We start from the raw sequence: 43,608 nt of genomic DNA on the forward strand, positions 1-43,608 counted from the left end.
AGCCAGGGCAGGCTCGGAAGCTTTGGGACGATGCCGGTCACGACTGGCACAGGCAAGGGCGCCAAGACCTATGAGGCGCCTAAGGTCGACATGTCGGATGCCGGTACGACGGCGGGTGCCAGCTACGTCAACTCGCTGAATTCCGAGCTTGATCGCGGCATTGTTGAGGCGAAAGCCAAGATCGAGCAGCTCAAGACCATGCTGAAATTCTCGACATCGGCTACGATCAACATCGAAGTGCGGAAGTATGGCGCTGGCGTCGGCGGGTTCGACACGGGCAAGCAGGGGCCGAACTGATGATCGCCAACTGCACTGTCCCGAAACTCTTCAGATCGCAGCCTCACAATGTGAGATGCAATCGTGAGTTCACGCATCGCCCTCCTAAAAGAGTAGGAGAGAAAAACCGCATTAGCTCTCGGCCGCGCCGTCCGCAGGGCCAAAATTTTTCTCTTCTTCCTTGCATGATTGTTCCCACAATGGGGCAGCACGGGACCAAGGAGGCCCGTGCCATGACGTTCCATGACCCCAGGGACGCGCAGAGATATCGTGCGAGGCTGAAAAAGCAGCGCGAATATCAGCGCAAATATCGCGAACGGCTTGTGAAGGAGCGTGCTCCCGAGAGCGCGGACATCGCCTCAGCGTGCATGAACGCGTTTCTCGCCGTGCTCATCAAAGATCCGAAGCTGATGGGCCCGCTGCCTCGCATCATGGTCAATTCGCTGGTCGAGCGCGGTTTTGATCGGGAGCTGACTGTCGGGTGCATCCGCCGGATGGCCGACAGGAAATTTCGGCAGATTCAGCGCATGAGGGGGGAGTGACATGTCGCATACCGTCATGCCGGTCATCAGCCCCGAGGCCTATTTGTCCGAGGCCGCCGTGGAAGATCGCTGGCGCTTCCTGAAGGCCGGCGAGCTGCGCCGCGCGCGGAAGAGCGGCCGGATCGCATTTTACGCCTTCCCCACCGGGCCGCACTACACGGCCGAGGCCGTGCAGGAATATCTGGATCGCAGCTACCATCGGAGCGCAGCGTGGCCGAACGTAAGCACAGGGCAGCCGAGCAATCAGGCGGCGCCGTCGGATGGGAATTCGGCGGTTACTACCTCGATGTTCCTCACCCCGATCGCGGAGGTGTCTACTACGCCTGTCGCTATGACGCCGGAGCTCGCACTGTCCGCCGCCGAAGCCTGCGTACAGCGGATGGCGAGGAAGCGAAGCAAGCCCTCGTCGCCCTCATCGCAGCCGCGCCCGCTCGCTCCGCGAGCGAGTGCCCAGGCCCTGCGCAAGTCCTGACTGTGCATGTGATGGAGGCGTATCTGAACGGGCATGCGACGACGATCCGCAGCGAGGGGCAGGCCCTTCGCGCCAACACCCTTTTGGTCGACTATCTCCAGGGTTTGAAGCAGATCGCTGCGCCACTCTCGTTTTGGACGCCCTCGCGTCAACTTGATTTCGCGGGCTGGCTGAACCGAACGCATAGCCATGGCGCGGCCACGATCGAGCGCGTCCTCAACGTTCTCGGCGCCGCAATGAATGATGCCGCCGCCGTCAAGATGCGGCTCGACGCAATCGGTCAGCCGGTCGAAGGGGCCATCGTCTCGCACGTGCCCAAGATCGTCTTCCAAGGCGAGCGGATTGCCAAGGAGCTGAAGCTTGCCCCGCCGAAGAAGGGCGGTTTCGTGCCGACGATGGTCGAGATGGCCACCTTCATCGACGCGCTGGAAACACCTCACCTGCAGCGCTGGCTAATCCTTGCGCTCAACACCTGGGCACGGCCCGAAGCAGTCACGGATTTCACGCCGGCGGCGCAGTACGATCGGCGACTGGGAGCCATCGATCTGAACCCGCCAGGCCGCGCTCAGAACGACAAGCGCCGTCCGGTGCTACCAGTGACCCGCGGGCTCGCCGATTGGATCGATCACTGGCAGGCGGCGGACCTCGATCGCTATCAGGAACGGTATGGCCGCAGGCCGAACGAGGAAATCCCGCTGCTCGTCTACAAATTGAAGCGCGTCGGCACCGTGCAGAAGGCCGTCAAGCGAATCGCTGACGAGGCCGGAGTTCCTGATCTGACGCAATATTCAACGCGCCGGTTCATGGCGACGATGGTCCGCAAACTCTGCCCGCTGGTGACCCGCGAGCGCCGATCCATGTGGCTCGGTCACGTCGTCGAAGAGGGCTCCGCAACGACCGATCACTACGAAGGATTTTCTGTGGAAGCGCTCGAAGACGTCGCCATTGCGACAGATTTCGTCATCAGCGAACTCCAGAAGCTGACGAAAACAAAGCTGTTTGCGATTGAAGTTCGATTGAAACCCGCCGAACTGCGTCGGATTGGCGCCACTCCGCAGAGCAAAAAAGCCTTGCAAGACAGTGGGTTGGGTGGTGGGCGACACAGGGATCGAACCTGTGACCACTCCCGTGTGAAGGGAGTGCTCTACCGCTGAGCTAGTCGCCCGCACCGGCGCTTCTCCTAGTCGCAGCCGGCTGTGGCGTCAAGAATGTGCGGGGACCTTCCCGTCGCTTGTGTTGCCGGCCTCTTGACCGCCCCCGCCGCCGAGGATCTGCCGCACCGCCTCGGGCAGGGCGTCGAAATGCTGGATGATCAGGTCGGGCTCCAGCGTTTCGATGGGCACATCGGTATAGCCGAAGGGCACGCAGATCGTGGGGATGCCGGCGGCGCGGGCGGTTGTGATGTCGGTGCGCGAATCGCCGATCATCACGGCACGTGCCGGATCGGCACCGGCAGCCTCGATCGTCAGGGTCAGGTGCCGTGGATCGGGCTTGTGGAACGGGAAGCTGTCGCGCCCCGCCACCGCCGCGAAGCGCTGCGCGATCTTGAAATGATCGAGAATCAGCCGCGTGTGCAGGATCGGCTTGTTGGTGCAAACGGCCAGCGCATAGCCCTCGGCCGCCAGCGTATCCAGCGCGTCGAGCACGCCATCGAAGAGGAAGCTGTTCGAGGCGACGTCCTCGGCATAGATCAGCAGGAATTCCTCGAAGAGCCGCTCCAGCGTCTCGTCGTCGAGCGGCCGGCCCGAAACCTTGAAGCCGCGCGAGATCAGCGCCCGCGCCCCCGCGCCGACCAGTTCGCGCGCGCGCTCCAGCGGCAGCGCCGGCAGGCCCTCGCGCTCCAGGATGACGTTGAGCGTGCGCATGATGTCGGGCGCCGTCTCGGCGAGCGTGCCGTCAAGATCGAAGACGACGATGGGGGGCAGGCTCATCTGCGGCTCTTTCGTGGTGCGGTGGCTGCCGTGCTTAAAGGCGCGGGCGCCCCGCTTGGCAAGACCGGCGAAGCCGCCATCGCAAGACCGGCGAAGCCGCCATCCCGTGCCCCGGCAATGATGCTATCGTGCCGCCGATTCGCGAAAGGGACCATAGCGGTGTCGACATCTCCTGGACGATTGCTGGGCCTGGCTGCCGGCGGATGGCTGGCCCTGGTGGGGGCTGCTCAGGCTGCGCCCTTCGAATTCGCGCCCGCGCCGCAGACCGACCTGAACCGGGTCTATCGCATCGACAAGGCGACCGGCGAGGTTGCGGCCTGCCAGTTCCAGCTGAAGGAGGGCGGCGTCGGCGTTACCGTCTGCTTCCCGCCGGGTGAGGGGGCAGGGCCGCAGGCGCCGAGCGACTATTCGCTGATGCCGTCGCGCCATGAGCGCGAGGGCGGCATTTTCCGGGTCAATATCCGTACCGGCGAGATGAGCATCTGCTACGTCTTCGACGACAAGACCGTGTGCACCGCGCAGGCGAAGTAACCCGCTGGAATAATCCGCCGCCGGGACGGGGCAAAAGCGCAGGACCTATTGCTGTTATGCGCCGCCGGCTGGTCGTCAGCAGCGACGCCGGCATGCTAGATCAAGCGCAAATTCTCATTCGCGTCATCGAGGCCCGTCATGCTGAAGTTGAACGATCCGTCCCTCCTCAAGTCGCAGTGCCATGTCGATGGCGCATGGATCGGCGAGGGCGTCGATGTGGTCGACAACCCCGCCACCGGCGAGGTGCTGGCCAAGGTGCCGCGCTTCGGCGCCGACGAAACGACGGCGGCTGTCGAGGCCGCCTCGCGCGCCTTCAAGCCCTGGGCGAAGAAGAGCGCCAAGGAGCGCTCGCAGATCCTGCGCAAGTGGTTCGACCTGATCATGGCCAACCAGGAGGACCTGGCGCAGATCATGACCGCCGAGCAGGGCAAGCCGATCACCGAGGCGCGCGGCGAGGTCGCCTATGCCGCCTCCTTCGTCGAGTTCTATGCCGAGGAAGCCAAGCGCATCTATGGCGAGACGATTCCCTCGCCCTTCCCGAATTCGCGCATCATCGTCGCCAAGCAGCCCGTCGGCGTCTGCGCCGCGATCACGCCCTGGAACTTCCCGGCCGCGATGATCACCCGCAAGTGCTCGCCCGGCCTCGCCGCCGGCTGCACCTTCGTGGTCAAGCCCGCGCCCGACACCCCGCTGACGGCGCTCGCCCTGATCGAGCTCGCCATCCGCGCCGGCTTCCCCAAGGGCGTGCTGAACATCGTCACGGGTGACGCAGTCGCGATCGGCAAGGTCATGACGAGCCATCCCGCCGTGCGCTTCATCGGCTTTACCGGATCGACGCCCGTCGGCAAGCTCCTGATGCAGCAGGCGGCCTCGACGGTGAAGAAGGTCGGGCTGGAACTGGGCGGCAACGCGCCCTTCATCGTCTTCGACGACGCCGATGTCGATGCCGCCGTCCAGGGCGCGATCGCGGCCAAGTTCCGCAATATGGGCCAGACCTGCGTCTGCACCAACCGCCTCTTCGTGCAGGACGGCATCCATGACGAGTTCGTCGCCAAATTCGCTGGCGAGGTCGCCAAGATGAAGGTCGGCAACGGCACCGAAATCGGCGTCGTCCAGGGCCCGCTGATCAATGAGCGCGCGGTCGAGAAGGTCGAGCGTCATGTCGCTGATGCCGTCGCCAACGGCGCCAAGGTCATGGTCGGCGGCAAGCGCCATGCGCTCGGCCGCACCTTCTACGAGCCGACCGTGATCTCCGGCGTCACCACGAAGATGCTGGTGACCAACGAGGAGACCTTCGGTCCCGTCGCGCCGGTCTATCGCTTCAAGACGGAGGAGGAGGTCGTCGCCATGGCCAACGACACGCCCTTCGGTCTGGCGGCGTATTTCTACTCAAAGGATCTTGGCCGCGCCTTCCGCGTCGCGGAGGAGCTCGAATACGGCATGGTCGGCATCAACTCCGCGATGCTGGGCACCGAGGTCGCGCCCTTCGGAGGCGTCAAGGAATCGGGCCTCGGCCGTGAGGGCTCGCTTCACGGCATGGATGAGTTCGTCGAGATCAAATACATGCTCATGGGCGGGCTCGGCGCGTGACACCAGACGATCTGAAGAAGCTCGCCGCGGCGCGCGCGCTCGAACTGGTGCGCCCTGGCATGAGGCTTGGCCTCGGAACCGGCTCAACGGCGAAGCATTTCGTCGATATGCTCGGCGCGCGCGTCGCGGACGGGCTAGACGTCGTCTGCGTTTCGACATCTGAAGTCACGGAGGCACAGGCTCGCGCGCTTGGTATCCCGATGTCGACGCTGGAAGAGACGCCTGAGCTCGATCTCACCATCGACGGGGCCGACGAGGTCGATGGCGAGCTTCGCCTGATCAAGGGCGGCGGCGCGGCCCTGCTGCGCGAGAAGATCGTCGCGTCGGCCTCCGCGCGCATGGTCGTGATCGCCGACGACAGCAAGCTCGTGACGCAACTCGGGCGCTTTCCGTTGCCGATCGAGATCGTTCCTTTCGGGCTGGAGGTGACCCGGCGTGCCGTCATGGCCGCGATCGCGTCTGTCGGCTCTGCCGGCGAACTCGTCTTGCGCCGTAAGGCCGATGGCACCGTGCTTGTAACGGATGGGGGGCACTACATCCTCGACGCGCATCTTGGCGCCATCGCGCAGCCGGAGGCTTTGGCGGCGGCCCTCGCGCGGATTCCCGGTGTTGTCGAGCACGGGCTGTTCCTGGGCCTCGCGACGGCGGCGATCCTCGCAAGCGCAACCGGCCTGACCATCGTCGGAACGCTCGACTAGGCAGGTCTGGGTAGGATTTTGGGGCCGGTTGCCGATGTGGCCTCACCAGCTGCGACATCGCTCCGCCCTAAAACCTTTCCACTTTGAGGTTCGATGCTCTATGGAGACCCTTGATGCCCAATCCGGCATCGAGGCTGCCTTGAGTCGAATCCGGCCGGGCGCCACCGAGACGATCACGCGATCGGCCTGCCAGGAATGGCGCGGGCCGGGATACAGCTATGATTGCGCGAATGGCGCATGATGAAGGGGCCTACGCCATGATCCGTTACCATCTCGCCGGCGCAGCCGTCAGCCTGGCGCTCGTAGTCGGGATGCCCGTGCAGGCTCAGGTGCCGACGCCCCCCGCCACCGCGACCCCGGCCCCCCCGGCCGATATCCCGCAGAGTCATCTGCTCGCGGCGAGGGACGTTCTCGTGGTGACCGGCGTCGCCGAATCCTTCGAGTCGATCTACAATGAATTCCGCGTGCGCGTTCGCGATATGGTGGTCAGCACCCGGCCGGAGCTTCGCAAGGACACCGACGAGGTGATCGCCGCCCTGAAGTCGGAAGCAGAAAGGAAGCGCGATGAAATCATCGCTTCCTCGGCATTCCTGTTCGCAAAGCATATGAGCGAGGCGGATCTCAAGGAGGTCGCCGCCTTCTTCAAGTCGCCCGTCGGCCAGCGCTACAGCGCCGCGCGCCCCAAGGCGCTCGACGAGATTTTCGGCCTGCTGCAGGCATGGAGCGTCAACACCAGCAATTTCCTGTTCGACCGCTTCAGCGAGGAAATGCGCAAGCGCGGCCACCAGATCTGAGTCGCCAGCCCGGCCAGTTATGAATGCGAACTAGCCGCCGGCCTCGTGCCGGCGGCTTTTTGCGTTGCAGAAGCGGCGGCCGTCAGTTCTTCGGCCCCTTTCGGACGACGTCCTCCTCGAGCGGCCCGGTCGGCCGCATGCCTGCGGTGCGGTTGACCATCACGGTCACCACCCAGAGCAGCATGCCAATGCCGATCAGCACGCCGGCGATCTCGTACTGGACGACGTCCCGCCCGGTCCAGGGGCCGGCGAAGAAGGCGCAGGCCAGCGCGCCGAGCACGGGCAGCACGGTCGGGGTGCGGAAATGGTCGTGTTCGACTGTGTCCTTGCGCAGCACCAACACGGCGATGTTCACCACCGTGAAGACGCAGAGCAACAGCAGCGCCGTCGTCCCACCCAACGCCGGAACTTCCCCGACGAAGGTGATCAGGCCGAAGGCGAGCAGGGTGGTGAAGCCGATCGCGATATAGGGCGTGCGGCGCGTCGCATGGACCTTGCCCAGCACGGGCGGCAGCACATGCTCGCGGCTCATGCCATAGACCAGCCGGCTCGCCATCAGCATGTTGATCAGCGCGCTGTTGGCGACCGCAAACATGGTGATGAAGCCGAAGATCCAGAGCGGGAAGTTCGGAGCGCCGGCCTGCACCACCTTCAGCAGCGGCGTCTCGCCCTCACCGAGTTGCTCCGGCGGCACCAGCGTGATCGCCGAGATCGAAACCAGCACATAAATCACGCCGGTGATGACGAGGCCGGCCAGGAGCACCTTGGGAAAGATGCGGCTTGGATTCTTGCACTCCTCGGCCATGTTGACCGAATCCTCGAAGCCGACCATCGCGAAGAAGGCCAGCGTGGTCGCCGCGATCACCGGCCAGAAGGCGCCGCCATCGCCCGTGGTCTTGAATTCGAGCACGCGCGAGACATCGCCCTGGCCGGCCATGATCGCCATCAGGCCGATGCCGATGATGATCAGCAGGCCGGTGAGTTCGACGCAGGTCAGGACGACATTGGCCTTCACGCTCTCGCCGACGCCGCGCAGATTGACCACCGCGACCAGCGCCATGAAGCCGAGCCCGATCGCGGTGATGCCGAAGCTGCCCGACAGGCCGAGATTGAACGCGTTCGACATGTTCGCGGCGAAGGCCCGGGACGCCGTCGAGGCAGAGGTGATGCCCGAGCACATCACCGCGAAGGCGACGATGAAGGTGATGAAGTGGATGCCGAAGGCCTTGTGGGTATAGAGCGCGGCGCCTGCCGCCTTCGGGTATTTGGTGACCAGTTCGAGATAGCTGAAGGCCGTCACCATCGCCACGACGAAGGCGATGAGGAAGGGCAGCCAGACCACCCCGCCGACCTGCTTGGCGACCTGTCCGGTCAGCGCATAGATGCCGGTGCCGAGGATGTCTCCGACGATGAAGAGCAGCAGCAGCCAGGGGCCCATCACCCGGTGCAGGCTCGGCTCGGCTTTCGTCTCCGGCGCGGCGGCAGGGGGCAATGCGATATCGCTCATGACATATCCTCGCTCCGGTCGCAGGCGATGGCCGGCACGGTATGAACACATTTGCGCCGCAGTTGTTCATCGAGACGGCGCACATTCTCGACTGCCTCCGCCCTGTGTGCCGCGTGTCGGCACGTCCCGCCTTATTCCCTCGCGATCGAACGGAATCTCTGCATGAACGGCGAACCCGTCCTCGTCACCGGCGGTTCCGGCTTCCTGGCCGGGCATTGTATCCTGGCCTTGCTGGCGGCCGGCCATGAGGTTCGCACCACCTTGCGATCGCCGCATCGGGAAGCCGGTTTGCGCGGCGCGCTCGCAGCGGCGGGGGTCGACGCGGGAGAGCGGCTGAGCGTTGTCCCAGCCGATCTGACCCAAGATGCGGGCTGGACGGAAGCCGTGGCGGGCTGCCGCTATGTCCTCCACGTCGCTTCGCCATTGTCGAGCGCCGCGCCCAAACACGAAGACGAACTGATTCGTCCGGCACGCGAAGGCACGTTGCGGGTGCTGCGCGCAGCCCATGCCGCCGGCGTCGAGCGTGTCGTGCTGACCTCGTCCTTCGCCGCGATCGGCTACGGCAAGCGGCTGACGCGCCCCTATGCCGAGAGCGACTGGACGGATGCATCAGTGCCGGGTCTCGCCGCCTATCCGAAATCGAAGACGCTGGCCGAGCGGGCCGCCTGGGAGTTCATCGACGGGCAGGGCAGGGGGCTGGAACTGGCGGTCGTCAACCCTGTCGGTATCTTCGGCCCGCTGCTCGGCCCCGACCTGTCGGCCTCGATCCTGCTGATCAGGAGCATGCTCGAAGGCAAACTGCCCGCACTTCCGCGGCTGATGTTCGGCGTCGTCGATGTCCGCGACGTCGCCGATCTGCATCTGAAGGCGATGACGGATCCGGCCGCCGCCGGCGAGCGCTTCATCGCCACGGCCGGCGATTTCCTGAGCATGCAGCAGATCGCCCAGGCGTTGAAGGACCGGCTCGGCCCAGCGGCCGACAAGGTTTCGACCCGCGTGCTGCCGGACTGGCTCGTGCGCCTCGTCGCGCGCTTCAGCGCCGCAGCGCGGCAGGCCGCGACGCCGGAACTCGGCCGCACCAAGACCGCCTCCAGCGCCAAGGCGCGCGCCATGCTGGGCTGGGAACCGCGCCCCGCCGCTGAGGCGCTGGCCGCAACGGGCGAGAGCCTGGTCCGGTTGGGGTTGGTGGGTCGATAGCGCCCGCAACCGTCATTGCGAGGAGCACAGCGACGACGCAATCCAGGGGCCGCCGAGCGAGACCGTCTGGATCGCGTCGCTACGCTCGCAATGACGCCGTCAGTCTTCCGCCGCCTTGAATTTGTTCAGCCCCTTCATCGCGAAGGGAGCGACCAGCGCGATGAAGGCCAGACCCAGCAGCGTCGCCGAGATCGGGTTTTCCAGCAGGATCATCGGGTCGCCGAGGCTGATCTGGAGAGCCCGGCGCAGCTGCGCCTCGGCCATCGGCCCCAGGATCAGCCCGACCACCATCGGCGCGACCGGATAGTCGTAGCGCCGCATCAGATAGCCGAGATAGCCGAAGACGAAGAGCATGCCGAGTTCGACCGGCGAGGCGTTGACGGCGACCGTGCCCATCGTCGCGAAGACCAGGATGCCGGCATAGAGCCAGGGCTGCGGGATCGCCAGCAGCCGGACCCAGATGCCGATCAGCGGCAGGTTGATGATCACCAGCATGACGTTGGCGATGAACAGCGAGGCGATCAGGCCCCAGACCAGATCGGGCTTCTCGGCAAACAGCAGCGGCCCCGGGTTGAGCCCGTATTGCTGGAAACCGGCCAGCATGATCGCCGCCGTCGCCGAGGTCGGCAGGCCCAGCGTCAGGAGCGGCACCAGCGTGCCGGCCGCCGAGGCGTTGTTGGCAGCCTCGGGCCCCGCCACGCCCTCGATCGCGCCCTTGCCGAACTCGTCGGGATATTTGCAAAGCCGCTTTTCGGTCGAATACGACAGGAAGGTCGGCACCTCGGCGCCGCCGGCAGGCAATGCGCCGATCGGGAAGCCGAAGGCGGTGCCACGCAGCCAGGGCGCCCAGGAGCGCTTCCAGTCTTGCCTGGTCATCCAGAGCGAGCCCCTGATCGGGATGATCTCCTCGGGATCGCGGAAGCGCTTGCTGGCGACATAGAGTGCCTCGCCGACCGCAAACAGTCCGACCGCCAGCGTCGTCACCTCGACGCCGTTCAAAAGGTCGGGCACGCCGAAGGTCAGGCGCGCCTGGCCGGTGAGCTTGTCGATGCCGATCAGCCCGAGCGTGATGCCCAGGAACAGGCTGGTGAGACCGCGCAGCGGCGAATCGCCGAAGGTCGCCGAGACGGTGACGAAGGCGACGATCATCAGGGCGAAATAGTCCCACGGCCCGAACTTGACCGCGATTTCGACCAGCCAGGGCGCGAGGAACGCGAGCCCGAGCGTCGCAATCGTGCCGGCGACGAAGGAGCCGATGGCGGATGTCGCCAGGGCCGGCCCGCCGCGACCGGCCTTGGCCATCTTGGAGCCTTCGAGCGCAGTTGCCAGCGAGGCGCTTTCACCGGGCGCGTTCAGCAGGATCGCAGTCGTCGATCCGCCATACATGCCGCCGTAATAGATGCCGGCGAACATGATGATCGAGCCGGCCGGGTCGAGCTTGAAAGTGACCGGCAGCAGCAGCGCGACCGTCAGCGCCGGGCCGATGCCGGGCAGCACGCCAACGGCGGTCCCGAGAAAGACGCCGACCAGGCAGAACAGCAGTTTCGAGGGCTCAAGCGCGACGCTGAAGCCGTTGAGGAGTGCGACGGTGGTTTCCATGGGGCCGCTCCTCAGATGAACAGGCGTTCGAGCGGCCCCGCCGGGAGCAGCAGCGTCAGAAGCTTGGCGAAGACGAGGAAGATCACGAGCCCGAGCACGAAGCCGATGAGCGCGTCGACCAGCAAGGCTCGGCGGCCGAAGCCGCGTGCCGTGCAGGCAAACACGATCGTGATGGCGATGACGAAACCGCCGCCCAGCGCGATGCACGCGATCAGCGCGACAAGTCCCGCCACGATCCAGAGCAGCGCGCCGCTATCGGCGGCGTCGGGCTTCGGCAGCCCCCCGCGAAAGGCGACGAAGAAATGCGCCAGCCCGAGCGCAACCAGGCCGGTACAGACGACATAGGGCATGGCGGTCGGGCCGATGCCGTAATTCGAGACGATGGTCTGCTGCGAGGCATCGTAACCGACGAAGGCGGCCACGATCAGCAGAAGCACGCCGACGATCAGGGCTGGCCGATCGGCACCTTGTGTCAGTTTTTCATTCGTCATGGCGATTCCGGGGCGCGGCGGCGTGGTTGGCGTAGCGAAGAGAATGTCTTGAGGCGAGAAAAGGGGCCGGTCGCCCGGCCCCTTTTCCGCTTTGGCGATGATGCCTGGCTTACTTCACCAGCCCGACATCGTGCATGACCTTGCCGACACGCTCGATCTCGGCCTTCAGGAAGGCGGCGAATTCGGCGCCGCCGAGATAGGCGTCGTCCCAGCCCCGCGCTTTCAGAATGTCGGTCCATTCTTTCGTCTTGACGAGCTTCGCGACAGCCTCCTGCAGGACCTTCTCCTGATCGGCGGACAGGCCCGGAGGGGCAACGACCGAACGCCAGTTCAGGAGTTCGAGATCGATGCCCTGTTCCTTGAGCGTCGGCGCATCCGGCGCATTCGCCAGGCGCTTGGGCGAAGACACGGCCAGAACACGCAGCTTGCCGGCCTTGATCTGGCCCTCGAACTCGCCATAGCCGGAGATGCCGGCCGTGACACGCCCGCCGAGCATCGCCGCCAGGGCCTCGCCGCCGCCCGAGAAGGGGATGTAGTTGATCTTCTTGGCGTCTGCGCCGACCGCCTGCGCGAACATCGCCGCGAGGATATGGTCCGTGCCGCCGGCCGAACCGCCGGCCCAGGTCACCTTGGCGGGGTCCGCCTTGAGGCGGTCGGCCAGGTCCTTCGCAGTTTTCAGCGGCGAGTCCGTCGGCACGACGATGACCTCCGCCTCAGCCGTCAGTCGCGCGATTGGCGTCACCTGCGTCAGGTTCACCGGCGACTTGTTGAGCAGGATCGCGCCGACCATGACGAAGCCGTTGACCATCAGCTGCGAGCCGTCGCCCTTGGCGTTGATCAATTGAGACAGGCCAATCGTGCCGCCGGCGCCGGTGACATTGTTGACCTGCGCGCTCTTGGCGATGCCCGACGCCATCAGCGCCTGTTGCATCGAGCGTGCGGTGCCGTCCCAACCGCCGCCGGGCGAGGCTGGGGCCATGATCTTCAGCTCGAGCTGGGCGAAGGCGGCAGTCGAGAGGCCGACGACGGCGACCGCCGCGATGGCGCCGCGCTTCAGAAGGGATGTAAGCATATGGTTTCCTCCGGCGCGGCTTCCCCGCGCGTTCTTGTAAAGGCGTCCAGCTTGCCACTGCGGGCACAGCGCTTGGATGTCAATTGCGCCTGATTGCGCAATCATGAGTCAAGAGATTTCGCGAGACGCGACCAGCTCCGTCTGGTCGAAGCCCACTGGCAGTCCCTCCCGCCATGGCGTAATCGCTACGCCACCGGCGGGCTGCAGCGCCACGTCGGCTGCTCGAAGCTTTAGAGGATGCCATGGCTGAATTCGACGTCGATCTCTTCGTCATCGGGGCTGGCTCCGGTGGCACCCGCGCGGCGCGCATCGCGTCCGGCCACGGCGCCCGTGTCATGATCGCGGAGGAGGACCGTATCGGCGGCACCTGCGTGATCCGCGGCTGCGTGCCCAAGAAGCTTTTCGTCTATGCCAGCCGCTTCGCCGAGGACATCGAGGATGCCGCCGGTTTCGGCTGGACGGTTGCAAAGCCGAGCTTCGACTGGCCGACCCTTCGTGATGCTGTCGCCAATGAAGTGACGCGGCTGTCGGGCCTCTATCGCAAGGGGCTCGACGGGGCCGGCGTCGCGATCCGCGAGGAGCGCGCAACGGTCGTCGATGCCAATACGGTTCGCCTGTCAAAAAGCGGCGAGACGATCCGCGCGCGGCATATCCTGGTGGCGACCGGCGGCTGGCCTGCCTTCGATCCCCCGATCCCGGGCGGCGACCTCGGCATCTCCTCCAACGAGATCTTCCATCTGCCGACGCTGCCCAAGCGCATGCTCGTCGTCGGCGGCGGCTATATCGCACTGGAATTCGCCAGCCTGTTCGTGCGCCTCGGTGTCGAGGTCACGGTCCTGCATCGCGGCGACAACATCCTGCGCGGCTTCGACGAGGACATCCGCACGAGGCTGCGCGATGCGCTCGAACGTGCAGGCATCCATTTCCGCCTCGGCTGCACCGTCGAGCGTATCGAGCTTCTGGCGGATGGTTCGCGCCGGGCTCATTGCGCAAAAGGGGCGCCGATCGATGCCGACGTCGTGCTGGTCGCGACCGGCCGACGCCCCAAAACGGTGGGCCTTGGTCTCGCCGAGGCCGGCGTCGAACTGGGGCCGCTTGGTGAGGTCGTCGTCGACGCGAACTCCGCCAGCAACGTGCCCTCGATCCATGCGGTGGGCGACGTCACCAACCGCATCAGCCTGACGCCCGTGGCGATCCGGGAGGGGCATGCCTTCGCGGACACGGTTTTCGGCGGCAAGCCCTGGCAGATGAACCATGCGACCGTCGCCTCGGCTGTCTTCACCACGCCCGAGATCGGCACGGTCGGGTTGTCGGAGGTGCAGGCGGCGTCAACGGGCCACGAACTGCGCATCTTCGAATCCGCCTTCCGACCGATGAAGGCGACGATCTCGGGCCGGGCGGAGCGCATCTATATGAAGCTCGTCGTCGACGCGAAGACGGACAAGGTGCTGGGCGTCCACGTCCTTGGCCATGATGCAGGCGAGATCATCCAGGCAGTCGCGATCGCCGTGACAATGGGCGCGACCAAGGCCGATTTCGACCGCACCATCGCACTGCATCCCAGCGCTGCGGAAGAGCTGGTGACGATGCGGACGCCGCGGGCGGGGTAGGGCCGGACGATTGCGTCAAGGCCCTGTCGAGCGTATTCTAGAACCGGCAGAAGCCATTCTAGAACGAGGTGCTTTCGATGGGCATCAGCATCAAGAACGACGAGGTCGAGGCGCTGGCCCGCAAGCTCGCCAGCAAACACGGCAAGGGTTTGACGGAGATCGTCCACGAAGCGCTTCGCGAAAAGGCCGAGCGCGAGGCTGCCGAGCCGACGCTGTGGGAGAAGCTCGCGCCACTACGGGCGAGAGTCGCCGCTATGCCGAGCAGGGGGCCGGTCCCGGATCGCGCGTTCTATGACGAACTGAACGGAGAGGACGAGCGGCGGTGATCGTCGTCGACGCGTCGGCTATCGTGTCGGTGCTGGCCGAGGAACCGGACGCTGAAGCGTTGGCTTCGCGCCTGTCCTCCGATGCGGATCGTTCAATCTCGACCGTCTCGATGTGGGAGGCGGCGTGTGCAATCGCGCGCTGGAAGGACTGTTCGCGTTCTGATGGGCTGGCAATCGTCGAAGAGTTCATGGAGTCCGCCAGCATCGGGCCCGTCGCCCCCGACATCGCGATCACCGCGCTCGCGATCAACGCATCAGAGCGCTACGGCATGGGCGGCGGCAGGCCGGGCATCCTGAACCTAGGCGATTGCTTCTCCTACGCGACCGCCAGGCACCTCAGGGCAGCGTTGCTGTTCAAGGGCGACGACTTCGGTCGCACCGACATCAAAGTGGCTTGAGCGCCCGGCGACGCCCGCCGACTTTGATTGATTCAAAATCGAAACGCGTTGAATCGCCGACGCAGGTCGTTGAACCGCTGTCTCAACCACCGGAATCGATTCGTAAGCCGATGGCCGCAGACGCCTGAAACGATTCAGCTTTTGCTAACCATGACGCAGTTCGGCCCGGCGTGTGACGCCTGATCGGCACGGTGGCCTTCGCTGCGTCATGGGTGTATAGGCCCGCCTTCGCGCTTCAAAGAGGTTAACCGGCGCGGATTGATGTCAGGAGCAGGACCATGTCGGAGCGTTGGACGCCCGAGAGCTGGAGGGCAAAGCCCGTCCAGCAGATCCCGGATTATCCGGACCAGGCAGCCCTGAGGGCGGTCGAGCAGCAGCTCGCCGGCTTTCCGCCGCTCGTTTTTGCGGGTGAGGCGCGCAAGCTGAAGAAGGCGCTCGCGAAAGTCGCAAGCGGCGAGGCCTTCCTGCTCCAGGGCGGAGACTGTGCCGAGAGCTTCGGCGAGCACTCGGCCGACAACATCCGCGATTTCTTCCGGCTCTTCCTGCAGATGGCGGTGGTGCTGACTTTTGCCGGCGGTTCGCCCGTGGTGAAGGTCGGGCGCATCGCCGGCCAGTTCGCCAAGCCGCGCTCGGCTCCCACCGAGACGATCGGTGGCATCGAGCTGCCGAGCTACAAGGGCGACATCGTCAACGACAACGCCTTCACGCCCGAGGCGCGCATCCCTGATCCGCGCCGCCAGATCGAGGCCTACCGGCAGTCGGCGGCGACGCTGAACCTGATCCGCGCCTTCGCGACCGGCGGCTACGCCAATCTCGACAACGCGCATCGCTGGATGCTGGGCTTCGTCAAGGATGCGCCGGCCTCCTCGAAATACAACGAGGTCGCCGAGCGCATCACCGAGGCGCTCGACTTCATGCGCGCCATCGGCATCGATCCCGAGACGCATCCCGAGATGCGTACGACGGATTTCTACACCAGCCACGAGGCGCTGCTGCTCGGCTACGAGCAGGCGATGACGCGCACGGATTCGACCACGGGCGAGTATTACGACACCTCCGGCCACATGCTCTGGATCGGTGATCGGACGCGCCAGCTCGACCATGCTCATGTCGAGTTCTTCCGCGGCATCAGGAACCCGATCGGCCTGAAATGCGGCCCCTCGACCACGGTCGACGGCCTGCTCAAGCTGATCGAGGTGCTCGATCCGCAAAACCAGCCGGGGCGCCTGACGCTGATCGCCCGCTTCGGCGCTGAGAAGGTGTTCGACAACCTGCCGGCGCTGGTGCGCGCCACCAAGCGCGAAGGCCGGAATGTCGTCTGGTCCTGCGACCCGATGCACGGCAACACGGTCAAGGCGGCGAGCGGCTACAAGACAAGGCCGTTCGACCTGATCATGACCGAGGTGAAGAACTTCTTCGCCGTCCACCAGGCCGAAGGCACCCATGCCGGCGGCCTGCATCTGGAGATGACCGGCAAGAACGTCACCGAATGCACCGGCGGCGCGCGCGGCATGACGGATGCGGATCTGAACGACCGCTACCACACGGTCTGCGACCCGCGCCTCAACGCCGAGCAGGCGCTGGAACTCGCCTTCCTCGTCGCTGAACTGGTCAAGCGCGAGCGCTCGGGCCGGGCGCGGCCGGAGGTCGAGGCGGCGGAGTAAGCTCTGCCCCCGTGCTGCTATCAATAAGAAAGCCGGGGCGATTGCCCCGGCTTTTTCATGTCCAGACGGTAGCTGTCAGAACTTCAGACCGGCCGCGACACGCGCCGTATTGACCGTGGTCGATGTTCCCTCGACATCGGCAAAGCGGATGATCTGGTACTCCGCGCGCAGGAACAGGTTGTCCGTCAGCGCCATGTCGACGCCGAGGCCAGCCGAGAGACCGAAGCCGTAGACATTCTGCTTGGTCTCGCCGACCCGCAGCGGATAGCCTGCCGCCACGACGTTGTTCTGGATCGCGCCGGTGACAGGGTCGACGCGGGAGAAGCGCCAGGTCGCGTCGATTGTCGAGACCGTGTTGAAGCGCCCGACGGCCCCGCCGACCGTCGCGAACGGCATGATCCGGCCATAGGCCCATCCCATCCGGATGCGTGCCGTGCCGTAGTCCAATAGTTCGGCGCCTTGCCGCGTCGTCAGCGAAAAGTCATTGACCGTGCCGTCCGAGGTGGTGAAGCGCCGGCCGATAAAATCGCTGACGAGATATTCGTGATTGGCGCGGGTGTAGTCGACCTCAAGGCCGAGAATGGCGTCGCCGAACGCGAAATTATAACCTGTGAAACCAAAGAAGGTTGATCCGCTGTCGCGCTTGGAGGGCAGGTTGGCGACCAGCGACCCCATATTGACCTCGCTGCCGAGCGTCGTGTTGCGGAAGGCAAAATTCGCCAGATCTTGCAGGCCGTTGCCCGGCTTGAACGTCGTGGCCGAGACGCCAGCGCCGCCGCCGACATAGAAGCCTGACCATTTCGTATTGCTGTCGAATTCCGGCGCGGGCGGCGCTTCGTCGATCTGCGAGCCGCGCAGGACCGGGTAGTCGGCGGCATGCGAGGCCGTCGCTGCGCCCAGGATGCAGGCCATGAGCGTGCAGGCGGCGAAGGGGACTCGGCTCATCGTGGTGATCTGGCGGGTACGCATGATCGCTTCTCCGAACGGCGGCCGGCAATCGTGCAAGAGCGGCTCGTAAGCGATTCATGCGCGATTAACCCTAACGTCGGGTTAAGCGCCGGCCGTCATCTGCATGCTTGGCCGTCGTTGGCTCCGTTGCCCGGTCGGGCCGGTCGCGCTACAGCCCAACCATGACCGCGACCTCCTTCCGTCTCGCGCTTGCGCAATCCAACCCGACCGTCGGCGATGTCGCGGGCAACGCTGATCGTGTACGCGCGTTCAGGCGCAGGGCCGGGGAGGCCGGCGCCGACCTCGTCATGGTCCCCGAGCTCTTCCTCTGCGGCTACCCGCCAGAGGATCTCGTCCTGAAGCCGGCCTTCCAGGACGCCTGCCGCAAGGCCTGCGAGGCTCTGGCGCGCGAAACCGGCGATGGCGGCCCCGCCGTCCTGCTCGGCCTGCCCTGGGTCGAGGGCGGCAAGCTCTACAACGCCTGTGCGCTGCTCGATGGCGGGGTGATCCAGGCGGTACGCTTCAAGGTGGCGCTGCCCGATTACGGCGTCTTCGACGAGGCGCGCTTGTTCTCAGCCGGTCCGCTGCCCGGCCCGGTGCTGTTTCGCGACGCTGTCCGCCTCGGCTTGCCGATCTGCGAGGACATCTGGAGCGAGGAGGTCGCCGAGTGCCTGGCCGAGACCGGCGCCGAGATCCTGCTCTCGCCCAATGGCTCGCCCTTCCGGCGCGGCATCAGTGACGAGCGCATGAATGTCGCGGTGGCGCGCGTGGTCGAGACCGGCCTGCCTCTGGTCTACCTCAACCAGGTCGGCGGCCAGGATGAGCTCGTCTTCGACGGCGCCTCCTTCGTGCTCGACGCAAACCGCAACCTGACGCAGCAGCTCCCGGCCTTCCGCGAGGCGATGGTCATGACCGACTGGCTGCGCGAGGCGGGCCGCTGGCGCTGCCTGCCGGGCGAAATCGCAGCGATCGAGACCGGCGACGAGGCCGACTATGCCGCCTGCGTGCTGGGCTTGCGCGATTATGTCGACAAGATCGGCTTCCCCGGCGTCGTGCTCGGCCTGTCCGGCGGCATCGACTCCGCGCTCTGCGCCGCCATCGCCGTCGATGCGCTGGGCGCCGACCGCGTCACCTGCGTGATGATGCCCTCGCGCTTCACAGCTCCGCAGAGTCTCGCAGATGCGCAGGCCTGCGCGCAGGCGCTCGGTGTCCGCTACGAGACCATCCCGATCGCTGGCACGGTCGAGGCTTATCGATCTGCTCTGGCGGGCCTGTTCGCTGGCCGCGCCCCCGGCGTCACGCAGGAAAACCTGCAGAGCCGCACTCGCGGCACGCTGCTGATGGCGCTCTCCAACACATTCGGCTGGATGCTGGTGACGACCGGCAACAAGTCGGAGATGTCCTGTGGCTATGCCACGCTCTACGGCGACATGAATGGCGGCTTCAATCCGATCAAGGACCTCTACAAGACCGACGTCTTTCGCCTCGCCGCCCTGCGCAACCGCTGGAAGCCGGACGGCGCCCGAGGCCCGGACGGCATCGTCATCCCCGAGGCGATCCTGATCCGGCCGCCCAGCGCCGAACTGCGCGAGGACCAGACCGATCAGGACTCGTTGCCGCCCTATGAGGTGCTCGACGCCATCCTGATCGCCCTGATCGAGCGCGAAGAGCGCGTCGCCGACATCATCGCGGCAGGGCATGATCGCGATACGGTTCTGGCCGTCGAGCGCCTGCTGCACCGCGCCGAATACAAGCGCCGCCAGGCTGCGCCGGGCGTGAAGATCACCCGCCGCAACCTCGGCCGCGACCGGCGCTATCCGATCGTCAATGCCTTCTCCGATACGGGCGAGGCGGCCCATGCGCCCGATCCTGCACTGGTCAGGGGCGTCGGCCGGGCGGGCGGCGAAAGCTTCGATTTCTGACGGGGCGCCTCGTCGGGCTCCGTCGCCGCTCAATGCACGGGCGAGGCGCCCGCATGCGCCTTGTCGTGCCGCCCGAAGCGATCGACCATCGTCGCGCTGGCTTCGTTCAGCCCGAGCACGCTGACCTCCGCACCATTCTTGCGGAAGCGCAGCACCGCCTTGTCGAGCGCACCGATCGCCGAGATGTCCCAGAAATGCGCATGGGTGAGGTCGATGGTCACGGTGCTCGGCCGCTCGTCGAACGCGAAGCCCGCCAGGAAGCTTTCCGTCGAGGCGAAGAAGATCTGGCCTCGCACGACATAGTCCGTCGCCGCGCCATCGGCGCCATCGCGCTTCTCGACCGCCACCAACCGCGCGACCTTTCCGGCGAAGAACACGCCCGAGAGCAGGACGCCGACCAGCACGCCCTTGGCGAGGTCGTGCGTGGCGACGACGGTCGTCACCGTCGCCAGCATCACCACCGAGGAGGGCAGCGGGTTGCTGCGAAGGTCGAGGATCGAGCGCCAGGAGAAAGTGCCGATCGAGACCATGATCATCACGGCGACGAGCGCTGCCATCGGGATGATCCGCACGAGATCGCCGAGCGCGACGATCAGGAACAGCAGGAAGGCGCCGGCGACGAAGGTCGAGAGCCTGCCGCGCCCGCCCGAGGTCACGTTGATCACCGACTGGCCGATCATGGCGCAGCCGCCCATGCCGCCGATCAGCGCCGAGGCGATGTTGCTCGCTCCCTGACCATAGCATTCCTGGCTCTTGTTGCTGCCGGTCTCCGTCATGTCGTCGACGATCTGCGCCGTGAGCAGCGATTCCAACAGGCCGACGGCAGCGAGCGCGACGGAATAGGGGAAGATGATCTTCAGCGTCTCGAAGGTCAGCGGCACCTGCGGCAGCGCGAAGACGGGCAGGGTCGAGGGCAGCTCGCCGAGATCGCCGACGGTGCGCAGATCGAAGCCGAAGCCCCATGCGACCGCCGTCAGAACGACGATGGCGACGAGCGGCGAAGGGATGACCTTTGTCACGAGAGGCAAGAGATAGATGATCGCCAGGCCCGCCGCGATCATCGCATAGGTCAGTTTCGGCACGCCGATCAGCTCCGGCAGCTGCGCCATGAAGATCAGGATCGCGAGCGCGTTGACAAAGCCGGTGATGACCGAGCGCGACACGAAATTCATCAGCCGCCCGAGCCGCAAAGCGCCGGCACCGAGTTGGATCAGCCCCATCAGGATCGTCGCCGCGAAGAGGTATTGCAGGCCGTGCTCCTTCACCAGCGTGACCATCAGCACGGCCGTGGCGGCGGTCGCGGCCGAGATCATGCCCGGGCGCCCGCCGACGAAGGCCGACACGCAGGCGATGGCGAAGGAGGCATAGAGCCCGACCTTGGGATCGACGCCGGCGATGACCGAGAAGCCGATCGCCTCGGGGATCAGCGCGAGCGCGACGACGATGCCTGACAGGATGTCGGCCCGGATGTTGGAGAACCATTCGCGGCGATAGGATGCGATTTTTGACATTGATGAACCCGCGAGCGATCGGCACCTGCGCAGCGGGCAGGGTTCGGCCTGATCGACATTGGGGTTGTCCGGCGGATCGGCGGCCGGAAGAGCCACCCGGATTTTCACCGGGTCCGTTCGAATGATCTCTTCTAGTCGCGAAACATGTTGCGTTGCAACACCCGGTTCCGTGCTGCCCCGGGGATCGGGAGGCGATTGTCCCTTGCGGCCAAAAGCGCCATAAGCGCCGCCATGACAGCCTCACCTCTCCTGCGCTTCGCCCCGTCGCCCACGGGCTATCTGCATATCGGCAACGCCCGCTCGGCGCTGTTCAACGGGCTCTATGCGCGCCGTCATGGCGGCCGCTTCATGCTGCGCTATGACGACACCGATCTCGCGCGCTCGAAGCCGGAATTCGCTGAAGGGATCGCCGAGGATCTGGCCTGGCTCGGCATCGTGCCCGATCTGGTGATCAGCCAGTCGCAGCGCCTGCCGCTCTATGACGAGGCGGCGCAGCGTCTGCGGGCCTCGGGGCGGCTTTACCCCTGCTACGAGACCGCCGACGAGCTCGATCGTCGCCGCAAGCGCCAGCTCGCGCGCGGCCTGCCGCCGGTCTATGACCGCGCCGCGCTGAAACTCACCGACGAGGACAAGGCGAAGCTCGAGGCCGAGGGGCGCAAGCCGCATTGGCGCTTCCTGCTGGAGCCGCGCGTGGTCGCCTGGAACGACCTGATCCGTGGCGACGCCCATGTCGATTGCGCCTCGCTCTCCGACCAGGTGCTGATCCGCGAGGATGGCAGCTATCTCTACCATCTGCCCTCCGTGGTGGATGATGCGCAGACCGGCATCACCCACATCATCCGGGGCGAGGACCATGTCACCAACACGGCGGTGCATATCCAGATTTTCGAGGCGCTGGGCGCTGGCCTGCCGGCCTTCGGCCACCACAATCTGCTGACCACGGCGAGCGGTGAGGGGCTGTCGAAGCGTCTCGGCCATCTGTCGCTGCGCGGCCTGCGCGAGGCCGGCATCGAGCCGCTGGCGGTCGCTGCGCTCGCGATCCTGACAGGTTCGTCGGATGCCGTGCGCCCCGTCGCCAGCCTCGACGAACTGGCGGGGCTGGTCGATCTCGGCCATGTCTCCCGCGCCCCGGCCAAGTTCGACGAGCATGATCTGGAGACGCTCAGCGCCCGCACGCTGCACCAGCTTCCCCATGAGGAGGTGGCAGCGCGGCTGGCCGCTCTCGGCGTCGATGCCAGCGAGGCCTTCTGGCTCGCGATCCGCGGCAATCTCGCGCGCTTCGACGAGGTCCGTATTTGGGACGAGGTCGTGCGCGGCCCGCTCTCGCCGGTGATCGGCGATTCCGCCTTCGCCGCGACGGCGGCCACCGTGCTGCCGCCCGAGCCTTTCGACGCGACGACGTGGAAGGCCTGGACCGCAGCGGTGCAGGCCGCGACGGGCGCCAAGGGCAAGGCCCTGTTCATGCCTTTGCGCCAGGCTCTGACCGGGCAGGACCATGGCCCCGAACTGGCGGCCCTGCTGCCGCTGATCGGCCGGGAGAAGGCGCTGAAGCGGCTGAAGGGCGAGAACGCCTGAACGGCTGTCATTCCGGGGTGCTGCGTCATTCTCGGGCGCTGCAAGGCAGCGACCCGAGAATCTCATGACCAGAGGTCTCTGGTTTCCGAGATGGTCGGGTCAAGCCCGACCATGACGCGCGCGACCTCCCTCAATCGTGTCGATTCATCGCCGAGGCGTGCTTGGTGTCGCGCATCGTCGAATACACCAGCAGCGAGACGAAGATCACGCCGGCGAGATAGTAGAAGAACCACTGCTCGTGGCCCTGCTGCTTGAACCACAGCGCGATCGCGGGCGCCGTGCCCCCGAAGATCGAGACGGTCACTGCATAGGGCACCGCAATGCCCGTCGCGCGGATCGCGGTCGGGAACAGCTCGGCCTTCACCACCGCGTTGATCGAGGTGTAGCCGGCGACGAAAATCCAGGCGCCGGAGATCAGCAGGAAGGCCATCCAGGGCGATTTGGTGCCGGCCAGCGTCGTCAGCAGCGGCACGGTCAGGAGCGTGCCGCAGACGCCGAAGAAGATCAGCATCGGCTTGCGGCCGATCCGGTCGGAGATCGCGCCATAGATCGGCTGCAGGATCGCCGCGAAGATCAGCGATCCCGCGATGACATAGGTGGTGGTGATGTCGGAGAAGCCCGCCGTCTGGCGCACGAAGGTCTGCATATAGGTGGTGAACGTGTAGAAGGCTGCCGTGCCGCCAGCCGTCAGGCCGACGACGATGGCGATCTCGCGCGGATAGCGCATCAGCCCCCGGATCGAGCTTTCGCGCTTCACCGGGTTCTTGTTGGCTTCCGTGAAGGATTCGGTCTCGTGCATGTGGCGCCGCATGAACATGGCGGTGATCGCGAGCATGGCGCCGATGACGAAGGGAATGCGCCAGCCCCAGGCGACGAGCTGCTCATGCGTCAGGAAGACGTTCTGGAGCAGCAGCAGGACGAGGATCGCGGTGAGCTGTCCGCCGATCAGCGTGACGTATTGGAAGCTCGAATAGAAGCCGCGATGCTCGGGATCGGCGATCTCGGAGAGATAGGTCGCGCTCGCCCCGCATTCGCCGCCGAGGCTCAGGCCCTCGATGATCCGCGCCAGCGCCAGCAGAGCGGGCGCCGCGAACCCGATCGTGGCATAGGTCGGCGTCAACGCGATGATCAACGAGCCAAAGCACATCATCAGCACGGAGATGGTCAGCGAAAGCCGCCGTCCGTAGCGGTCGGCGATATGGCCAAAGAGCCAGCCGCCGAGCGGCCGCACGATGAAGCCGGCGGCAAACAGCGTCGCCGCGTTGAGCTGCTGCACCACCGGGTCGCTCGAGGGGAAGAAGGCCGGCGCGAAATACAGCGAGAAGGCGGTGTAGGCGTAGAAATCGTACCATTCGACGAGGTTGCCGACGGAGCCGACGAAGATCGCCTTGATGCGACGCTTGGCGTCGGCCATCTCGATCGGGTGCGGATGGGTTGTCGCGGTTGTCTCTGACATGGCGGCCTCTGGGCCCGGCGTCGTCAGAACCTCATCCGGCCCGCCGCTGCGGTACGAACAGGGCACGGTCCGGCGGCTTTTCCAGGCAAACGGGGTGGGCGGTTACCCCTCTATTGCGCTGCAAATGCCATGCGTCCAGCGGCGAGGTTGTCCAACCTCGCGCGGCGACCATGTCTTTCATGCATGGAACTTAAATGGAATTCTCAGGGCCTGGCCGTCGCCGGGCCGAGATTCGGCGCCAGATTCGGAGCGACGATTCGCACCGTACGGCGTTCGCCGGTGACGCTGCGCGTCTCGCGCTTCAAGCCGTCGCCCTTGTCGAGCACGCGCTCGCCGACTGAACTGGGGCCGACGCCCGCCGATTCCGTGCCGGATGTCGGCGAATTCTCCGACGGCAGCGGCTTCTCGTCGGGAATATCAGGCACCGCAGCTGGTTGCACTGTCGGTGCAGGCGCTGCGCCGCGCCGCTTCGGATCGGGCTTGACCTCTTTCGGGCGAGACAGCTCGGCAGCCCGCTGCTCGGTGACGATGATGTCGCCCTTGCGCTTGTCGAGCAGGTATTCGGCTTCCTTCAAAGCCTGCGCCCAGCTCTGGCCCTGGCCGCGGCAGGTGCAGGTGGCATCGAAGCTGCGCTGGTACTTTCCGGCATTGGGCAGTGATGAATAGGGCTGCCCGGTCGCACGCGCGACCGCATTCTGGATGTCGCCACCGTTGCTCATGCCATAGGCATGCGTTTCCACGCCGGGGCAGAGCGCCTGGCACATCTCGTCGGAGCCATCGCGGCCGCCGGGATTGTTGGCGAGCGGAAAGAAGAAGCCGTCGCAGCTGCGCACGCAGACGGTCTGCGGCCCGCCCAAGCGCGGCTTTTCCGGCTCGAGCGGCTGCTCGGGATCGAGTTCAGGCAGCGTCGAATCGATCTCGCCCCGGCGCGGCTCGAGTCCGAAGATCGTCTCAAAGAAGCCGCGCGGCTGCGCTCGGCAATTGTTGTTGATGGCAGCGGCGAGTTGGGCACGGCGCTGCTCGATGCCACCGCCCTGTGCCTGCTGCTGCAGCTGGCCATATTGCGCTTGCAGCTGGCCGATCTGGGCCCGCAAGCCGCCGCATTGCGGCGGCGGTCCATCGCCGAAAATGGAAAAGCCGCCGCGCTCGCAACCTATGCTGCGATACTGGCTCGTTGCCTGGGCGAGCTGGGCGCCGACGCGCTGTGCCATCTGCGCCGCGCGCGCATCACCGCCGCCACGCTGCCCCTGCAGGCTGGCAAGCTCCGAACGCCACGCGGCACAGGACGGCGATTGCGCAAGCGCGGCGCCGCTCATGGCAGCCAGCGCCAGCAGCGCTGCGCCGAGGCGCATCGCACGCGGCAGCCGCCCAAATCGCGGCCAGAAAGGTTTCGCTGTCATCGCCGTTCGGATCACGTCACCTGCTCGTCGGTCTCGATATCAGCCTGACGATCCTTGCCCAGGGCTGGCCCTGCGCGAGCCAAGGCCGGATCGTGTCGGGCGGCAACACACCCGCCAAACGCGACGGAACTATGGAAGGGCATCTCACAGTATCGAGACCGCGAGGGCGACGCCTAATCCGCATGCCATATGTGCCACTCCGGGGCAATCGGCGACCCCGTGCCGAGGAGCGATGCGGCCGCAGCGGTTGGCGTGCGCGCGCCGACTGTCTAGAACGCTCGAACCGCGTCCGCGCATGCCGCGTGGGCGCCGCGACCGGGCGATGCCGACATGACCCAACCTCTGGCGCTTGAAGATGCCTTCATCCCCGAGCTTCCGAGCTATTACCGCGGCAAGGTCCGCGAGAATTACGATCTGCCCGACGGCCGGCGTATTCTGATCTCGACGGACCGCCTGAGCGCCTTCGACCGGGCGATCGCCGCGATTCCCTTCAAGGGACAGGTGCTGACGCAGACGGCGCGTTACTGGTTCGAGCACACCGCCGACATCTGCCCCAATCATGTCCTCGAATATCCCGATCCCAACGTCGTCATCGGCAGGCGGCTCGACATCCTCCCGGTCGAGATCGTGGTGCGGGGCTATCTTGCCGGCACCACCGGAACCTCGATCTTGACCATGTACAAGCAGGGCCTGCGCGAGATGTACGGCGTGCGCCTGCCCGACGGCCTGCGTGACAACGAGAAACTGCCCGAGGCGATCATCACCCCGACCAGCAAGGCCTTCGATGGCGGCCATGACGAACCGCTCTCCGCCGCCCACATCGTCGCCGACGGGCTCCTGACCCGCGAGCAATGGGAGACGGTGAGCCGCTACGCGCTGGCACTGTTTGCGCGCGGACAGGCCATGGCCGCGCAGCGCGGTTTGATCCTGGCGGACACCAAATACGAGTTCGGCACCGATGCCGACGGCACGATCCTGCTCGCCGACGAAATCCACACCCCCGATTCCAGCCGCTACTGGATGGCCGGCAGCTATCCCCAGCGCTTCGAGGCCGGAGAGAAGCCTGATTCCTTCGACAAGGACTTCGTCCGCAACTGGGTCGTGGCCCGCTGCGACCCTTACAAGGAAGAGCTGCCGCCGATCCCGCCGGAGCTGATAGCCCAGACTTCGGATGTCTATGTCCGCGCCTTCGAGACCATCACCGGCCAGGATTTCGTCGCGCCCCCGGCTGGCGAGGTGCCGCTGGAGCGGATCCGCCGCAACCTCGCGCGGTTCTTCTAGTTCTAGGGCTATCTGCGACTCTCAAGCGCGAGTCATCCCGGACGCAGCGAAGCGGAGATCCGGGATCCATTCCGGAGCGCGAGCCGGTGAGGTTCAGGAATGGATCCCGGATCGGCGCGGCTTCGCCGCTTGTCCGGGATGACGGCGGGTAGTGAAGAGCCGATGGCTCCACCCCGCCCTCAGCCCTCGTCGTCGCGATAGCTGCCGGCGAGGTGGCGGCTGCGCTCGGTCAGCGTCGAGAGCACGCGCTCGAACACCTTGAGCTCCTCGGCCGCGATGCCTTCCGTCCAGCGGGCCTGGAAGGCCAGCGCCAGCGGCACGATCTGGAGATAGATTCGCTCGCCAGCGCTCGTCAGGGCGACGAAAGACTCGCGCCGGTCCTGCCGATTCTCCGAGCGTGAGACCAGCCCGCGCTTTTCCAGCTCGGAGACGGCGCGCGAGACCTTCGTCTTGTGCATCTGGGCGAGCTCGCCGATGTCGCGCGAGGTCAGCTTGCCGAACTCGCCGAGCTGCGCCACCACCCGCCATTCGGGTATGCCGATGCCGAACTGCGCATCGTAGATCCGCCCCAGCGCCCGCGCCGAATGAAAGGCGACGACGTTGAGGCGATAGGGCAGGTATTGCTCCAGCCGCAGCGGAGCCTCCGGCGTGGAGGAGGGCGGTTTCGTCGACATGGAGTGTCGCCTTCCTTCGCCGTCGATCGCTCAGCGCGCCTTCAGCCGGTTCATGAACGAGTCATAGGAAAGCTCGGCCACCTGCCACCAGAGCAGGTTCTCACCACGGAAGGCGACGAGCGAGTCGTAGCCCTTCTTGAAGTCAGGGCTCTTGGCCGAGGTCTCGGCGTAATACTCTTCGGCCGCCTTGAGCGCGGCTTCCATCACCGGCAGCGGGAAGGCCTTGAGCTGCGCGCCCTGCGCGACGAGCCGGCGCAGTCCGCCCGGATTCACGAAATCGTATTTGCCGAGCATCCAGTTGTTGGCCGCCTCGCAGGCGTTCTGGACGATCGCCTGGTAGTGCTTGGGCAGCTTGGCCCAGGCCTCCTTCCCGATGATCAGGTGCAGCATGGCGCCGCCCTCCCACCAGCCCGGATAATAGTAGTATTTCGCGACGCGGATGAAGCCGAGCTTCTCGTCGTCATAGGGGCCGACGAATTCGGCGGCATCGATCGTGCCGCGTTCCAGCGCTGGGTAGACATCGCCCGGCGCGATCTGCGTCGGCACCACGCCGAGCTTGGCCAGGACCGCCCCGCCCATGCCGCCGATACGGAACTTCAGCCCTTTGAGATCGTCGACGGACTTGAGTTCGTTGCGGAAGAAGCCGCCCATCTGGCAGCCGGAATTGCCGCAGGGGATCGAATAGGCGCCGAAGCGGTCGAGCACGCCGTTGACGATCTGCTCGCCGCCGCCGAAATACCACCAGCTATGCTGCTGGCGCGCATTCAGCCCGAAGGGGATGCCGGTGCCCAGACCCAGCGTCGGGTCCTTGCCGATGTAGAAATAGGTCGGCGAATGCGCGCATTCGACCGTGCCCGAGGAGACCGCGTCGAGCGCCTGCAGGCCCGGCACGATCTCGCCCGGCGCAAACACCTGGATCTGGAACTTGCCGTCGGTGGCGTCGCTGACCAGCTTCGAAAACTGCTGCGCGGTGCCGAAGATCGTGTCGAGCGACTTCGGGAAGCTCGAGGTCAGCCGCCACTTCACCTCGGGCTGCGACTGCGCGAGCGCCGGCATCGCGACGGGCGTTGCGGCGGCGGCGAGCGCCCCTGTTTTCAAAAACTCGCGACGTTTCATAAGGTGCTCCTCCCGGGGGCGTTGTTATGCCCTTATTGGCGTGTCGCGCGAGGAATGAAAAGATATGAAACTCGCTTCGCTCATCCATGGCCGTGATGGCCGCCTGGTCGTGGTCTCGCAGGATCTGACCCGTGCCACCGATGCCTTTCCTGTCGTTGCGACCCTCCAGGCCGCACTCGACGACTGGGATCGATATGCGCCGCGCCTGGCCGATCTGGCGCTGAGCCTGGAGCATGGCTCGGTTCCATCCTTCCGCTTCCATGAGCATGACTGCGCCGCGCCCTTGCCGCGTGCCTATCAGTGGCTCGACGCCTCGGCCTATCTCAACCACATCGAACTTGTCCGGAAGGCGGGCGGCGACATCGTGCCGCCGGCGATGATGGCTGAGCCTCTCATGTATCAGGGCGGCTCGGATACGCTGCTCGGCCCGCGCCAGCCCATTCGCACGCCCTCCGAGGAGCAGGGCATCGATTTCGAGGCCGAGGTCGCCGTCGTGACCGGCGACGTGCCGATGGGTATTTCGTCCGAAGCGGCGCTCGGGCATGTCCGCCTTGTGATTCTGGTGAATGACGTCAGCCTGCGACGCCTTGCCGGGCACGAACTGCCGAAGGGCTTCGGCTTTGTCCAGTCCAAGCCCTCCAGCGCCTTTTCGCCCGTCGCCGTCACTCCCGATGAACTCGGCGCTGCCTGGCGGAACGGCAGGTTGCATCTGCCCATGCTCACGCAGGTCAACGGCAAGCCGTTCGGGCGGCCCGATGCCGGCATCGGCATGGCGTTCGGCTTCGGCGAGATCATCGCGCATGCTGCGCGCACACGCAGTCTGGCCGCCGGAACGATCATCGGCGCCGGCACCGTCTCCAACCACGGCCCCGAAGGAGGCCCCGGCCTGCCGCTAGCCCGGGGCGGCGTGGGCTATACCTGCATCCTGGAACAGCGCACGGTCGAGAAAATCGAGTCCGGCAAGCCTCAAACGCCCTTCCTGCGATTCGGCGACACCGTCCGCATCGAAATGAAGGACGCCGCCGGCCACTCGATCTTCGGGGCGATCGAGCAGGAGATTCTGCCAGCCGGCTGATCATCCAGGCCGTCCGGAGACGCCCTCATACGGTCGGGCGAGCTTCGGGAACATTGGAAAATGCTTCAGGTTCAGCGTGGCCAGCGCCAGGCCGTGCCGCGCAGCCGTTGCCGCGATGAGGGCATCGGCGGTGTCGAGGCCATGGCTTTTGTAGAAGCGGTGCATGAAGGCGCCGGCAATGTCTGCGACCTCGCGGTCCACATCGAGCAAGGTGCTCGAGGCGAGAACGCCGTCGATGCGCGTCCGGTCGCGCTCATCGCGTTCGCCAGTCCGCAATTCGCTGATGCCGACCACGGACAGGAAGGGGCGCTCCGGCAGCGAGGTGATGAAGTCGAGCGCTGCGCCGCGAGCCCTCAGAACGTCGATGACGATGCAACTGTCGAGGAGCAGGCTCATCAGCCGCGCCACTGCTCGTCGCGTTCCGCTCCTCGTTTGCGGGCATTGGCGCGCAGCGTCTGTCCGATGTCGTCGAGGTCTGCGCGGCCGGACCATGCACCCGCCGCCTCGGACCAGGCGAGCCGCCAGTCCTGTTGCGAGGCATTTTCTGCCTCCGCGATGGCCAGATCGACGCCACGCCGGATGAGCTCGCTCTGCTTGCGGCCGGTTTTGCGGCTGAGCGTCTGGAGCGCGGCCTTCTGATCGTCCCGCAAGAGCACCTGAGCCTTGCGCATATGATCTCGCCTCATCATCTCGACATACAAAAGATATGGCGAACGCCGATATGCGTCCAGTCGGCGTTTCGAATGCGGACTCCAACGCAATGCAACGGCGGCCGGTCAGGCGCGTATCGCTTGGCGCGGATCGGCAAGGCAGGTTACTAGTTCGATCACCCTGCCCGAAGTGAGCCGCCCGCCGCGAAAGCCCGAGCACCATGATCGACACCGTCGCCTTCTACCCCACCACTGTTCCGCTCGCCTTCTTCCTCTGGGGGCCGGTGCTGGTGATGGTTCTGTTCTGGGCGGTCGGCTTCTGGTCGGGCCGGCAGGGCGTGCAGCGCATGCTGGAGAGCGACTGGGACGGCTACAATGTCGCCGATGTCGAGAAGCTGTTCGGGCTGTATGGCGAGACGCGCCGGACCCGCTATCGCAACCGCGTGCTGCCGGCCGATGTCGCCTTCGCCTTCACCTATGCGATCGTCGGCGCGATCCTGATCGCCGCCCTGACGATGCGCGGCCAGCCCTTGTGGCTTGCGGCGCTCTGCGGCGGCGGCTGGCTGCTGGGCGGTCTCTGCGACGTCGCCGAGAACCTCGCTGTGGCGCGGATGCTCGACACATATCCCAAGGTCGATGCCGGCGACGTCGCCTTCGCCAGCCGTGCCACCCAGATCAAGCTGGTGCTTTTCCTGGCCGGCACGGTGGGAGCGATCGCGGCCGCCTACCTCGCCTTCAAGCCGCTGGCGGCGTGAGCCTGCCCTGCCTCTGGCGGGGCACGCTTCGGACAACCATATCGTGCCCGTCGGCGCTCGGCCGCAGGAGAGACGTGACCATGAAAGCCATCGCTTCCGCAGCCCTTGCCGGAATGCTCGGCCTCGCGGCCTTGGCAGCGCCCGCTTCGGCGCAGGAAGACCTGATCTTCAAGAAGTCGACCGTCTGGAAGATGCTGACGCCTGACCACAAGCTCGCCGTCTACGGCGTCGATGATCCCGTGGTGGAGGGCGTCGCCTGCCATTACACCATTCCCGAGAAGGGCGGCGTCGCCGGCATGTTCGGCGTCGCGGAGGAGGTCTCCGAGATCTCGCTTGCCTGCCGCCAGATCGGCCAGATCAGGTTCAAGGAAAAATCCGAGCAGGGCGATGTCGTCTTCCGCGAGCGGCGCTCGCTGATCTGGAAGAAGATGCAGATCGTGCGCGGCTGCGACACCAAGCGCAACGTGCTGATCTATATGGTCTATTCCGACAAGCTGATCGAAGGCTCGCCGCAGAATTCGACCTCGACGGTGCCCATCATGCCCTGGGGCGGCGTCGGCGAACCGGCGAAATGCGCCGACTGGATCAAGTAAAGTCGAACCGTGGATGCGGCCTGCCACCGCTTTGTCCTGCAGGCCATCGATGCGGCGCTCGGCTGTCCGATCCTCGAAGCGCAGTTTTCGTTGGAGACGATCGAGCCGCTGGTCGCCGTATTGGGTGACGACGTCAGGGAGGTGCTTGAAGGAACGCTCCGCAAGCTCGATGCGTCTGAGCTGGAGCGACTATCGGCGCTGATTGGCTTTGTGTTTCCCTGCCAATACGGCGAAGTCCGGCTTGTGCAGTGGCATAAACTCCGCGCCGTGCCTTACCTGATCCATACTGAGTTCGAGCTGGCGCTGATGCTTGAAGGCCGCAAACCGTTTGCCGCCTTCGGCGACGCCTATCCCTGCGATTGGTTTGAGGCCTGGATGGCTCTGTTCGACCCATTCGTCAACGAGGGCCGCCTCATCCGGCGCGTCATCGACTGCCCGTTTGCATCGCCTAAATGCAAACCATCGAGTGAGATGGCCGAAGGAATGCGGCAGGTCTACATAGCGCTGCCCGGCGAAGAGTGGCGGATCGACGCCTATATCGAGATGAGGACAACGGTCGCCGTCTCGGGATGGACCGAAGCGCTGGAACGCCGCGAGGGCGAACTGCTGGGCTATACAGAATGGCAACGTGACTGGTGGGCCACGCAGCGCAGGCGCGTTTTCACCCGCCGCAGGTGATGACCAGCGGCTGCTCCGGCACGGCGGCCGGGGCCGCCTTCGCCTTGGAGAGCGAGCCAGTGAAATCCTCGCGCGAGGCCAGGCCGTAGGCGCTCGCCTTGGCGAAGCCCTGCGCCTCGCACCAAGCGTCGGCGACGATCTTGCCGCATTCCGACTTGGCTGCGAGACAGTCGGCCACGCCGTAGCCGTCGCTGGCGGGAATCAGAAAGGTGCGCTGGTCGTTGGGGGCGGCGGAGGTCTTGCTGATCGGCAAAAGCGACAGCGAAAGCCCGGCTCCGACGATCCCGAACAGGCCGATCAGGGCAACGGCGCGGCGCATGTATGGGGTGTCCTCGTGGCTGACGGGCGCTCAACCCTCGAATCGGGAGGATGGTTCCAGTCAGTTAAGATTGAATGAAGTCGCGGCCTTCTGGCGGTCCGGCGCGGCGAAAATGGGGCGCCCTCTTGACGCAAAGCCCCGGCGCAGGCAAGTCATTCTCATGACGCGAGCCCTCAACAGGATCTCCATTATTTGCCGCTAGCTTTCGCTGGCCGGCTGCTCACGTCCTCATCCTGAAACGGAAAGACGCAACAGCGCCCCGGCCAGCGGCCAGGTTCGCCGTCACGCTATTGCCCGTTTGCCAGGATACCCGTTCGATGTCGCCGACCTTGAGGCTCTACAACACGCTGACGCGAACGAAGGAGGACTTCGTCCCCGTCGATCCCAACAATATCCGCATGTATGTCTGCGGGCCGACGGTCTATGACTACGCCCATATCGGCAACGCCCGCCCGGTGATCGTCTTCGACGTGCTCTACCGGCTGCTGCGGCATCTCTATGGCGAGAGCCATGTCACCTATGCCCGCAACCTCACCGACGTCGACGACAAGATCAACGCCCGTGCCGCCCGCGATTTCCCCGGCCTGCCGCTGAACGAGGCGATCGCCAAGGTCACGCAAGGCACGACGGCGCAGTTCCACGCCGACATCGACGCGCTCGGCTGCCTGAGGCCCACGGCCGAACCGCGCGCGACCGACCATATCGCGGAGATGAAGGCGATCATCGAGCGCCTGATCGCGCGCGGCGTCGCCTATGTCGCCGAGGAGCATGTGCTGTTCCATGTGCCGGCCGTCGCGCATCTTCGCGCTGCGCCGAAATATGGCTCGCTCGCCCGCCGCCCGCTTGACGAGATGATCGCCGGCGCCCGCGTCGACGTCGCGCCCTACAAGCGCGACCCGATGGATTTCGTGCTCTGGAAGCCGAGCCGCGACGGCGTCGATCCGGGCTGGCCGTCGCCGGCCGGCATCGCCACGCCCGGCCGGCCGGGCTGGCACATCGAATGCTCGGCCATGTCGATGGCGAAGCTGCTCGAGCCCTTCGGCGGCGGGCTTGCCTGCGACGATCCCGCCAAGAACCTCTTCGACATCCATGGCGGCGGCATCGACCTCGTCTTTCCGCACCACGAGAACGAGATCGCCCAATCCTGCTGCGCCTTTGGCGGCGCGGACGGCGCCAGTCGCATGGCCAACATCTGGATGCATAACGGCTTCCTGCAGGTCGAAGGCGAGAAGATGTCGAAATCGCTCGGCAACTTCGTCACGATCAACGAGCTGCTGGCGACGGAGACATTCGGCGGGCGCAGATGGCCCGGCGAGGTGCTGCGGCTCGCGATGCTGAAGACGCATTATCGCCAGCCGATCGACTGGACGGTGAAGGCGCTGGAGGAGGCGGAGGCTTCAATTGCAAAGTGGAGGAGGACCTTCGCTGAAAGTGCTTGGACCTACGAGGAATTGCAAGGCGCGCCGTTTGAGGAATCTCGTTTCTTCGACGCTCTAACAGACGATTTGAATACTGCCGCGGCAGTTATGGAGTTGCATAAACAACATGAATGGGCGCGGCGCCATAGAAACGATAGGACAAAGAAAGACCTCCCTAGATTTTTCGAGCTTCTGTATATTCTCGGTCTCGAAAATGTTGCAGAACGGACGGGGTCCGCTGAGCAGTTGAGTAGGGCTTTTGAAGCTCTTGTTGAGAAGCATATATCAGCCCGCCTAGGCGCCCGCCGCGCCAAGAACTTCGCCGAATCCGATCGCATCCGCGACCAGCTCGCCGCCATGGGCATCGCCCTCAAGGACGGCAAGGATCCCGCCACCGGCGAGCCGACCACGACCTGGGAGGTGAAGCGATGATGTCGCCCGCCTCCCGCGAGCCCATCGTCATTGCGGACGCTGGCCCCATCCTGCGCCTCGCGGCGGCGGGGCTGTTGCCCATGCTCGCGCGGCTGAACCGCCGCATCGTCATCGTCGACCGCGTCGAGGACGAACTTGTCGGCGATGCGAGCAAGCCCTACGCGCCCGAGATCGCGGCCTGGATCGCATCCGAGGGAGAGGCGCTTCTGCGCGTCCAGACGATCATAGGCGAAGGCATCGCGTCTCTGAAGGGGCGTGCCCGCACGCCCGACGAGGATGTGCGTCTCAAATCCGGCCTGCGCAACTCCGGCGAACTCGCCCTGCGCGAATTCGTCGATCTCTGGCGGCCCGACAGCGTCTCCTCGGCGGTCATCCTCTACGAGGACCGCAAGGTGCCCAACCTCTTCCTGGAGGTCGACTACCCCGTCACGCTGATGACGACGCGCGCTTTCGTGCGCACCGTCGCGTCCTGGGGCGTCAATCTCGATGCGCCGGCCGCGCTGGAGGCGGTCGCCGCGCTCTACGACCTGAAACCCGCCATGATTGGCGAAATAGATCCGCAAACGCCCGTCGATCTGCGACGGCTGCCAACCCCCTTGGAAGAAAACCCATGACCCCGAAAATCCGCCCCGCCGGCTCGCTCTCCGTCGCGATCAAGCTCGTCATGCTCGCCATGGTGATGCCGCGCGTGCTGCGCTTCAAATTGCGACGCAAGCCGTGACCGCCGCTCGCATCCACCTCTTCGACACCACGCTGCGCGACGGCGCGCAGACCACCGGCGTCGATTTCTCGCTCGACGACAAGCGCGCCGTCGCGGTGATGCTGGACAAGCTCGGCATCGACTATGTCGAGGGCGGCTATCCCGGCGCCAACCCGCTCGACACCGCCTTCTTCGCGGAGAAGCCGACCAGGAACGCCAAATTCGCCGCCTTCGGCATGACCAAGCGGGCAGGGCGCTCTGCCGCCAACGATCCCGGGCTCAAGGCGTTGCTGGACGCGAAGGCCGACGCCATCGTCTTCGTCGCCAAGTCCTGGGACTACCATGTCCATGTCGCGCTCGAGATCCCGCTCGAGGACAATCTCGCCGGCATCCGCGAAAGCGTCGAGGCCGCCAAGGCCGCCGGCCGCGAGGTCATGCTCGACTGCGAGCACTTCTTCGACGGCTACAAGGCCAATCCCGATTACGCGCTGTCCTGCGCCCGCACGGCCTATGAGGCCGGCGCCCGCTGGGTCGTGCTCTGCGACACCAATGGCGGCACGCTGCCCGACGAGATTTCGGCCATCGTCGCCGCCGTCGCGAAGGTCATTCCGGGCGGCCATCTCGGCATCCACGCCCATGACGATTGCGGCTGCGCCGTCGCCAATTCGCTGGCAGCCGTCGAGGCCGGCGTCCGCCAGATCCAGGGCACGCTGAACGGGCTCGGCGAGCGCTGCGGCAATGCCAACCTGGTCACGCTGATCGGCACGCTCAAGCTCAAGCCGCGCTATCGCGAGCGTTTCGAGATCGGCGTCGGCGAGGCCCAGCTCGGCGAGCTCAGCCATGTCTCGCGCGCGCTCGACGAGATGCTCAACCGCGCGCCCAACCGGCATGCGCCCTTCGTCGGCGCCTCAGCCTTCGCCACCAAGGCCGGCATCCACGCCTCGGCCGTGCTGAAGGACCCGCGCACCTATGAGCATGTGCCGCCCGAGGCGGTCGGCAATTTGCGCAAGGTCCTGATCTCCGACCAGGGCGGCAAGTCGAATCTCGCAGCCGAGCTGGAGCGCATCGGCGTCACGCTCGGCCGCGACGACCCGCGCCTTGGCCGCGTGCTGGAGGAGGTCAAGGAGAAGGAGGCGCAGGGCTATGCCTTCGAGGGCGCCGACGCCTCGTTCTATCTGCTCGCCAAACGCATCATGGGCGAGGTGCCGACTTATTTCGAGGTCGAGCGCTTCAAGGTGAATGTCGAGCGCCGCTACAACGCGATCGGTGAACTCGTCACCTTCTCGGAAGCGATCGTGAAGGTGAAGGTCGGCGGCGAGACCTTGATCTCGGCCGCCGAGGGCTCGGCCGGTCCGGTCAATGCGCTCGACGTCGCTTTGCGCAAGGACCTCGGCCACTACCAGTCGCTGATCGAGGGGCTGCACCTCGTCGACTACAAGGTCCGTATCTTCCAGGGCGGAACCGATGCCGTCACCCGCGTCCTGATCGAATCCGCCGATGAGACCGGCGAGCGCTGGACCACGGTGGGTGTCAGCGCCAACATCATCGACGCCTCGTTCCAGGCGCTGGTGGACTCGATCACCTACAAGCTGATGCGCGCCGGCGCGACGGGGTGAGGGACCTGCGTCATTCTCGGGCGCAGCGCAGCGGAGACCCGAGAATCTCTGGATAGGCAGGGCTTGCTGCCCGTCCTGCACGAGATGGTCGGGTCAAGCCCGACCATGACGCGCCGCGCCCCTCACTCCGTCAGGCGGATCACCCTGTCCTTGCAGAGGTCCATGCCCTCCGCGTCGCTCTCGACGGCGTCGTCGAAGCGGGCGAGCACGAAATAGCTGCAGCCGGCCGGCTTGTTGAGCTTCACCGCGATGCTCTTGCCGGGTGGCAGCGGCTTGGCGATCTTGCCGACGAGGCGGGGCTGGTCGCCGCCGGTGGCGATCTCGAACAGCGTCAGCGGTACGGACCGCATGTTCTTGATCGTGACCTGCGTTGGTGGCTTGGCGCCCTGGGCTGCGGCTGGCAGGGTCGTCGCCAACGAGCCGACAGGCAGGGCGAGCAGGCCCGCCAGGAAAAGTCGCTCTATCGTCATGGTGTTTCGTCCCCAATGACGCGCTTGCAGCGCTGCGCAATCTGACACCCGCCTTTAGACGGAAGCAAGGCGGCTGCGAGATGGGAGAATGTTGTTCTCCACCGCATGCAATCACGACCGATTGCGCCTATACCGACGCCCCAACCTGGAATCGTCCCAAGATGTCTCCGCCAGCCTCGCCGTCTCCGGCGCCCTCCCTCGCGCGCCCCGCCTTGCTCCAGCCGGGCTCGGGCTTCGTCGAGACCTTCCGTGCGCTCTGGCCCTATCTCTGGCCGGCGGACCGCCCTGATTTGCGCAAGCGCGTCGTGCTCGCCTTCGCGCTGCTGGTGATGGGCCGCGTCGTCCTGATGGGCGTGCCCTTCGCCTTCAAATGGGCGACGGACGCGCTCGCCAACACGCCGTCGAGCCTCGAGCGCTGGCTGCCCTGGCTGGTCGGCGCGCCGCTGGCGCTGACGGTGCTCTATGGTCTCGCCCGCGTCGGCTCGGCGGCGTTCATCCAGTTGCGCGACGCCTTGTTTGCGCCGGTGTTCATGCATGCGGTCCGGACGCTGGCGCTGCAGACCTTCGGCCATCTGCACCATCTGTCGCTGCGCTTCCATCTGGAGCGCAAGACCGGCGGGCTGACCCGCGTCCTGGAGCGTGGGCGCAACGGCATCGAGGAGATGGTCCGGCTCGGCCTCAACCAGCTCGTGCCTGTCGTGATCGAGCTCGTGCTGATCACGGCCGTCCTGCTGACGATTTTCAACTGGCTCTATGTCGTCGTGCTGGTGGTGATGGTCACCACCTACATGGCCTACACCATCAAGGCGACGGAGTGGCGCATCGCCATCCGCACCCAGATGAACGAGTCCGACACCGACGCCAATTCGAAGGCGATCGACTCGCTGCTCAACTACGAGACGGTGAAGTATTTCGGCGCCGAGGCCCGCGAGACCGCCCGCTACGACGTCTCGATGGCGCGGTACGAGCGCAATTCGATCAAGGCCTACACCTCGCTCGCCTGGCTGAACTTCGGCCAGGCGGCGATCTTCGCGACCGGGCTGACGATCTCGATGGTGATGGCGGTGCAGGGCTTCCGCGCGGGCACGCTGACGGTGGGCGATTTCGTGCTGATCAACGCCATGCTGATCCAGCTCTACCAGCCGCTGAATTTCATGGGCACCGTCTATCGCGAGATCAAGCAGGCGACGCTCGACATCGAGCAGATGTTCTCGCTGATCGGTAAGGATCCGGAAATCCAGGACAAGCCGGGCGCCAAGCCGCTCGTCGTGCCAGCCGGCGAGGTCACCTTCGAGGACGTGCATTTCGCCTATATTCCCGAACGGCCGATCCTGAAGGGCATCTCCTTCACCGTGCCGGCGGGAAAGACCATCGCCATCGTCGGCCCGTCCGGTGCGGGCAAGTCGACGATCTCGCGCCTGCTCTTCCGCTTCTACGAGCCGCAGGTCGGGCGTATCCTGATCGACGGCCAGCCCATCGCCGACGTCCAGCAGGTGAGCTTGCGCGCCGCCATCGGCATGGTCCCGCAGGACACCGTGCTGTTCAACGACTCGATCGAATACAACATCCGCTATGGCCGCCCCGAGGCGACAGTCGAGGAGGTCGAGGACGCCGCGCGCCTCGCCCAGATCGACCGCTTCATCAAGTCGCTGCCGGAGGGCTACGGCACGTCTGTCGGCGAGCGCGGGCTGAAGCTCTCGGGCGGCGAGAAGCAGCGCGTCGCCATCGCCCGCACCATCCTGAAGGGGCCGCCGGTGCTGGTGCTCGACGAGGCGACCTCGGCGCTGGATTCCTTCACCGAGAAGGAAATCCAGGACGCGCTCGATCTGGTCAGCCGGGGACGAACCACGCTGGTCATCGCCCACCGGCTCTCGACCGTGATCAATGCCGACGAGATCATCGTGCTCGACAAGGGACTGATCGCCGAGCGCGGAAACCACGGCGAACTGCTCGCCGCAAACGGCACCTATGCGGCGCTGTGGAACCGCCAGCGCCAGGTCGACGAGGCCAAGGCGACGCTCCAGCGCGCCACCGCAGAGGAAGAGCCGAGCGTGCGCGTCACGCTGGCGCCGTAGGGCGGGGCTACCCCTTCTCCCGCGAGGGGAGAAGGGGGCTCGGCGAAGCCGAGACGGATGAGGGGGCGCCGTGCCGTTTTCCGTCATTGCGAGCGGTGCGAAGCAATCCAGCCAACGCCGCGCCCCATGACGCTGGATTGCTTCGCTGCGCTCGCAATGACGGGAGCGCAGTCGGTTTCCACTTTGAAACCACTCGCAACTGCGGCGCGGTTCCGGCATTCTGATCACAGGAGCCGCCGGCTCCGCATTCGCGAGCTGGGGGGCTTTCCATGTTCGATCCGACGACATTCGTAGGCTTCCACACCTGGCTCAGCCTGGTCGCCATCGTGGCGGGATTTCCCGTCGCGGCGGGGCTGATGAACGGGCATGTCCGGCCGGGCTGGACCGGCGTCTTCCTCTCGACGGCCTTCGCCACCAGCGCGACCGGCTTCGGCTTTCCCTTCAACGGCGTGCTGCCCTCGCACATCATCGGTGCGGTCGCGCTCGTGCTGGCGGTCGTGGCAGGCTTCGCGCTCTATGCGCGCCTGCTGATCGGGCGATGGCGCGGCATCTATGCGATCACGGCGATGCTGAGCTTCTATCTGCTGCTCTTCGTCCTGGTGGCGCAGTTATTCCAGAAGGTGCCGGCGCTACGGGCGCTGGCGCCGACCGGGTCCGAGCCGCCTTTTGCCATCGCCGAGGGGCTTCTCCTCGTCGCCTTCGTCGCGCTGACCTGGCTGGCGACCCGGCGCTTCACGAGCTACCGCGTCGCAGGCTGAGCCCCTTCACGCACGCGCCGTCGCCGTCATCCGCAGTGGTTGCTTCGGCCGCAGCGTGATTTTCAGCGTCGGCTCGGGCGCACGCACCGAAACCGGCTCCAGCCGCAGCGCGGGCAGCAGCACGGCCAGGATCGCGACGGCCTCCATCGTCGCGAACGCGCTGCCGATGCAGATGCGCGGCCCGGCGCCGAAGGGCAGATAGGCGTAGCGATGCCGCCCACGCGCCGCCTCACCCAGAAAGCGCGTGGGATCGAAGACATCCGGCCTCTCCCAGAGCCGCTCATGCCGATGCACGGCCTGGATCGGCACATAGAGCACCATGCCCTCCTTCAGCGAAACGCCGCCGAGCGAGAAGGGAGCCTCGACCTGCCGCGTGATGACGGGGGCAGGCGGATAAAGCCGCATCGCTTCCTGGAACACGGCCTTGGTCAGGGGCAGGGCGGCGACGTGCTCGGGCAGCAAGGGGCCGCCGCCGGTCACGCCTGCGATCTCTGCGAGAACCGCTTCCTCATGCTCGCGGTGCTGCGCCAGCAGATGCAGCGTCCAGGCAGGCCGAGCGCCGTCGTCTCGTGGCCGGCGGTGACGAAGGTCAGCAGGTTGTCGACGATCTCGGCGTCGTCCATCGCCCGGCCGGTCTCGGGATCGGCCGCGTCCAGCAGCATGTCGAGCAGGTCGCCACGGCGTTGGCTGCCCGCGCGACGCTCGGCGACGAGCCCGCCGAGGCTTTCGCGTAGATAGGCAACCGAGGCCCGCGCCTTGCGCCGGCCGGGATAGGGCAGCCAGCCCGGCGCGCCGAACAGATTATAGACGAACATGAAGTTGGTCGGTTCGAGATAGTCCGAGATCGCCTGCTCGACCTTGCCGACGTCGAGCGCCTGCGACCCCGACAGCATCGTCTCGACGATGATGTCGAAGGTCGTGCGCATCATCTCGTGGCCGATGTCGAGCGGGCCCGGCGCCGCCTGCCAGCGCTCGTGCGTCGCCTGCGCGGCCGCGATCATCGCGGGCAGGAAGCCGATGAGCTTTTCGTGCTGGAAGCCCGACGCCACGGCCTGCCGCTGCCAGCGCCAATGTGCCCCGTCCGCCGTCAGCAGGCCTTCGCCGATGGCGGGGCCCAGCACCTGGCGGATGAGATCGCCCTTGCCGAGCTTACCCGCCTGCTTGGTCAAGGCCTCCTGGATCAGCGCGGGGTCGCAGACATAAAGGCTCGTGCGCCCGCCCGTCTTCGCCAGCACGAGCTTTTCGCGGTAGACCTCCGGCGGCATCGCCTGGAGCGGATTGCGCAGCAGCGAGGCGATCACCGAAAGCGCCGGCCGCCGGCTCTCGACCAGCCCGAAGGATTCGCTGACATCCAGCGTCGTCGACATCGTCATGGCGCTCTTCACGGTCATGACGGCAGAGTCGCCCCGGAATGGGGCGCGGCGATGACGCTCTTCCCCCGGCGCGACGAACCTCCTAAACAGCGGCCCAAGAGCTGTGGCCGCACCGTTGCCGCAGACCGCATCAGGACGCGCCAGACCACGCCGTCCGCAGCACGGGACTGAAACCCATGTCGCTCGTCGATTCCGTCCGCAAGGTGATCGTGCCCATCCACAAGGAGGGCTATGTCTTCATCGCCATCGCGCTGGTCGCGACGATCGTGCTCGCCAATCTCTGGTCGCCCTTCGGCTGGATCGGCGCGATCATCACGCTGTGGATCTGCTATTTCTTCCGTGATCCGATCCGGATCACGCCGCAACGCGAAGGCCTGGTGATCTCGCCCGCCGATGGCCGCGTCAGCCAGATCGCGTCCGCCCTGCCGCCGCCGGAGCTGAACTTGCCGGCCGAGCCGATGACGCGGATCTCGATCTTCATGAACGTCTTCGACTGCCATGTGAACCGCGCCCCCGTGCCGGGCCGGATCGTCAAGATGGCCTATACGCCCGGCCTTTTCCTGAACGCCGAACTCGACAAGGCGAGCGACGACAACGAGCGCAACGCTCTGGCGATCGAAACCGCCCATGGCATCGTCGGCGTCGTCCAGATCGCGGGCCTGATCGCGCGCCGCATCGTGCCCTTCGTCAAGGAGGGCGATGTCATCGGCACGGGCGAGCGTTTCGGCCTGATCCGCTTCGGCTCGCGCGTCGACGTCTACCTGCCGGTCGGCGTCATCCCGCTGGTCGGCGAGGGCCAGACGGCGTTCGCCGGAGAGACCGTGCTGGCCGATTTCGCCGGCGGGGAATTGGCCCCCAGACTGTTCCGGGGGATCTAATAACGGGGCGCGTCATTCTCGGGCTTGTCCCGAGAATCTCCGGCCGAAAGGGCGCTGGTGCCTCCTCCTGCACGAGATGCTCGGGTCAAGCCCGAGCATGACGGCGCCCTGGCCGGAAGCCCCGCCTAGCCTCGCCCGCCAAAACCGCGTATTCCGGCTGCCATGAGCGACCTCTTTCCCCCCTTCGAGCCCGAGCGCGTCGAATCCAGGCGCGCCCGCTTCAAGCCGATCCCGTTCCGGCTGCTGGCGCCCAACGTCATCACCCTGCTGGCGCTCTGCCTCGGGTTGACCGCGATGCGCCTCGTCGTCGAGGGCAAGCTCGACACTGCCACCATCTGCATCCTGGTTGCGGCTGCGCTGGACGGTGTCGACGGGCGCCTGGCGCGTCTGCTCAAGGGCACCTCGCGTTTCGGGGCCGAACTCGATTCGCTGTCGGACTTCGTCAATTTCGGCGTCGCGACCGGCTATGTGTTGTGGATCTTCGTCCTGCACGACCTGAAGTCGTTCGGTTGGATCATCGTGCTGACGCTGGCCTGCGCCATGGCGCTGCGCTTGGCGCGCTTCAACGTGATGATCGACGATCCCCACCGGCCGGAATGGCAGAAGAACTTCTTCGTCGGCATGCCCGCGCCCGCCGGCGCGATCACCGCGATGCTGCCGCTCTACCTGCACTTCATCGGCGTGCCCGTTCAGGAATACGGCGCTCTTCCGGTTGGCGCCTACATCCTGTTCATCGCCTTCCTGACGATCTCGCGCATTCCCTGCTATGCCGGCAAGACGCTCGGCACCCGTGTCCCGCGCGACAAGGTGCTGCCGATCTTCGTCGCGGTCGTCGTCGTCGCGGGGCTGCTCTTCGCTTATCCGTTCGAGATGCTGGCGCTGGTCGTCATCGCCTATCTCGCCTTGATCCCGCTCAGCGTCGCCCGCTACCGCAAGCTGGAACGCGAGCATGCCGTGACAGTGGCCGCGCCGGCGACGCTTGCGGAGACACCGGCGAGCGACGCCTGAGACCTGTTCTCCAACCTCCGTTCCATCCGCCGCGGGTCATCCCGGGCGACCGCAGGGAGACCCGGGATCCATGCCTGAACCTCTCCGGGCAAGTGCTCCGGAATGGATCCCTGTGTGTTGGATCCGTGGCATGTTTGGTGCGGGCGGGATGCCGTTGGATCCCAGGTGGCGAACACCGTGTTCCGGCTCGGTTCCCGCCCGCGTTGCAAACCCATCCTGAACAGTTGAC

General features: G+C 65.9%; 42 protein-coding genes, 1 tRNA gene, 1 pseudogene and 1 other annotated feature (1 of these 45 only partly in view). Of the genes and pseudogenes, 26 read left to right on the forward strand and 18 right to left on the reverse strand.

The features are described from left to right. The 3 genes from AE618_RS13135 to AE618_RS13145 form a co-directional block, all read left to right on the forward strand. Nucleotides 1-297 carry the 3' end of a phage tail tape measure protein gene (locus tag AE618_RS13135; RefSeq protein WP_197280771.1) on the forward strand. The gene continues 1,506 nt to the left of window position 1, outside the view, so the window shows 297 of its 1,803 coding nt (coding positions 1,507-1,803); the start codon falls outside the window, past its left edge; the stop codon is at nt 295-297. A 212-nt stretch (nt 298-509) separates the two neighbouring features. After that, entirely contained in the window at nt 510-818 is a 309-nt protein-coding gene (locus AE618_RS13140; protein WP_156330252.1) for a hypothetical protein, read from the forward strand. A gap of 1 nt (nt 819) precedes the next feature. Next, nucleotides 820-1,290, forward strand: coding sequence for a hypothetical protein (locus AE618_RS13145; RefSeq protein WP_054209504.1), 471 nt, complete (start codon nt 820-822; stop codon nt 1,288-1,290). A gap of 788 nt (nt 1,291-2,078) precedes the next feature. On the opposite strand, the gene AE618_RS27985 is transcribed toward AE618_RS13145, so the two are convergent. The 3 genes from AE618_RS27985 to gph form a co-directional block, all read right to left on the reverse strand. Beyond that, the gene (locus tag AE618_RS27985) at nt 2,079-2,393 is read right to left on the reverse strand and encodes a hypothetical protein (protein ID WP_156330253.1); all 315 of its coding nucleotides are present in this window, start codon (nt 2,391-2,393) and stop codon (nt 2,079-2,081) included. Then, nucleotides 2,381-2,455 (reverse strand) — tRNA-Val (locus AE618_RS13155). Before AE618_RS13155 ends, AE618_RS27985 begins: the two co-directional genes overlap by 13 nt. A gap of 37 nt (nt 2,456-2,492) precedes the next feature. Next, nucleotides 2,493-3,221 (reverse strand): phosphoglycolate phosphatase, encoded by a 729-nt coding sequence (gene gph / locus AE618_RS13160; protein ID WP_082365231.1) that lies wholly within the window; start codon nt 3,219-3,221, stop codon nt 2,493-2,495. Nucleotides 3,222-3,380: 159 nt separating this feature from the next. Here gph and AE618_RS13165 point away from each other — a divergent pair, with 159 nt between their 5' ends. The 4 genes from AE618_RS13165 (at nt 3,381) to AE618_RS13180 (ending at nt 6,834) form a co-directional block, all read left to right on the forward strand. Then, entirely contained in the window at nt 3,381-3,752 is a 372-nt protein-coding gene (locus tag AE618_RS13165; RefSeq protein WP_082365232.1) for a hypothetical protein, read from the forward strand. A gap of 138 nt (nt 3,753-3,890) precedes the next feature. Continuing rightward, complete coding sequence (locus AE618_RS13170) at nt 3,891-5,342, forward strand: NAD-dependent succinate-semialdehyde dehydrogenase (RefSeq protein ID WP_054209506.1); 1,452 nt, start codon at nt 3,891-3,893, stop codon at nt 5,340-5,342. After that, nucleotides 5,339-6,040, forward strand: a complete 702-nt coding sequence (rpiA, locus tag AE618_RS13175; protein ID WP_054209507.1) for a ribose-5-phosphate isomerase RpiA — start codon at nt 5,339-5,341, stop codon at nt 6,038-6,040. Before AE618_RS13170 ends, rpiA begins: the two co-directional genes overlap by 4 nt. Before the next feature lie 257 nt (nt 6,041-6,297). Beyond that, entirely contained in the window at nt 6,298-6,834 is a 537-nt protein-coding gene (locus tag AE618_RS13180) for a DUF2059 domain-containing protein (protein ID WP_197280772.1), read from the forward strand. An 82-nt stretch (nt 6,835-6,916) separates the two neighbouring features. On the opposite strand, the gene AE618_RS13185 is transcribed toward AE618_RS13180, so the two are convergent. Then, nucleotides 6,917-8,341, reverse strand: coding sequence for an APC family permease (locus AE618_RS13185; RefSeq protein ID WP_054209509.1), 1,425 nt, complete (start codon nt 8,339-8,341; stop codon nt 6,917-6,919). Between the two features lie 162 nt (nt 8,342-8,503). Here AE618_RS13185 and AE618_RS13190 point away from each other — a divergent pair, with 162 nt between their 5' ends. Further along, entirely contained in the window at nt 8,504-9,538 is a 1,035-nt protein-coding gene (locus AE618_RS13190; protein WP_054209510.1) for an SDR family oxidoreductase, read from the forward strand. 99 nt (nt 9,539-9,637) lie between these two features. Here the strand turns inward: AE618_RS13190 and AE618_RS13195 are convergent, their stop codons facing one another. From AE618_RS13195 to AE618_RS13205, 3 genes are all read right to left on the reverse strand, one after another. After that, on the reverse strand, nt 9,638-11,137 hold the full coding sequence (locus tag AE618_RS13195) for a tripartite tricarboxylate transporter permease (RefSeq protein WP_054209511.1): 1,500 nt from the start codon (nt 11,135-11,137) through the stop codon (nt 9,638-9,640). Between the two features lie 11 nt (nt 11,138-11,148). Further along, nucleotides 11,149-11,628, reverse strand: a complete 480-nt coding sequence (locus AE618_RS13200; RefSeq protein WP_054209512.1) for a tripartite tricarboxylate transporter TctB family protein — start codon at nt 11,626-11,628, stop codon at nt 11,149-11,151. A 109-nt stretch (nt 11,629-11,737) separates the two neighbouring features. Beyond that, a complete protein-coding gene (locus tag AE618_RS13205) occupies nt 11,738-12,700 on the reverse strand; it encodes a Bug family tripartite tricarboxylate transporter substrate binding protein (protein ID WP_054209513.1) in 963 nt (320 codons plus the stop codon). A 242-nt stretch (nt 12,701-12,942) separates the two neighbouring features. Between AE618_RS13205 and gor the strand changes: the two genes are divergently transcribed. The 4 genes from gor to AE618_RS13225 all read left to right on the forward strand — a co-directional run bounded on the left by gor (nt 12,943) and on the right by AE618_RS13225 (nt 16,698). Then, nucleotides 12,943-14,310: a glutathione-disulfide reductase gene (gor, locus tag AE618_RS13210; RefSeq protein ID WP_054209514.1), complete on the forward strand. Its 1,368-nt coding sequence runs from the start codon at nt 12,943-12,945 to the stop codon at nt 14,308-14,310. A 77-nt stretch (nt 14,311-14,387) separates the two neighbouring features. Next, on the forward strand, nt 14,388-14,636 hold the full coding sequence (locus AE618_RS13215) for a type II toxin-antitoxin system VapB family antitoxin (RefSeq protein ID WP_054209515.1): 249 nt from the start codon (nt 14,388-14,390) through the stop codon (nt 14,634-14,636). Then, the gene (locus tag AE618_RS13220; protein ID WP_054209516.1) at nt 14,633-15,034 is read left to right on the forward strand and encodes a type II toxin-antitoxin system VapC family toxin; all 402 of its coding nucleotides are present in this window, start codon (nt 14,633-14,635) and stop codon (nt 15,032-15,034) included. The genes AE618_RS13215 and AE618_RS13220 overlap by 4 nt, the downstream gene beginning before the upstream one ends. Before the next feature lie 278 nt (nt 15,035-15,312). Beyond that, nucleotides 15,313-16,698 carry a class II 3-deoxy-7-phosphoheptulonate synthase gene (locus tag AE618_RS13225; protein ID WP_054209517.1) on the forward strand — a complete coding sequence of 462 codons (1,386 nt, stop codon included), beginning with the start codon at nt 15,313-15,315 and terminating at the stop codon, nt 16,696-16,698. Between the two features lie 75 nt (nt 16,699-16,773). On the opposite strand, the gene AE618_RS13230 is transcribed toward AE618_RS13225, so the two are convergent. Then, nucleotides 16,774-17,667, reverse strand: coding sequence for an outer membrane protein (locus AE618_RS13230; RefSeq protein ID WP_054209518.1), 894 nt, complete (start codon nt 17,665-17,667; stop codon nt 16,774-16,776). Between the two features lie 161 nt (nt 17,668-17,828). Here AE618_RS13230 and AE618_RS13235 point away from each other — a divergent pair, with 161 nt between their 5' ends. Further along, nucleotides 17,829-19,568 (forward strand): NAD+ synthase, encoded by a 1,740-nt coding sequence (locus AE618_RS13235; RefSeq protein ID WP_054209519.1) that lies wholly within the window; start codon nt 17,829-17,831, stop codon nt 19,566-19,568. A 29-nt stretch (nt 19,569-19,597) separates the two neighbouring features. On the opposite strand, the gene AE618_RS13240 is transcribed toward AE618_RS13235, so the two are convergent. Beyond that, nucleotides 19,598-21,079: a SulP family inorganic anion transporter gene (locus AE618_RS13240; RefSeq protein ID WP_054209520.1), complete on the reverse strand. Its 1,482-nt coding sequence runs from the start codon at nt 21,077-21,079 to the stop codon at nt 19,598-19,600. A 62-nt stretch (nt 21,080-21,141) separates the two neighbouring features. Then, nucleotides 21,142-21,197, reverse strand: a sequence feature (sul1 is cis-regulatory element that is thought to sense ions involved in sulfur or methionine metabolism; They are found in Alphaproteobacteria). A gap of 113 nt (nt 21,198-21,310) precedes the next feature. Here AE618_RS13240 and gltX point away from each other — a divergent pair. Continuing rightward, nucleotides 21,311-22,654, forward strand: coding sequence for a glutamate--tRNA ligase (gltX, locus tag AE618_RS13245; RefSeq protein WP_054209521.1), 1,344 nt, complete (start codon nt 21,311-21,313; stop codon nt 22,652-22,654). 130 nt (nt 22,655-22,784) lie between these two features. Here the strand turns inward: gltX and AE618_RS13250 are convergent, their stop codons facing one another. Together AE618_RS13250 and AE618_RS13255 are read right to left on the reverse strand one after the other, a co-directional pair. Next, on the reverse strand, nt 22,785-24,110 hold the full coding sequence (locus AE618_RS13250; RefSeq protein WP_054209522.1) for an MFS transporter: 1,326 nt from the start codon (nt 24,108-24,110) through the stop codon (nt 22,785-22,787). Nucleotides 24,111-24,313: 203 nt separating this feature from the next. Further along, entirely contained in the window at nt 24,314-25,510 is a 1,197-nt protein-coding gene (locus AE618_RS13255; protein WP_054209523.1) for a DUF2865 domain-containing protein, read from the reverse strand. Between the two features lie 330 nt (nt 25,511-25,840). Here AE618_RS13255 and AE618_RS13260 point away from each other — a divergent pair, with 330 nt between their 5' ends. Next, on the forward strand, nt 25,841-26,791 hold the full coding sequence (locus tag AE618_RS13260) for a phosphoribosylaminoimidazolesuccinocarboxamide synthase (protein WP_054209524.1): 951 nt from the start codon (nt 25,841-25,843) through the stop codon (nt 26,789-26,791). A gap of 179 nt (nt 26,792-26,970) precedes the next feature. On the opposite strand, the gene AE618_RS13265 is transcribed toward AE618_RS13260, so the two are convergent. Then, complete coding sequence (locus tag AE618_RS13265) at nt 26,971-27,465, reverse strand: MarR family winged helix-turn-helix transcriptional regulator (RefSeq protein ID WP_054209525.1); 495 nt, start codon at nt 27,463-27,465, stop codon at nt 26,971-26,973. Nucleotides 27,466-27,495: 30 nt separating this feature from the next. Then, nucleotides 27,496-28,581: a TRAP transporter substrate-binding protein gene (locus tag AE618_RS13270; RefSeq protein WP_054209526.1), complete on the reverse strand. Its 1,086-nt coding sequence runs from the start codon at nt 28,579-28,581 to the stop codon at nt 27,496-27,498. 64 nt (nt 28,582-28,645) lie between these two features. Here AE618_RS13270 and AE618_RS13275 point away from each other — a divergent pair, with 64 nt between their 5' ends. Then, nucleotides 28,646-29,656, forward strand: coding sequence for a fumarylacetoacetate hydrolase family protein (locus AE618_RS13275; RefSeq protein ID WP_054209527.1), 1,011 nt, complete (start codon nt 28,646-28,648; stop codon nt 29,654-29,656). Here the strand turns inward: AE618_RS13275 and AE618_RS28490 are convergent, their stop codons facing one another. Then, on the reverse strand, nt 29,657-30,052 hold the full coding sequence (locus tag AE618_RS28490; RefSeq protein WP_197280773.1) for a PIN domain-containing protein: 396 nt from the start codon (nt 30,050-30,052) through the stop codon (nt 29,657-29,659). Beyond that, nucleotides 30,052-30,327, reverse strand: coding sequence for a ribbon-helix-helix domain-containing protein (locus AE618_RS28495; protein ID WP_054209529.1), 276 nt, complete (start codon nt 30,325-30,327; stop codon nt 30,052-30,054). The genes AE618_RS28490 and AE618_RS28495 overlap by 1 nt, the downstream gene beginning before the upstream one ends. Nucleotides 30,328-30,527: 200 nt before the next feature. On the opposite strand from AE618_RS28495, the gene AE618_RS13290 reads away from it, so the two are divergent. From AE618_RS13290 to AE618_RS13300, 3 genes are all read left to right on the forward strand, one after another. Next, the gene (locus tag AE618_RS13290) at nt 30,528-31,061 is read left to right on the forward strand and encodes a hypothetical protein (RefSeq protein WP_054209530.1); all 534 of its coding nucleotides are present in this window, start codon (nt 30,528-30,530) and stop codon (nt 31,059-31,061) included. Nucleotides 31,062-31,141: 80 nt separating this feature from the next. Continuing rightward, a complete protein-coding gene (locus tag AE618_RS13295) occupies nt 31,142-31,654 on the forward strand; it encodes a CreA family protein (RefSeq protein WP_054209531.1) in 513 nt (170 codons plus the stop codon). Between the two features lie 9 nt (nt 31,655-31,663). After that, nucleotides 31,664-32,332, forward strand: coding sequence for a hypothetical protein (locus AE618_RS13300; RefSeq protein ID WP_054209532.1), 669 nt, complete (start codon nt 31,664-31,666; stop codon nt 32,330-32,332). Here the strand turns inward: AE618_RS13300 and AE618_RS13305 are convergent. Beyond that, the gene (locus AE618_RS13305) at nt 32,316-32,651 is read right to left on the reverse strand and encodes a hypothetical protein (RefSeq protein WP_054209533.1); all 336 of its coding nucleotides are present in this window, start codon (nt 32,649-32,651) and stop codon (nt 32,316-32,318) included. The two genes, AE618_RS13300 and AE618_RS13305, sit on opposite strands and share 17 nt — an antisense overlap. A 317-nt stretch (nt 32,652-32,968) precedes the next feature. On the opposite strand from AE618_RS13305, the gene cysS reads away from it, so the two are divergent. The 3 genes from cysS (at nt 32,969) to cimA (ending at nt 36,817) form a co-directional block, all read left to right on the forward strand. Continuing rightward, a complete protein-coding gene (cysS, locus tag AE618_RS13310) occupies nt 32,969-34,501 on the forward strand; it encodes a cysteine--tRNA ligase (protein ID WP_054209534.1) in 1,533 nt (510 codons plus the stop codon). Beyond that, nucleotides 34,498-35,115: a hypothetical protein gene (locus tag AE618_RS13315; protein ID WP_156330255.1), complete on the forward strand. Its 618-nt coding sequence runs from the start codon at nt 34,498-34,500 to the stop codon at nt 35,113-35,115. The genes cysS and AE618_RS13315 overlap by 4 nt, the downstream gene beginning before the upstream one ends. Before the next feature lie 103 nt (nt 35,116-35,218). Beyond that, nucleotides 35,219-36,817: a citramalate synthase gene (cimA, locus tag AE618_RS13320; RefSeq protein WP_054209536.1), complete on the forward strand. Its 1,599-nt coding sequence runs from the start codon at nt 35,219-35,221 to the stop codon at nt 36,815-36,817. A gap of 122 nt (nt 36,818-36,939) precedes the next feature. Here cimA and AE618_RS13325 read toward each other — a convergent pair whose 3' ends face one another. After that, nucleotides 36,940-37,287, reverse strand: coding sequence for a hypothetical protein (locus tag AE618_RS13325; protein ID WP_054209537.1), 348 nt, complete (start codon nt 37,285-37,287; stop codon nt 36,940-36,942). Between the two features lie 161 nt (nt 37,288-37,448). On the opposite strand from AE618_RS13325, the gene AE618_RS13330 reads away from it, so the two are divergent. Both AE618_RS13330 and AE618_RS13335 read left to right on the forward strand, forming a co-directional pair. Beyond that, nucleotides 37,449-39,362 (forward strand): ABCB family ABC transporter ATP-binding protein/permease, encoded by a 1,914-nt coding sequence (locus tag AE618_RS13330; protein ID WP_082365235.1) that lies wholly within the window; start codon nt 37,449-37,451, stop codon nt 39,360-39,362. Nucleotides 39,363-39,631: 269 nt separating this feature from the next. Beyond that, nucleotides 39,632-40,120, forward strand: a complete 489-nt coding sequence (locus AE618_RS13335) for a hypothetical protein (RefSeq protein ID WP_054209538.1) — start codon at nt 39,632-39,634, stop codon at nt 40,118-40,120. A gap of 6 nt (nt 40,121-40,126) precedes the next feature. Here AE618_RS13335 and AE618_RS13340 read toward each other — a convergent pair. Continuing rightward, nucleotides 40,127-41,511, reverse strand: a pseudogene (locus tag AE618_RS13340) (cytochrome P450). 149 nt (nt 41,512-41,660) lie between these two features. On the opposite strand from AE618_RS13340, the gene AE618_RS13345 reads away from it, so the two are divergent. Together AE618_RS13345 and AE618_RS13350 are read left to right on the forward strand one after the other, a co-directional pair. Next, nucleotides 41,661-42,371, forward strand: a complete 711-nt coding sequence (locus tag AE618_RS13345) for a phosphatidylserine decarboxylase (protein ID WP_282568511.1) — start codon at nt 41,661-41,663, stop codon at nt 42,369-42,371. Between the two features lie 162 nt (nt 42,372-42,533). Further along, the gene (locus AE618_RS13350; RefSeq protein ID WP_054209540.1) at nt 42,534-43,379 is read left to right on the forward strand and encodes a CDP-alcohol phosphatidyltransferase family protein; all 846 of its coding nucleotides are present in this window, start codon (nt 42,534-42,536) and stop codon (nt 43,377-43,379) included. The last annotated feature ends 229 nt before the right edge of the window (nt 43,380-43,608 follow it).

The sequence above is a fragment of the Allobosea vaviloviae genome (assembly GCF_001298265.1).
In the GTDB taxonomy this organism is placed as follows: domain Bacteria; phylum Pseudomonadota; class Alphaproteobacteria; order Rhizobiales; family Beijerinckiaceae; genus Allobosea; species Allobosea vaviloviae_B.

Coding starts and splice junctions, on each gene's coding strand:
- AE618_RS13240 (WP_054209520.1), bottom strand. CDS start 21,079: ATGTCAAAAATCGCATCCTATCGCCGCGAATGGTTCTCCAACATCCGG.
- AE618_RS13215 (WP_054209515.1), top strand. CDS start 14,388: ATGGGCATCAGCATCAAGAACGACGAGGTCGAGGCGCTGGCCCGCAAG.
- gph (WP_082365231.1), bottom strand. CDS start 3,221: ATGAGCCTGCCCCCCATCGTCGTCTTCGATCTTGACGGCACGCTCGCC.
- AE618_RS28490 (WP_197280773.1), bottom strand. CDS start 30,052: ATGAGCCTGCTCCTCGACAGTTGCATCGTCATCGACGTTCTGAGGGCT.
- AE618_RS13290 (WP_054209530.1), top strand. CDS start 30,528: ATGATCGACACCGTCGCCTTCTACCCCACCACTGTTCCGCTCGCCTTC.
- AE618_RS13265 (WP_054209525.1), bottom strand. CDS start 27,465: ATGTCGACGAAACCGCCCTCCTCCACGCCGGAGGCTCCGCTGCGGCTG.
- AE618_RS13315 (WP_156330255.1), top strand. CDS start 34,498: ATGATGTCGCCCGCCTCCCGCGAGCCCATCGTCATTGCGGACGCTGGC.
- AE618_RS13330 (WP_082365235.1), top strand. CDS start 37,449: ATGTCTCCGCCAGCCTCGCCGTCTCCGGCGCCCTCCCTCGCGCGCCCC.
- AE618_RS13305 (WP_054209533.1), bottom strand. CDS start 32,651: ATGCGCCGCGCCGTTGCCCTGATCGGCCTGTTCGGGATCGTCGGAGCC.
- AE618_RS13170 (WP_054209506.1), top strand. CDS start 3,891: ATGCTGAAGTTGAACGATCCGTCCCTCCTCAAGTCGCAGTGCCATGTC.
- gltX (WP_054209521.1), top strand. CDS start 21,311: ATGACAGCCTCACCTCTCCTGCGCTTCGCCCCGTCGCCCACGGGCTAT.
- AE618_RS13295 (WP_054209531.1), top strand. CDS start 31,142: ATGAAAGCCATCGCTTCCGCAGCCCTTGCCGGAATGCTCGGCCTCGCG.
- AE618_RS13255 (WP_054209523.1), bottom strand. CDS start 25,510: ATGACAGCGAAACCTTTCTGGCCGCGATTTGGGCGGCTGCCGCGTGCG.
- AE618_RS13325 (WP_054209537.1), bottom strand. CDS start 37,287: ATGACGATAGAGCGACTTTTCCTGGCGGGCCTGCTCGCCCTGCCTGTC.
- AE618_RS13225 (WP_054209517.1), top strand. CDS start 15,313: ATGTCGGAGCGTTGGACGCCCGAGAGCTGGAGGGCAAAGCCCGTCCAG.
- AE618_RS13235 (WP_054209519.1), top strand. CDS start 17,829: ATGACCGCGACCTCCTTCCGTCTCGCGCTTGCGCAATCCAACCCGACC.
- AE618_RS13250 (WP_054209522.1), bottom strand. CDS start 24,110: ATGTCAGAGACAACCGCGACAACCCATCCGCACCCGATCGAGATGGCC.
- AE618_RS13140 (WP_156330252.1), top strand. CDS start 510: ATGACGTTCCATGACCCCAGGGACGCGCAGAGATATCGTGCGAGGCTG.
- AE618_RS13200 (WP_054209512.1), bottom strand. CDS start 11,628: ATGACGAATGAAAAACTGACACAAGGTGCCGATCGGCCAGCCCTGATC.
- AE618_RS13270 (WP_054209526.1), bottom strand. CDS start 28,581: ATGAAACGTCGCGAGTTTTTGAAAACAGGGGCGCTCGCCGCCGCCGCA.
- AE618_RS13145 (WP_054209504.1), top strand. CDS start 820: ATGTCGCATACCGTCATGCCGGTCATCAGCCCCGAGGCCTATTTGTCC.
- AE618_RS13350 (WP_054209540.1), top strand. CDS start 42,534: ATGAGCGACCTCTTTCCCCCCTTCGAGCCCGAGCGCGTCGAATCCAGG.
- AE618_RS13190 (WP_054209510.1), top strand. CDS start 8,504: ATGAACGGCGAACCCGTCCTCGTCACCGGCGGTTCCGGCTTCCTGGCC.
- AE618_RS28495 (WP_054209529.1), bottom strand. CDS start 30,327: ATGCGCAAGGCTCAGGTGCTCTTGCGGGACGATCAGAAGGCCGCGCTC.
- cysS (WP_054209534.1), top strand. CDS start 32,969: ATGTCGCCGACCTTGAGGCTCTACAACACGCTGACGCGAACGAAGGAG.
- gor (WP_054209514.1), top strand. CDS start 12,943: ATGGCTGAATTCGACGTCGATCTCTTCGTCATCGGGGCTGGCTCCGGT.
- AE618_RS13230 (WP_054209518.1), bottom strand. CDS start 17,667: ATGCGTACCCGCCAGATCACCACGATGAGCCGAGTCCCCTTCGCCGCC.
- AE618_RS13185 (WP_054209509.1), bottom strand. CDS start 8,341: ATGAGCGATATCGCATTGCCCCCTGCCGCCGCGCCGGAGACGAAAGCC.
- AE618_RS13205 (WP_054209513.1), bottom strand. CDS start 12,700: ATGCTTACATCCCTTCTGAAGCGCGGCGCCATCGCGGCGGTCGCCGTC.
- AE618_RS13195 (WP_054209511.1), bottom strand. CDS start 11,137: ATGGAAACCACCGTCGCACTCCTCAACGGCTTCAGCGTCGCGCTTGAG.
- AE618_RS13180 (WP_197280772.1), top strand. CDS start 6,298: ATGATCCGTTACCATCTCGCCGGCGCAGCCGTCAGCCTGGCGCTCGTA.
- AE618_RS13275 (WP_054209527.1), top strand. CDS start 28,646: ATGAAACTCGCTTCGCTCATCCATGGCCGTGATGGCCGCCTGGTCGTG.
- AE618_RS13260 (WP_054209524.1), top strand. CDS start 25,841: ATGACCCAACCTCTGGCGCTTGAAGATGCCTTCATCCCCGAGCTTCCG.
- AE618_RS13335 (WP_054209538.1), top strand. CDS start 39,632: ATGTTCGATCCGACGACATTCGTAGGCTTCCACACCTGGCTCAGCCTG.